This is a genomic window from Bradyrhizobium sp. CCBAU 11357 (genome assembly GCF_028128865.1).
In the GTDB taxonomy this organism is placed as follows: Bacteria; Pseudomonadota; Alphaproteobacteria; order Rhizobiales; family Xanthobacteraceae; genus Bradyrhizobium.
The window spans coordinates 1-56,341 of record NZ_LBJW01000103.1; the positions used below are offsets into that span (position 1 = coordinate 1).

53 protein-coding genes (1 of these 53 cut by a window edge) are annotated in these 56,341 nt (G+C 65.3%); 16 read left to right on the forward strand and 37 right to left on the reverse strand.

Going from position 1 to position 56,341, the window contains the following annotated elements; translation table 11 throughout:
* Positions 1-262: 262 nt before the first annotated feature.
* Genes XI05_RS20795 through XI05_RS20805 form a run of 3 tightly spaced genes read right to left on the reverse strand, consistent with a single transcriptional unit; the run spans position 263 to position 3,070 of the window.
* A complete protein-coding gene (locus XI05_RS20795; protein ID WP_271505215.1) occupies positions 263-1,135 on the reverse strand; it encodes an MlaD family protein in 873 nt (290 codons plus the stop codon).
* A 28-nt stretch (positions 1,136-1,163) separates the two neighbouring features.
* Positions 1,164-1,934: an ABC transporter ATP-binding protein gene (locus XI05_RS20800; protein WP_172785270.1), complete on the reverse strand. Its 771-nt coding sequence runs from the start codon at positions 1,932-1,934 to the stop codon at positions 1,164-1,166.
* A 2-nt stretch (positions 1,935-1,936) separates the two neighbouring features.
* Positions 1,937-3,070 (reverse strand): MlaE family ABC transporter permease, encoded by a 1,134-nt coding sequence (locus XI05_RS20805; protein ID WP_271505217.1) that lies wholly within the window; start codon positions 3,068-3,070, stop codon positions 1,937-1,939.
* A 131-nt stretch (positions 3,071-3,201) separates the two neighbouring features.
* On the opposite strand from XI05_RS20805, the gene dgcA reads away from it, so the two are divergent.
* On the forward strand, positions 3,202-4,197 hold the full coding sequence (gene dgcA, locus XI05_RS20810; protein WP_271505219.1) for an N-acetyl-D-Glu racemase DgcA: 996 nt from the start codon (positions 3,202-3,204) through the stop codon (positions 4,195-4,197).
* Here the strand turns inward: dgcA and XI05_RS20815 are convergent.
* Positions 4,167-5,363, reverse strand: a complete 1,197-nt coding sequence (locus XI05_RS20815; protein WP_271505221.1) for an MFS transporter — start codon at positions 5,361-5,363, stop codon at positions 4,167-4,169. The two genes, dgcA and XI05_RS20815, sit on opposite strands and share 31 nt — an antisense overlap.
* A 75-nt stretch (positions 5,364-5,438) precedes the next feature.
* Between XI05_RS20815 and XI05_RS20820 the strand changes: the two genes are divergently transcribed.
* Both XI05_RS20820 and XI05_RS20825 read left to right on the forward strand, forming a co-directional pair.
* Entirely contained in the window at positions 5,439-6,863 is a 1,425-nt protein-coding gene (locus XI05_RS20820) for a hypothetical protein (RefSeq protein ID WP_271505223.1), read from the forward strand.
* A 355-nt stretch (positions 6,864-7,218) separates the two neighbouring features.
* On the forward strand, positions 7,219-7,572 hold the full coding sequence (locus tag XI05_RS20825) for an ADP-ribosylation/crystallin J1 (protein WP_271505225.1): 354 nt from the start codon (positions 7,219-7,221) through the stop codon (positions 7,570-7,572).
* An 11-nt stretch (positions 7,573-7,583) separates the two neighbouring features.
* On the opposite strand, the gene XI05_RS20830 is transcribed toward XI05_RS20825, so the two are convergent.
* The 3 genes from XI05_RS20830 to XI05_RS20840 all read right to left on the reverse strand — a co-directional run bounded on the left by XI05_RS20830 (position 7,584) and on the right by XI05_RS20840 (position 8,995).
* Positions 7,584-7,943, reverse strand: coding sequence for a hypothetical protein (locus tag XI05_RS20830; RefSeq protein WP_271505227.1), 360 nt, complete (start codon positions 7,941-7,943; stop codon positions 7,584-7,586).
* Between the two features lie 85 nt (positions 7,944-8,028).
* The gene (locus tag XI05_RS20835; RefSeq protein ID WP_271505229.1) at positions 8,029-8,544 is read right to left on the reverse strand and encodes an AAA family ATPase; all 516 of its coding nucleotides are present in this window, start codon (positions 8,542-8,544) and stop codon (positions 8,029-8,031) included.
* Between the two features lie 7 nt (positions 8,545-8,551).
* The gene (locus tag XI05_RS20840) at positions 8,552-8,995 is read right to left on the reverse strand and encodes an RbsD/FucU family protein (RefSeq protein ID WP_271505231.1); all 444 of its coding nucleotides are present in this window, start codon (positions 8,993-8,995) and stop codon (positions 8,552-8,554) included.
* Between the two features lie 166 nt (positions 8,996-9,161).
* On the opposite strand from XI05_RS20840, the gene XI05_RS20845 reads away from it, so the two are divergent.
* Complete coding sequence (locus XI05_RS20845) at positions 9,162-10,967, forward strand: caspase family protein (protein ID WP_271505233.1); 1,806 nt, start codon at positions 9,162-9,164, stop codon at positions 10,965-10,967.
* A 187-nt stretch (positions 10,968-11,154) separates the two neighbouring features.
* On the opposite strand, the gene XI05_RS20850 is transcribed toward XI05_RS20845, so the two are convergent.
* From XI05_RS20850 to thiD, 4 genes are all read right to left on the reverse strand, one after another.
* A complete protein-coding gene (locus XI05_RS20850) occupies positions 11,155-12,138 on the reverse strand; it encodes a threonine/serine dehydratase (RefSeq protein WP_212260243.1) in 984 nt (327 codons plus the stop codon).
* A 158-nt stretch (positions 12,139-12,296) separates the two neighbouring features.
* Positions 12,297-13,340 carry a glycosyltransferase family 4 protein gene (locus XI05_RS20855; RefSeq protein WP_271505235.1) on the reverse strand — a complete coding sequence of 348 codons (1,044 nt, stop codon included), beginning with the start codon at positions 13,338-13,340 and terminating at the stop codon, positions 12,297-12,299.
* Positions 13,340-14,152 carry a UDP-2,3-diacylglucosamine diphosphatase gene (locus XI05_RS20860; protein WP_172785281.1) on the reverse strand — a complete coding sequence of 271 codons (813 nt, stop codon included), beginning with the start codon at positions 14,150-14,152 and terminating at the stop codon, positions 13,340-13,342. The genes XI05_RS20855 and XI05_RS20860 overlap by 1 nt, the downstream gene beginning before the upstream one ends.
* Before the next feature lie 319 nt (positions 14,153-14,471).
* Entirely contained in the window at positions 14,472-15,272 is an 801-nt protein-coding gene (thiD, locus tag XI05_RS20865) for a bifunctional hydroxymethylpyrimidine kinase/phosphomethylpyrimidine kinase (RefSeq protein ID WP_271505237.1), read from the reverse strand.
* 317 nt (positions 15,273-15,589) lie between these two features.
* Between thiD and XI05_RS20870 the strand changes: the two genes are divergently transcribed.
* Positions 15,590-17,551 (forward strand): PAS domain S-box protein, encoded by a 1,962-nt coding sequence (locus XI05_RS20870; RefSeq protein ID WP_271505239.1) that lies wholly within the window; start codon positions 15,590-15,592, stop codon positions 17,549-17,551.
* 96 nt (positions 17,552-17,647) lie between these two features.
* Positions 17,648-17,893, forward strand: coding sequence for an Lrp/AsnC ligand binding domain-containing protein (locus XI05_RS20875; protein ID WP_018642903.1), 246 nt, complete (start codon positions 17,648-17,650; stop codon positions 17,891-17,893).
* A gap of 38 nt (positions 17,894-17,931) precedes the next feature.
* On the opposite strand, the gene XI05_RS20880 is transcribed toward XI05_RS20875, so the two are convergent.
* Positions 17,932-18,855: a c-type cytochrome gene (locus tag XI05_RS20880; protein WP_271505241.1), complete on the reverse strand. Its 924-nt coding sequence runs from the start codon at positions 18,853-18,855 to the stop codon at positions 17,932-17,934.
* Between the two features lie 148 nt (positions 18,856-19,003).
* Between XI05_RS20880 and XI05_RS20885 the strand changes: the two genes are divergently transcribed.
* Complete coding sequence (locus XI05_RS20885) at positions 19,004-19,423, forward strand: CHRD domain-containing protein (RefSeq protein WP_271505243.1); 420 nt, start codon at positions 19,004-19,006, stop codon at positions 19,421-19,423.
* Positions 19,424-19,510: 87 nt separating this feature from the next.
* Here XI05_RS20885 and XI05_RS20890 read toward each other — a convergent pair whose 3' ends face one another.
* The 11 genes from XI05_RS20890 to XI05_RS20940 all read right to left on the reverse strand — a co-directional run bounded on the left by XI05_RS20890 (position 19,511) and on the right by XI05_RS20940 (position 32,920).
* A complete protein-coding gene (locus XI05_RS20890) occupies positions 19,511-20,794 on the reverse strand; it encodes a cystathionine gamma-synthase family protein (protein ID WP_271505244.1) in 1,284 nt (427 codons plus the stop codon).
* Positions 20,795-21,037: 243 nt separating this feature from the next.
* Positions 21,038-21,487, reverse strand: coding sequence for a cytochrome c (locus XI05_RS20895; protein ID WP_271505245.1), 450 nt, complete (start codon positions 21,485-21,487; stop codon positions 21,038-21,040).
* A gap of 126 nt (positions 21,488-21,613) precedes the next feature.
* Entirely contained in the window at positions 21,614-23,923 is a 2,310-nt protein-coding gene (locus tag XI05_RS20900; protein ID WP_271505246.1) for a xanthine dehydrogenase family protein molybdopterin-binding subunit, read from the reverse strand.
* 58 nt (positions 23,924-23,981) lie between these two features.
* Positions 23,982-24,281: a putative quinol monooxygenase gene (locus XI05_RS20905; RefSeq protein WP_271505247.1), complete on the reverse strand. Its 300-nt coding sequence runs from the start codon at positions 24,279-24,281 to the stop codon at positions 23,982-23,984.
* Positions 24,282-24,403: 122 nt separating this feature from the next.
* A complete protein-coding gene (locus XI05_RS20910) occupies positions 24,404-24,802 on the reverse strand; it encodes a hypothetical protein (protein WP_271505248.1) in 399 nt (132 codons plus the stop codon).
* A 912-nt stretch (positions 24,803-25,714) separates the two neighbouring features.
* Entirely contained in the window at positions 25,715-26,167 is a 453-nt protein-coding gene (locus XI05_RS20915) for a DoxX family protein (RefSeq protein ID WP_271505249.1), read from the reverse strand.
* A gap of 238 nt (positions 26,168-26,405) precedes the next feature.
* On the reverse strand, positions 26,406-27,935 hold the full coding sequence (murJ, locus tag XI05_RS20920; RefSeq protein WP_271505250.1) for a murein biosynthesis integral membrane protein MurJ: 1,530 nt from the start codon (positions 27,933-27,935) through the stop codon (positions 26,406-26,408).
* A gap of 186 nt (positions 27,936-28,121) precedes the next feature.
* Complete coding sequence (locus XI05_RS20925; RefSeq protein WP_271505251.1) at positions 28,122-29,273, reverse strand: DegT/DnrJ/EryC1/StrS family aminotransferase; 1,152 nt, start codon at positions 29,271-29,273, stop codon at positions 28,122-28,124.
* Between the two features lie 51 nt (positions 29,274-29,324).
* Positions 29,325-30,329, reverse strand: a complete 1,005-nt coding sequence (locus XI05_RS20930) for a Gfo/Idh/MocA family protein (RefSeq protein WP_271505252.1) — start codon at positions 30,327-30,329, stop codon at positions 29,325-29,327.
* Between the two features lie 181 nt (positions 30,330-30,510).
* Entirely contained in the window at positions 30,511-31,923 is a 1,413-nt protein-coding gene (locus XI05_RS20935) for a mannose-1-phosphate guanylyltransferase/mannose-6-phosphate isomerase (RefSeq protein WP_271505253.1), read from the reverse strand.
* Positions 31,924-31,930: 7 nt separating this feature from the next.
* Positions 31,931-32,920 carry an SDR family NAD(P)-dependent oxidoreductase gene (locus XI05_RS20940; protein WP_172785294.1) on the reverse strand — a complete coding sequence of 330 codons (990 nt, stop codon included), beginning with the start codon at positions 32,918-32,920 and terminating at the stop codon, positions 31,931-31,933.
* A 252-nt stretch (positions 32,921-33,172) separates the two neighbouring features.
* On the opposite strand from XI05_RS20940, the gene XI05_RS20945 reads away from it, so the two are divergent.
* Together XI05_RS20945 and XI05_RS20950 are read left to right on the forward strand one after the other, a co-directional pair.
* Positions 33,173-34,132: a lysylphosphatidylglycerol synthase transmembrane domain-containing protein gene (locus XI05_RS20945; RefSeq protein WP_271505254.1), complete on the forward strand. Its 960-nt coding sequence runs from the start codon at positions 33,173-33,175 to the stop codon at positions 34,130-34,132.
* Positions 34,129-35,148, forward strand: a complete 1,020-nt coding sequence (locus XI05_RS20950) for an MraY family glycosyltransferase (RefSeq protein WP_271505255.1) — start codon at positions 34,129-34,131, stop codon at positions 35,146-35,148. The genes XI05_RS20945 and XI05_RS20950 overlap by 4 nt, the downstream gene beginning before the upstream one ends.
* On the opposite strand, the gene XI05_RS20955 is transcribed toward XI05_RS20950, so the two are convergent.
* The 6 genes from XI05_RS20955 to rfaD all read right to left on the reverse strand — a co-directional run bounded on the left by XI05_RS20955 (position 35,145) and on the right by rfaD (position 43,074).
* Positions 35,145-36,083: an NAD-dependent epimerase/dehydratase family protein gene (locus XI05_RS20955; protein WP_271505256.1), complete on the reverse strand. Its 939-nt coding sequence runs from the start codon at positions 36,081-36,083 to the stop codon at positions 35,145-35,147. The two genes, XI05_RS20950 and XI05_RS20955, sit on opposite strands and share 4 nt — an antisense overlap.
* The gene (locus tag XI05_RS20960) at positions 36,080-37,312 is read right to left on the reverse strand and encodes a glycosyltransferase family 4 protein (RefSeq protein WP_271505257.1); all 1,233 of its coding nucleotides are present in this window, start codon (positions 37,310-37,312) and stop codon (positions 36,080-36,082) included. Before XI05_RS20960 ends, XI05_RS20955 begins: the two co-directional genes overlap by 4 nt.
* A 2-nt stretch (positions 37,313-37,314) precedes the next feature.
* Entirely contained in the window at positions 37,315-39,228 is a 1,914-nt protein-coding gene (locus XI05_RS20965; protein ID WP_271505258.1) for an SDR family NAD(P)-dependent oxidoreductase, read from the reverse strand.
* Positions 39,229-39,312: 84 nt separating this feature from the next.
* Positions 39,313-40,599 (reverse strand): O-antigen ligase family protein, encoded by a 1,287-nt coding sequence (locus tag XI05_RS20970; RefSeq protein ID WP_271505259.1) that lies wholly within the window; start codon positions 40,597-40,599, stop codon positions 39,313-39,315.
* Positions 40,596-42,080, reverse strand: a complete 1,485-nt coding sequence (gene rfaE1, locus XI05_RS20975) for a D-glycero-beta-D-manno-heptose-7-phosphate kinase (protein ID WP_271505260.1) — start codon at positions 42,078-42,080, stop codon at positions 40,596-40,598. Before rfaE1 ends, XI05_RS20970 begins: the two co-directional genes overlap by 4 nt.
* Positions 42,081-42,093: 13 nt before the next feature.
* Complete coding sequence (rfaD, locus tag XI05_RS20980) at positions 42,094-43,074, reverse strand: ADP-glyceromanno-heptose 6-epimerase (protein WP_271505261.1); 981 nt, start codon at positions 43,072-43,074, stop codon at positions 42,094-42,096.
* Positions 43,075-43,232: 158 nt separating this feature from the next.
* Between rfaD and waaF the strand changes: the two genes are divergently transcribed.
* Positions 43,233-44,339, forward strand: coding sequence for a lipopolysaccharide heptosyltransferase II (gene waaF / locus XI05_RS20985; protein ID WP_271505262.1), 1,107 nt, complete (start codon positions 43,233-43,235; stop codon positions 44,337-44,339).
* A 179-nt stretch (positions 44,340-44,518) separates the two neighbouring features.
* Here waaF and XI05_RS20990 read toward each other — a convergent pair whose 3' ends face one another.
* The gene (locus tag XI05_RS20990; RefSeq protein ID WP_271505263.1) at positions 44,519-45,556 is read right to left on the reverse strand and encodes a glycosyltransferase family 4 protein; all 1,038 of its coding nucleotides are present in this window, start codon (positions 45,554-45,556) and stop codon (positions 44,519-44,521) included.
* Positions 45,557-45,682: 126 nt separating this feature from the next.
* Here XI05_RS20990 and galE point away from each other — a divergent pair, with 126 nt between their 5' ends.
* The 3 genes from galE (at position 45,683) to XI05_RS21005 (ending at position 49,354) form a co-directional block, all read left to right on the forward strand.
* The gene (galE, locus tag XI05_RS20995; RefSeq protein ID WP_172785305.1) at positions 45,683-46,696 is read left to right on the forward strand and encodes a UDP-glucose 4-epimerase GalE; all 1,014 of its coding nucleotides are present in this window, start codon (positions 45,683-45,685) and stop codon (positions 46,694-46,696) included.
* Positions 46,697-46,814: 118 nt separating this feature from the next.
* On the forward strand, positions 46,815-48,617 hold the full coding sequence (locus XI05_RS21000; protein WP_271505264.1) for an ABC transporter ATP-binding protein: 1,803 nt from the start codon (positions 46,815-46,817) through the stop codon (positions 48,615-48,617).
* A gap of 35 nt (positions 48,618-48,652) precedes the next feature.
* On the forward strand, positions 48,653-49,354 hold the full coding sequence (locus XI05_RS21005; protein ID WP_271505265.1) for a fumarylacetoacetate hydrolase family protein: 702 nt from the start codon (positions 48,653-48,655) through the stop codon (positions 49,352-49,354).
* Positions 49,355-49,487: 133 nt separating this feature from the next.
* On the opposite strand, the gene XI05_RS21010 is transcribed toward XI05_RS21005, so the two are convergent.
* The 4 genes from XI05_RS21010 to XI05_RS21025 all read right to left on the reverse strand — a co-directional run bounded on the left by XI05_RS21010 (position 49,488) and on the right by XI05_RS21025 (position 52,256).
* Entirely contained in the window at positions 49,488-49,946 is a 459-nt protein-coding gene (locus XI05_RS21010) for a YybH family protein (RefSeq protein ID WP_271505266.1), read from the reverse strand.
* 13 nt (positions 49,947-49,959) lie between these two features.
* Entirely contained in the window at positions 49,960-50,889 is a 930-nt protein-coding gene (locus tag XI05_RS21015) for an aspartyl/asparaginyl beta-hydroxylase domain-containing protein (protein WP_271505267.1), read from the reverse strand.
* Between the two features lie 141 nt (positions 50,890-51,030).
* On the reverse strand, positions 51,031-51,186 hold the full coding sequence (locus tag XI05_RS21020) for a hypothetical protein (protein ID WP_199198727.1): 156 nt from the start codon (positions 51,184-51,186) through the stop codon (positions 51,031-51,033).
* Between the two features lie 146 nt (positions 51,187-51,332).
* Positions 51,333-52,256, reverse strand: a complete 924-nt coding sequence (locus tag XI05_RS21025) for a LysR family transcriptional regulator (protein ID WP_271505268.1) — start codon at positions 52,254-52,256, stop codon at positions 51,333-51,335.
* 214 nt (positions 52,257-52,470) lie between these two features.
* Between XI05_RS21025 and XI05_RS21030 the strand changes: the two genes are divergently transcribed.
* Genes XI05_RS21030 through XI05_RS21040 form a run of 3 tightly spaced genes read left to right on the forward strand, consistent with a single transcriptional unit; the run spans position 52,471 to position 53,698 of the window.
* Positions 52,471-53,181 carry an SDR family NAD(P)-dependent oxidoreductase gene (locus tag XI05_RS21030; RefSeq protein WP_271505269.1) on the forward strand — a complete coding sequence of 237 codons (711 nt, stop codon included), beginning with the start codon at positions 52,471-52,473 and terminating at the stop codon, positions 53,179-53,181.
* 16 nt (positions 53,182-53,197) lie between these two features.
* Positions 53,198-53,434 (forward strand): tautomerase family protein, encoded by a 237-nt coding sequence (locus XI05_RS21035; RefSeq protein ID WP_271505270.1) that lies wholly within the window; start codon positions 53,198-53,200, stop codon positions 53,432-53,434.
* Positions 53,435-53,464: 30 nt separating this feature from the next.
* Positions 53,465-53,698, forward strand: coding sequence for a YbfB/YjiJ family MFS transporter (locus XI05_RS21040; protein ID WP_442869301.1), 234 nt, complete (start codon positions 53,465-53,467; stop codon positions 53,696-53,698).
* Positions 53,699-53,742: 44 nt separating this feature from the next.
* Here XI05_RS21040 and XI05_RS21045 read toward each other — a convergent pair whose 3' ends face one another.
* The 3 genes from XI05_RS21045 to XI05_RS21055 form a co-directional block, all read right to left on the reverse strand.
* Positions 53,743-54,372, reverse strand: a complete 630-nt coding sequence (locus XI05_RS21045; RefSeq protein WP_271505271.1) for a phasin family protein — start codon at positions 54,370-54,372, stop codon at positions 53,743-53,745.
* Complete coding sequence (locus tag XI05_RS21050) at positions 54,341-55,003, reverse strand: ParA family protein (protein WP_271505272.1); 663 nt, start codon at positions 55,001-55,003, stop codon at positions 54,341-54,343. Before XI05_RS21050 ends, XI05_RS21045 begins: the two co-directional genes overlap by 32 nt.
* 142 nt (positions 55,004-55,145) lie before the next feature.
* On the reverse strand, positions 55,146-56,341 hold the 3' portion of the coding sequence (locus tag XI05_RS21055) for a flavin-containing monooxygenase (RefSeq protein ID WP_271505273.1). Its footprint extends 271 nt past the window's final position; only the last 1,196 of its 1,467 coding nucleotides appear in the window; its start codon lies off the right edge, out of view; it ends in the stop codon at positions 55,146-55,148.

Sequence of the window (56,341 nt, forward strand, 5' to 3'; positions counted from 1 at the left end):
GGATGCAAGCGATCCGATTACACCTCAAAAATGCTCTTGTGCCACGGGGGCCGTCCACATATGGCTCCCGGCTCTGCGCAGCAACGCCAAGAGCGTTGCAGCGCGTCCGGGATACGGGTCGCAAGCTCGTCATTGCGAGGAGCGAAGCGACGAAGCAATCCAGACTGCCGCCGCAGAGACCGCCTGGATTGCTTCGCTTCGCTCGCAATGACGGCGGAGAGAGCATGCGCCCTCTCTCATCTCGTGCGAACGCTCCCGCTCCCTACCGCCTGCCGCTCGCGGCGGGTGCCGGCTTGGGCGGCTCGGGCGGCGGTGCGGGTTGCGATGAATTGCTGGCGCCGAACAGGACGCGGGTGGGGTTGCGGTCGAAATTGTTCACGGCACGGCTGATGTCGCCGAGGGTGCGGCGGCCGTCGGCCATCAATGCGCCGGAGCGCTTGTCGAAATCTTCGGCCAGCTCGCGGATCGACTTCACCGCCTGGAACAGCTCGCCGCCGTCCTTGCCGCCGGCCAGCGTGTTGAGGCCGAGCATGAGATTGTCGGCCTTGAGCATGACGCCGTCGACCTTGGCCATCACGCCGTCGATCTTCTCGGAATTGCGCGCCAGCGAGTTGGTGAAGGTCTCGAGGTTCTTCAGCGAGTTCTTCACCGACTCCTGATTGTCGGCGACGATCTTGTTGATGTTCTGCAGCGTGGCGCGGATCGCCTCGGTGACGTCCTGCAGCTTGTTGGGGTCGGCGGTCAGCGTGGGGATGCCGTCCTGGTCGAGCGGCGGCGGGGCTGCGGCCTCCTCGCCGCCCTTGAGCGAGATCGCGGCAACGCCGGTCAGGCCCTGGAATTCGAGGCCGACCAGGGTGTCCTTGCGGATCGGAGCGTTGTTCTCGATCATCGCGAGTGCGACAACCCGCCGCGGGTTGTCCAGCTTCACCGAGACCACCTCGCCCACCCGGATACCGTTGAAATTGACGCTGCCGCCGTTGCGCAGGCCCGCCGCGGGCCCCTCGAACACGACGCGCAGCGGGCTGCGCTGCTTGGTGGTGTGCAGCGACTGAAACCACAGCACGAAGCCGATCGCGGCGGCGATCACCGCCAGCGTGAACGAGCCGATCAATATGTAATTCGCCCGCGTTTCCATCAGGTGCTCCGGCTACTCAACCCAGCTCTCAACCCATGACCGCGCGGGCGCGCTTGCCATGGAAATACTGCCTCAGCCAGGGATGCTGCGAGGCCTGCATGTCGGCGATCGACCCTGCCGCAATGATCTTACCGTTCCCTAAAACGGCGATGCGGTCACAGGCGGTGTAAAGGCTGTCGAGATCGTGGGTTACCATGAAAACAGTCAGCCCCAAAGTGCGCTGGAGGGTCCGGACCAGCTCGTCGAAGTCGCCGGCGCCGATCGGGTCGAGGCCCGAGGTCGGCTCGTCCAGAAAGACGAGGTCGGGGTCGAGCGACAGCGCGCGCGCCAGGGCCACGCGCTTGATCATGCCGCCGGAGAGCTCGGACGGGAAACGCTCGGCGACCTCGGGCTTGAGGCCGACCATGGTGAGCTTGGCCATGGTGATCTCGTCCATCAGCCGCTGCGAGACGCGCAAATATTCGCGCATCGGAAACTGGATGTTCTGCCGCACCGTCAGCGACGAGAACAGCGCACCTTGCTGGAACAGGACGCCCCAGCGCCGCTCGACGTTGCGCCGCTGCGACGTGCTCGAGGAATCGAGGTCGACGCCGAACACTTCGATGGAGCCTGCGACCTTCGGCACGAGACCGATGATGGTGCGCGTCAGCACCGACTTGCCGGCGCCGGAGGGACCGACGAAGCCCAGGATCTCGCCGCGCTTGACGTCGAGGTTGAGCCCGTCGAGCACGCGTGTCGCTCCGAACTGCACGGTGATGTCGCGGACGCGGATGATCGGATCCTGTATCTCGCCTGCCATCGTCACATCCCGATCGAGGCGAAGAAGATGGCGAAGATGCCGTCCATGACGATGACGAAGAAGATGCCCTTCACCACCGAGGCCGTGGTGTGCTGCCCCAGCGATTCCGCGCTGCCCTGCACGGCCAGCCCTTCGACGCAGGCGACGATGCCGATCACGGCGGCCATGACGGGCGCCTTGACGATGCCGACGATGAAATGATCGATCGAGATGGCATCGCGCAGGCGCAGCAGGAACGCCTCCGGCTGAACGCCGCCATAGAGCCAGGCCACCAGACCGCCGCCGTACAGCGCGGCCATCGCGCCGAGGAATGCCAGGATCGGCAGCGCCAGCACCAGCGCCATCATGCGCGGCAGCACCAGGACCTCGATCGGATCGAACCCCATGGTGCGCAGCGCGTCGATCTCCTCGCGCATCTTCATCGAGCCGAGCTCGGCGGTGTAGGCGCTGCCGGAGCGGCCCGCGACCATGATCGCGACCAGCAGCACGCCGATCTCGCGCAGCACCAGGACGCCGAGCATGTCGACGACGAAGATGTCGGCGCCGAAACGGCGGAAATGGAAGATACCTTGCTGCGCGATGATGCAGCCGATCAGGAAGGTGATCAGCACGATGATCGGCACCGCGCGCCAGCAGACCTGCTCCATGTGATGCACGGTCGAGGTCAGGCGCAACGAGCGCGGATGAATCAAGACGCGAAACCACGCCGCGAGCACGGCGCCGAGCATGTCGACGAGGCCCGCCACCGTGCCGGCGACGCCGGCCACGGCCCGGCCGATCTGCTCCAGCATGCCGGAGATGGTGATCGGGTTGCTGTCGACCATTGCCGCCGCCCTGACCCGCCGCACCTCGTCCACGAGGCTGGAATAATTGGCGGACAGGCCCGCAATCTGCGCCTCGACGGGTCCCTTGGTCAGGCTGCGGCGCAGCCGCTCGATCAGCCAGGCGCCAAACGTGTCGAGCTTGGCGACCTCGGAGACGTCGATGAAGATGCTTTGCGGAGTGCCTGCGAGCTTCTCGGCCTCAGTCACCATCCGCTCCAGGACCGGCGCAAAGCTCGCCGTCCAGGTCCCGGTGGCGCACAGTGCCAGCGCGTTGCCCCTGGCAATCCGTTCCAGCTTCGGATCGCCACTCATGTCCGCTCCCGTGCCGGGGCGGAGAAAATCAGATGGTTGCGCACGCGCCCTTACCCAGAGAAGGTATCCCCAAGTGGTTAATGTTAGTTGCTAGAGGTAACTAGCAGGTTCAGATTTCGCCAGAGTTCAAAATGACTTCCATGAAATTTGCAGCTTTGGCGACGCGAATCGAGCGCTTCCCGATCGCCGGCAGCTTTACCATCAGCCGGGGCGCCAAAACCGAGGCCGTCACCGTCGTGGCGGAGGTCAGCCGGGACGGCCTGACCGGCCGCGGCGAGTGCGTGCCCTATTCCCGCTATGGCGAGACGCCGGAGGCGACACTGGCCGCGATTGAGGCCATGCAGGAGGCCGTCGCGGGCGGGCTGACGCAAGAGGCCCTCCAGGCCGCCATGCCATCAGGTGCGGCCCGCAACGCCCTGGATTGCGCCCTGATCGACCTCGAGGCCAAGGCGGCCGGTTTGCGCGCCTGGAACCTGCTCGACCGCCCCGCCCCGGGGAAGCGCACCACGGCTTACACGATCTCGTTAGGGACCCCCGAGGCCATGGCCGCGGCGACCGCCAGGGCGGCCCACCGGCCGCTGCTCAAGATCAAGCTCGGCGGCGACGGCGATCCCGAGCGCATCGCGGCCGTGCGCAAGGCCGCTCCCGAAGCCGAGCTGATCGTGGATGCCAACGAGGCCTGGACCGAGGCCAATCTGGAAGCCAATCTCGCCGCCTGCGCCGCGGCCGGCGTCACCCTGGTGGAGCAGCCGCTGCCGGCCGGCAAGGACGAGGCGCTGGCGCGGATCAGGCGCCCGCTCGCGGTCTGCGCCGACGAGAGCGTGCATGACCGCAAGTCGCTGGCGCCCTTGCGCGACCGCTACGACGCCGTGAACATCAAGCTCGACAAGACCGGCGGCCTCACCGAGGCGCTGGCCATGGCCGATGCCGCCCAGGCGCTCGGCTTCGAGATCATGATCGGCTGCATGGTCGCAACCTCGCTGTCGATGGCGCCAGCGATGCTGGTGGCGCCGCAGGCGCGCTTCGTCGATCTCGACGGCCCCCTGCTGCTGGGGCGCGACCGCGACCACGGCCTGCGTTATGACGACAGCCTGGTCTACCCGCCGGACGCTTCGCTCTGGGGCTGAGCGGTGAGGCGATGCCGTGCCGACCAGATCAGGATCGCACCGGCAGCGGCCATCGCGGCCATGACGTAATAGACACCATCACCGATGCGGGCATAGATCGCGCCTGATGCGATCGACGTCGCCGCACCCAGGAGGCCGTTGCATGCGGCGTAGTAGCCCTGCCCGCGCGCGATCTGATGCGACGGCACGCGCTGCACCAGCAGGTTCATGGTGCCGAGGATGGTCATGCCGAAGCTGAAGCCGTGGCCGAGCTGGGCGATCGCGAGCAGCACGAGCGGCGGCTCACTGGCGGTGATGATCCAGCGCAGCACGGCGATCACGCCGCCGATCGCCATCAGCGTGGACGGATGCAGCGAGAAGCGCGGCGACAGCGCGAACACCACGATCTCGGCCATCACGCCCAGCGTCCACAGCACCGCGATGGTGAGCCCGCTGATGCCATGGAGCTGCCAGTCGATGGCCGAGAAGGTGTAGAAGGCGATGTGACTGCTCTGGATCAGCGCGGCCGATGCGATCACCGCCCAGAAGCCGGCATCACGCAGCAGCGGCTTGCGGGTGGGCCGCTCCGGCGTCCTGCGCCTGAGATCGTCGAGCGGCTGGAGCAGCAGGCTGGCGAGAACCGCAACGACAGTCCAGGCCACGATGACCCAGATCAGGTCGCGCGGCGCAATGACGTCGACCAGATAGCCGCAGGCGAGCGAGCCTGCCGCGAACGCCGCCGAGCCCCACAGCCGCAAGGGTCCGTAGTCGAGCCCGTAGCGGGCGACACCGCGCAGCGCATAGGCATCGGTCAGCGGCATCGTCGGCGTCCACATCATGCAGGTCAGCGCATAGATCACGAACAGCGCCAGCGGCTGCTGCTGCAGGCCGACGACCGAAAATCCGATCGCCGTCGCCAGCGCCGACACCATGATGCCGGCGCGAATGGCATGCCGCTTTTCGGCAAAGGCCGTGACCTGCGGCAGCGTGGTGAAACGTGTGATCGCCGGCAGCGCGTTGATGATGCCGATCCAGGCCGCGTCGACGCCGATCGCCTTCAGCCAGACCGGGAAGAATGGCATATGCGTGCCCAGAACCGCAAAGAAGGCCGAATAGAACACGGCGAGGCTCACAGCGAATCGCCGCTTCGTCGCAGCCGCGATGGGGATTTGTGATTCGGACTGCATCAAACCAATTGCGATTCGGTCGATATCGTGGTGATCGTTACAGTAACGCGCACTGATTTGCGCGACGAGATTGTCATGGCCAACGAAGCATTCGCCCTCTCGCCCATGTCTGCCCGCGCCGCGGAGCCGAACGAGCAGGATTACGAAGCGATCCGCGAAGCCTTCATGGAGACCGCGCGCGGCCGCTGGTTCCTCGGCGAATATGCCAAGCGCAACCGCAATGCCGACACAAGCATGGTGCTGGATGCGGTCGCTAGAATCGAGGAAACCCTTGCGGCACAGCGGCAACCGGTCGTCGAGGACCGCCTGCCCGAGGCGCTGGTCGAAATCCGCCGCGCCATCCGCGAGGCCGAGACGATCGCACTCGCCGCGTTCGATCCCGCGGCGATCGAGGCGAGCCTCGCGCCGATCCCGCGCGGGGTGCGCATCATCAAGGAGATCTCCTGGCGCTGGCGCGAGATCGGCGCCGACGGGCGAATCTGCGACCTCATTGATTCGCAGCTGGCCTCGATCGAAGCCGCCTGCGGGCAGATTTCCACCCTCGATCCCCTCGTCGAGCTCAAGGCCGCGTTCGATCTCTTGAAGGATCGGGTCGAGCAGCTCGACGGCGGCGCATCGCCGCAGGCGGCGCCAGTGCCGGAAGCGCCGTCATCGGCCGCAGAAGCCGTCCCCGTCGAGACGGCGCCGGCGGCGATGGCCGGCGAAGCCGTGGCTTTTACGGAGACGCGCGAAGAGATCGCCGCAGCTCCGGAAGCCGAGGCGGCAGCCGTCGAAGCAACGGCCGTTGCTGAAACCGCCGCCATCGCCGAGCAGGCCATGGACGTGGCTGCCGCACTGGAGATCGCGGCCGACAGCCAGATCCCTGCTGAAAGCGCGGTGCTCGAAAACGTCGTGCCTGATGATGCCGAGCTCGAAGCCGTCGCGTTTGAAGAGCCGGCCGCTGAGCTGGAGGCATTGACGGAAGCAAGCGAGGAGTTCTCGCTCGATGCCGCCGCCGAGGCCGAGGACGAAGCCATCCTCGAAGCCATCGCGATGGAGATGGCCGCGCCCGATCCCGATTTCGACGAGATCATCGAGCCGGTCGAGATGGCCGCCGCAACACCGGAGCCGGTGCCCTCGGATGTCGCAGTGCCCATTGCCACCGCGCATCCGCAGCCGGTCGCAGCCGAGCCGGTCGTCGCAGCCATCGCCGAAGAGCCCGCCGCGGATGCGCCGATCGCGCTGGACTCGCTCGCGCGCCTCACCGACGCCATCGCGGAAGCCGCCGCCGAAGTCATGGAGCAGCAGGCGCCGGCCATGGCGGCGGCAGCATCGTTCGCCGCAGCACCGGCCGCAACGCTGCCGATGCCTTCGCCCTTGCCCGCGTCCATGCCCGAAGCCTCGCTCGGCGCCACCATCCTCGCCAGCGGCATCCTGCAAAAACCCCGCGCACCGGCCAACGACCCGCTCGCTCCGATCCGCCGCATGACCCAGGCCGAGAAGATCGCGTTCTTTTCCTAAGGCGCGCACGCTCACGTGTCCCGGACAAGCTGCAACGCCCACGGCGTTGCGGCGCAGAGCCGGGACCCAGGAGCCACAAATTCCACTGAGCATGGGCCCCGGCTCTGCAGCGCACCGCTGAAGAAGCGCTGCGCTGCGTCCGGGGCACAGGAGGAAAGTGGGGCGCACACTCTCTCACAGTCGTCATTGCGAGCGCAGCGAAGCAATCCAGAGTCTTTCCGCGAAGGGATTCTGGATTGCTTCGCCGCGCTCGCAATGACGGGAATCAGTAGCGAGGCGTCACTCTATCGCCGCTGTTTTGCTCGTCGGGCAGCAGGTATATGTACGATCGTCAAGAGTCCCTGTCATCGCAACCATGCCCCTCACTTCAAACACCCTCACCCTCTGGCGCCCCGTTGGTCCAAAAGAGCTGGAGTTGATCCAGCAGTCCGGCATGCGCACGTTTCCGCCGCGCCTGCCTGACCAGCCGATCTTCTATCCGGTGCTGACCGAAGACTACGCCATTAAGATCGCGCGGGACTGGAATGTCCCGGCGAGCGGATCGGGCTTCGTGACCCGTTTCGAAGTCAAACGCAGTTTCATCGAACAATACGAGGTGCAGGAAGCGGGCGGACGCTCACATCTGGAGTACTGGATTCCGGCCGAGGACCTCGATGCGTTCAATGCCGCAATCGTCGGCTTGATCGAGGTCGTCCGCAGCTTTCCCTGACCGTCGCCTCATCACCCGCAATTCCAGATCGGCCCGATCGGCGTGCGCGTCCAGCACGGGCCGAAGCTGCCGCCATTGTAGCGGCCGCCGCCAAAGCCGGGACGGCCGAAATAGTGCCACTCGCCGTCCCAGCGATAATATTGCGGAACCGGATCGATGTACCAATGGCGGCGTTCCGTCCGCGCGAGGCGCCGCATGGCGTCCTTCTGCTTGTAGAGCGGAATGCTGTTGCTGAGCGGCTGCCGATAGCCCGGCAGAAAGCCATAACCCTTCCAGACCGGCTTGGGACGCTTTTGCACGGGCTCGGCGGGCGCGACAGTGGGCAGCAGCGACAGGATGACAGCAACGAAGAGACACAGAAGGCGAGACATGGATCGACGATAGACGCTCGCCTGCCGGAAGACCATTCAAATTCGAGTGCGAGACGTTTCGTCCCACCGAACGATAATAAGGCGACTAGCCGATCTTGTCCCGCACATGGGCTTCGGCGCGGTCCAGCACATGATCGAGCGAACTCTCGGCCGTATCGAGCACCAGGTGGTCGCGATCCCACGGCTCGTAAGTCCGGCTCACGACGTCATCCCAGGTCGGAAGCTCGTGACCGTCAATGTCGGGCAACCGGCTTTCCACGCGCCGCCGGTGTAACACCGGCTCGCTGCAAATCACTTCGATCTCGACGATGCATGCGCCGGTCCGCAAGGCAGTCTGCCGCCATGCGACGCGGCTTGCCGGCACGGGATTGACGCAGTCCGCGATGACGATACGCCCGAGCTTGAGGTTTTCGGCGGCGAGCATGTGGGCAACGGCATAGCCGGCTGCGCCGACGATGAGACCTGCGTCCCGCAATGCCTGCTCGATGGCATCGATACGAAGATACGTCGCCGCCAGCCTAACCGTGAGCTCGCGAGCGATCGTCGTCTTACCGGTACCAGGAAGGCCGCCGAACACGATGAGTGCGGATGGATGCTTCATGATTCTCCTAACCGATCACGCCCTTGCGGATCAGGAAGCAGCCATAGCCCCTGCTGTCGCCAACCTGCACCACGCCAAAGCCTGCCGCCGCCGCGCAATAGAAATCGGGACGCGCGAGCTTGCCGGGCGTGACGGGCCGGCCAGCGGCACGCGCGATCTCCGCCAGCACCGCGCGCTGCACCTCGGGCACGCGGTCGGGATCGTCGACCGGCATCATCACACGCACCGGATCGGGATCGAAATCGTCGAGCGGATACACCGACATGATGGCGCGGACGGCGACCTCCATCGTCATGCCCGGCAATTGGATCAAGCGTTGCGACGAGGTGCTCTGCGCGATGCGGGTGGCCGGGTGATTGGCATCGACGAAAACGAGGTCGTCGCCGTGGCCCATGGAGGCGAGCAGCCAGAGCAGGTCTGGCGTCAGGATCGGATCAATCGATTTCAGCATGTGACGGCGGTTCCTCCCAATCGATCGCTAACCATAACAGGTTCCGAGCGTGATTCAGATCACGCAGGCCGCCATGGTGACAGGGATCACGGACGGCAGGGCTCGAACGCGGCCAAGCTTGCGCGCAACCAATCTCGCATCGAGATGAGTGCCAAAGGAGCACGCCATGTTCCGCCTAAAGCCCTTTTTCATGACAGCGAGCCTGTTGGGAAGCCTGTTCGGCTTCGCCTGCGGGCCCGTTTCCGCGCAGGTCGCCCCGGTGCAGCCTGCCCCCACCGCGCTGCAAGGCCCGGAGCAGCGGGTGGCGCTGGTGATCGGCAATGCGAACTACAAGAACGCGCCGCAGCTTGCGAATCCCGACGATGACGCCCAGTCGATGGCGCAGTTCCTGAACTCCGCCGGGTTCGAAGTGGTCGCAGCGACCGACCTGACCCAGAACGACATGCTCCGCGTCGTTCAGGACTTTTCCGCCAAGGTCGCCTCGCGCGGTCCGAACACGGTGGCAATGGTCTATTACGCCGGTCACGGCGTGCAGCTCGCCGGCGAGAACTATCTCGTTCCGGTCGATGCCAAGGTCTCCAACCCCACCGAGCTCGTCAACAATTCGGTGCGCCTCGTCGACGTGATGTCGACGCTGGAGACGATCCCGAGCCGCATGCGCATCGTCATCCTCGATGCCTGCCGCAACAACCCGTTCCCGGAAGTCAACGACGCCGGCCGCGGCTTGGCAATCGTCGATGCGCCGAACGGTTCGATCGTCGGCTACTCGACCGCGCCGGGCACTGAGGCGCTCGACGGCACCAATGGTCACAGCCCCTACACGCAGGCGTTCCTGAACGTCGCGCGCGAGCCCAACGTGCCGATCGAGCAGCTGTTCAAGCGCGTACGCCTGCAGGTCAACCAGACCACCAGCGGCGCGCAGATCCCGTGGGAGAGCTCGTCGCTGACGAGCGACTTTACGTTCTTCGGCGACACTGCGGTTGCCGCCAACCGCGCGCCGGTGAATACGCCGGTCGTGCAGATGGCCTCGAATTTGCCGAGCCGCTCGACGCGCCAGGCCTATGACTACGTCGTGTCCGAGGGCCGTCCGGAATATTATCAGGAGTTCATCCAGATGTATCCGCACGATCCGCTGTGCGACCACATCCGCTGGCTGCTCAAGAACCTGCTGATCTCGCAGGCCTGGCACAAGACGGTGCTCGCCAATTCCCCGCTTGCCTACAAGAGCTTCTATGACAGCTACGGCAACAGCCCCTATGCGCAGGTCGCGCTGAAGCTGCAGGCGCAGCCGAAGCAGATCCCCCTGATGCAGGCGACCAAGTTCCTGGCGCCGCAGAACATTGCCCCGACGATCAAGATCGGCAATCTCGGCCAACCCAAATACATGCCGCTGCAGCAGGGCAACGGAGTGCAGGTGAACGGCAATCTGCCGGTCGTGCAGAAGCCGGTCGACGGCAACGTCATCGGCAAGCTCGGCAATGGCGGCCAGATCGTCACCTTGCCTGCGGGCAACAACCAGCCGAACCCCCAGAACGGCACGCCGTCGCAGACCCCGAGCAAGATCGTCACCCTGCCCGCACCGACCCACACGACCAATGGCAAGGTCGGCATCGGCAAGATCGTGACCCTGCCTGCGACCAACAATCCGCAGAACGTCGGCAACAATGCCGGCACGACCAACGGCTCTTCTGGCAAGACCGTGAATCCGGGCACGAAGATCGACGTGAAGCCGGTCAACGTTCAGACGCAGAACCAGCCGATCCGCGTCAACAACGGCAACACCGGCATCGTGAAGCCCAACACTATCCCCGTGAACAAGGTGCAGGTGCAGACCAACGTGCAGACCAACCGTCCGCAGCTCAACACGGTGCCGAACCGCATGGTCAGCAGCAACAACAACTTCCGGCAGTCGATGAACCAGGCGCCGAGCATGAATAATGGCGGCAACCGTCGCGGCGGCTTCATGCACTGATTGCGCATGGCGCGCATGAGAAAGGGGCAGAGCGGCGATGCTCTGCCCCCTTCTTCATGTCTGTTCTTGGTCATTCCGGGATGCGCCGGAGGCGCAGGCCCGGAATCCATACTCCCGATCGTGGTTATGGATTCTCAGATGCGCATTGCGCATCATAGCTCTCGCTGCGCGAGCCCCGGAATGACGACTAGGCCACCAGCTCGGCGAACAGATCCGCGTCGACATTGCCGCCGGACAGCACGATCACCACGTTCTTCCCCGTCACGTCCAGGCGTCCGGCGAGCAGCGCGGCCAGACCCACCGCGCCGCCGGGCTCCACCACGAGCTTCAACTCGCGATAGGCGAAGGCGACGGCCGCGCCGACTTCGGCATCGGAAGCCGTGACGCCGCGCGCGAGCAGCTTGCTGTTGATCGCAAACGTCATCTCGCCGGGCATCAGGGCCATCAGCGCATCGCAGATGGTGCGGCCGGCCGGCGGATGCGGCTCGCGATGGCCTGCGCTGAGTGAAATGCCGTGATCGTCGAACGCCTCGGGCTCGGCCACCACGATCTCGGCTTGCGGATAGCGCGCCTTCACGGCCGTGGCGACGCCCGCGATCAGGCCGCCGCCGGAGGCCGGCGCTACCACGATGTCGGGGCTGAGACCGAGCGTTGCCATGTCCTCGGCGATCTCGCGGCCGGCGGTGCCCTGCCCTGCGATCACGAAGGGATCGTCATAGGGTTTGACCAGAGTCGCGCCGCGCTTCTCGGCGATGCCGCGCGAGATCGCCTCGCGGTCGTCCTTGTCGCGGTCGTACAGCACGACTTCGGCGCCGTAGGATTTGGTGCGCTCGCGCTTCGACAGCGGGGCATCCGCCGGCATCACGATGGTCGCCTGCATGTCGAGGATCTTTGCCGCCGCCGCCACGCCCTGCGCGTGGTTGCCGGAGGAGAACGCGACGACCCCGCCGGCGCGCTTGTCCTGTGGGATCGAGAACACCTTGTTGAAGGCGCCGCGGAACTTGAAGGAGCCGGTGCGCTGGAGCATCTCCGGCTTCAGAAACACCTTGGCACCGACGCGCTCGTTGAGCACGGGGAAGGACAACAGCGGGGTGCGGATGGCGTAAGGCGCGATCACGCGCGCCGCGGCGTCGATGTCGGCAGGGCCGACCGGAAGGAGCTGTTCGGTCATGGCGGAATGTTATCGCGGCCGATCAGGCCCGGGCAAGACACCTCCGCGCGATGATTTTCTCCATAGCGTTTTAGGCGAAGTGGCTACCGGTTCGCGTGAAGAAAACGCGTCAAAACAAAGAATCTAGAGCCATTTCGATCCATCGGATCGAGATCGCTCTAGGCCACGAACCGCGGCTGTTCCGTGCCGGCCCGGCCGGGCAACACCGCCCCGACCGCCAAAATGCTGTCGATGAAGACCCGCGCCGAGGCTTCCCAGGTGTAATTGGCGGCAAACGCGACGCAATCCTGCCGGGAGATGTCGAGCGCGGCGAAGCAGGCGCTGCGCAGATCGTGATCGAGCGCGCCGACCGGCGCATCGCCGATCACGTCGCGGGGTCCCTTCACGGGGAAAGCCGCGACCGGCAGACCACTCGCCAGCGCCTCCAGCAGGACAAGGCCGAAGGTGTCGGTCTTGCTCGGGAACACGAACACGTCGGCGGCCGCATAGATATCCGCCAGTTCCTCACCGTGCTTCTCGCCCAGGAAGATCGCATCGGGATAGGCCTCTTCCAGCGCGGCGCGCGCCGGGCCATCGCCGACGACCACCTTGGTGCCGGGCAGGTCGAGCTCCAGGAACGCCTCGAGGTTCTTCTCCACGGCCACCCGGCCGACCGACAGGAACACGGGGGCCGGCAGGCAGAGATCGATGACGCGGGGGTGGAACAGGCCAGTGTCGACGCCGCGCGGCCACAGCACGACATTGTCGAAGCCGCGCTCGGTCAGTTCGCGCGCGAGCGCCGGCGTCGCCGCCATCACGGCGCGGCTGGGGCTATGGAATCGCCGCAGCGCCCGCCAGATCAGCGAGCCAGGGACTGGCACGCGGGCGCGGACATATTCGGGGAAGCGGGTGTGGAAGCTGGTCGTGAACGGCAGCTTGCGCTGGCGGCAATAGCGGCGAACCATCAGGCCGATCGGCCCTTCGGTCGCGATGTGGATGCTGTCGGGCCGCGCCTCCTCGATCAGCCTTGCGAGCCGCGCCGGGCGCGGCATGGCGAGGCGCACGTCGCGATAGCTCGGCATCGCGAAGGTGCGGAACGATTGCGGCGTCAGGAACGAGAATTCGATGCCGAGCCCCTTGGCGGCGTCAGCGAGCTTGGTCAGCGTCCGAACCACACCGTTGACTTGCGGGTGCCAGGCATCGGTCGCGACCAGGATGCGCATCAGGCCGCCCTTGCCGCGACCTGTGGCACCTGCGCGGGCTTCTGCAACTGATCCGCCCAGGTGATGATCTCGAAATGGCCGTCGTCATGCTCGACCAGGGCGGTGCAGCTCTCCACCCAGTCGCCGCAATTCATGTAGCGGATGCCGGCCTCGTCGCGGATCACGGCGTAGTGGATATGGCCGCAGATCACGCCGTCGGCCTCGTGACGCCGTGCCTCGGCGGCGAGCGCCTGCTCGAACGCGCCGATATAGTTGACGGCGTTCTTGACCTTCTGCTTGGCCCATTGCGACAGCGACCAATAGGGCACGCCGAACAGGCGGCGGAAGAAGTTGACGAAGCGATTCATCTGGATCGCGAAGTCGTAGGCCTTGTCGCCGAGATGGGCGAGCCAGCGCGCGTTCTGCACCACGAGGTCGAAGATGTCGCCGTGAATGACGAGATAGCGCTTGCCGTCGACGCCGGTGTGAACCGTGTTCTCGACCACGTCGATGCCGCCGAAATGCGTGCCGTAATAGTTGCGCAGGAACTCGTCGTGATTGCCGGGAATGTAGATGACCTTGGCGCCCTTGCGCGCCTTGCGCAAAAGCTTCTGGACGAGGTCATTATGCGATTGCGGCCAGTGCCAGCTCGATTTCAGCGCCCAGCCGTCGACGATGTCGCCGACGAGATAGATCGTGTCGGCATCATGGTAGCGCAGGAAGTCGAGCAGAAGATCGGCTTGAGAACCGCGGGCTCCGAGATGGACGTCGGAGATGAACAACGTGCGAAAGCGCCGCTCCGGGCTCTCGTCACTCACATCGTAACTTCCCATGCGCCAGCCTGTAACAATGTCCCGTGACAGGGGGATGACCGATTGAACCCTCGAGGCACCTTGAAATACGAATCACGCCTTGCCTCGCCCTCCCCGCGAATATCAGTCGCATGCGACAATCAGGCGACATCGCGCCGCAGGGGGCCCAAAGACGGATTGCCATTGGCAACCCAGGAGGTAGGTGCGCTCCTCCCCCGCGTGCGGGGGAGGGTTGGGGAGAGGGTGCTTCCGTAATGGGACGATCCCCAAGAGGAGAAAGCCCTCACCCGCGCCTTCGGCGCGACCTCTCCCGCGAGCGGGAGAGGTGAACGAGCCCGCCTCAGTAGAACTTGTGGAAATGATGGACCGGGCCGTGGCCGTGGCCGACGCTGAAGCGGTCGGCGGCGGCGATCGCGGCGCTGATCCAGGCCTTGGCGTTGCGCACGGCGGCCTCGAGGTCCTCGCCCTTGGCCAGCCCCGCCGCGATGGCGGAGGACAGCGAGCAGCCGGTGCCATGGGTGTTGCGAGTGGCCACGCGCGGCGCGGCGAGCGCGATCGTGGTCTCGGCAGTGACGAGATAATCGGTGCTCTCGGCGCCCTCCCCGTGCCCGCCCTTGATCAGGACGGCGCGGCAGCCCAGCGCCAGCAGGCGGCGTCCCTGGCTCTCGATCTCGGCCTCGCTCGCCGCCACCGGCTCATCGAGCAGGGCCGCAGCCTCCGGCAGGTTCGGCGTGATCAGGGCAGCCAGCCGCATCAGCCTGGTGCGCAGGGCGTCGACGGCTTCGGCGGCGAGCAGGCAATCACCGGAGGTCGCCACCATGACGGGATCGAGCACGACGTGCCGGGGTGCCCAGCGCGACAGCGCGGCCGCGATGGCGTCGATGCTGGCGGCCTGGGCCACCATGCCGATCTTCACCGCACCGATGTCGAGGTCGGAGAACACCGCGTCGATCTGCTCGGTGACGAACCCGGCCGGCACCGCGTGAATGCCGGTCACGCCGCGCGTGTTCTGCGCCGTCAGCGCCGTGATCACGGAGGCGCCGTAGACGCCGAGCGCGGCAAAGGTCTTCAGGTCCGCCTGGATGCCGGCGCCGCCGCTCGAATCGGAACCGGCGATGGTGAGTGCGACCGGGGTCGTCATCGCGGGGGACATGTGCTTGAGGACGCCGCCATGGCCTGTCCTAGCGCGACCGTGGAACGCCAGCAAGCGCGCCGAGCCGCCGTCAAGCGTGATTCGCGAATCAATTGCGCAGCTAACGAATCAGTCGGACACGGCGCGGTCAAAGGCCCGCAATGATGCGGGCTTGAAAATGCAACGGCGCCGGACCCTTGGTATAGTCGCGTACCTTAGCGTGCTTCGCCGGTTACGCGAGACGTCAGGTGGTGGACCGTCCAGCGACCCGATGTTGCAGGCCGCCCGGCCCGCAAGCCATCTGAAAAGACTCTTGGGGTGGAACGATGTGGGCCTTCTTCGAACGTCTCCTCGACTCGTCCATGCTGTCGCCGCACGGCATCTGCCTGTTGTGGGAGCCTGAGCTGATCTGGCTTCACGTCGTTTCCGACGCCTGCATTGCCGCCGCCTATTTCTCGATCCCGTTCGCCCTCGCCATCCTCGTCACCAAGCGACGCGACCTCAAGTTCGGCTGGGTCTTCTGGGCGTTCGCGATCTTCATCATGGCCTGCGGCCTGACTCACCTGCTGTCGATCTACACGCTCTGGGTTCCGATCTACGGCATCGAGGGCATGGTCAAGGCCGCCACCGCGGTCGCGTCGGTCTTCACCGCCGCCGCACTCTGGCCGTTGCTGCCGAAGATCCTGACGATCCCCTCGCCGTTCGAGCTGCGACAGGTCCAGGCCGCGCTCGAGGAGGAGGAAATCAAGAGCCGCGACGCCGCGCTGCTGCTGCAGCAGGTCCGCGACGCCCAGCGCGCGATGCGCGAGAGCGTGGCGCGCCTCACCGCGATCGTCGAGACCGCCGTCGACGGCGTCATCCTGTTCGATGCGCAGGACCGCATCCTGCTGTTCAATCCGGCCTGCGAGCGCTTGTTCGGCTACCGTGCCGACGAGGTGATGAACCGCAACGTCGGCATGCTGATGCCCGAGGCGGATGCGGCGCGGCATTTCGCGATAGGCGGCGAGGCCATCGGCCTGCGCAAGGACGGCACGACGTTTGCGATGGATCTCTCGGTCGGCCAGGCGCGGCAGGACGGGGAATTGATCTTCGTCGGCATCGTCCACGACCTCACCGCGCGCAAGCTGACCGAGCAGCAGCTCCGGCAGGCGCAGAAGATGGAAACGGTCGGCCAGCTCTCCGGCGGCATCGCGCACGACTTCAACAATCTGCTGACCGTCATCATCGGCAATGCCGAGCACCTGAGCGAGCAGCTCAAGGCGAGGCCGGACCTCAAGCGCTTTGCCGAGGACATCTGCCAATCGGGCGAACAGGGTGCCGAGCTGACGCAGCGCCTGCTCGCCTTCAGCCGCCGCCAATTGCTGCGGCCCCAGACGATCGATTGCCGCGGCCTGCTCGATTCCATGTTCAAGCTGCTCAAGCGCACCTTGCGCGAAGACATCGAGATCAGGACGAGCTCCGGGCCCGGCACGGTCCTGGCCTTTGCCGACCGCGCCCAGCTCGAATCCGCCGTGCTGAATCTCGCGCTCAATGCGCAGGATGCCATGCCATCGGGCGGCCACCTCACGCTGGCCACTGAGCTGGTCACGATCGACGACGATCGCGCCCTTCACCCGGAGGTCGCGCCCGGCAGCTACGCCCTGATCTCGGTCACCGATGACGGCGAAGGCATGACGCCCGAGATCACCGCACGCGCGTTCGAGCCGTTCTTCACCACCAAGGAGGTCGGCAAGGGCTCGGGCCTCGGCCTCAGCATGGTCTATGGCTTTGCCAAGCAATCGGGCGGCCATGTCTCGATCTACAGCGAGGCAGGCCTCGGAACCACGGTCAGGATCTACCTGCCGCGCGCGAACACCGGCGGGTCGCAGGCCGATCTTCCCGACGGCGAGGACAAGGCGCCGCGAGGCTACGAGACGATCCTGATCGTCGAGGACGATCCGTTCGTCCGCTCCTCCGTCATTCGCCGGGTGGAAGCGCTCGGATATCGCGTCGTTGCCGCGGTCAACGGCAAGGATGCCTTGCAGCAGCTGCAGGGCGATCCCGGCATCGACTTGCTGTTCACCGATATCGTGATGCCCGGCGGCATGAGCGGCTGGGACCTCGCCGATCAGGCGCGGCGGTTGCGTCCCGGCCTGCCGGTCCTGTTCACCTCGGGCTACGCGCTGGAGACCCTGGTCGAGCAGGGCCGCGCGCGGGCGCAAGCGATCGTGCTGACCAAGCCCTATCGCAAGGTCGAGCTCGCCCAGCGACTCAGGGATGCATTGGCCGCAGCAGTGGTCCCATCCTAGACTTGCGAATGCGCCGCGGAGGAGCCGCAAGCTGGCTTGCTAAATCCGGCCGGTTTTGGCCTATTAGCCGCCAGATCCGCTTTCGGAGTGCCCGCGATGGTTCCTTTCTTCGTCCAAATCAAATGCAAGCTCGGCCAGTCCTATACGGTGGCCAATGCGCTTGCCGAAGCCGAGATCGCCTCCGAGATCTATTCCACGGCCGGCCAATACGATCTTCTGGTGAAGTTCTACGTCGACAAGGATACCGACATCGGCCATTTCGTGAATGAGAAGGTGCAGGTGCTGCCGGGCATCCAGGACACCCTCACCATCATCACCTTCAAGGCGTTCGGCACCGGCTAGATCATGCGCCGAACAACGGCCGAAGCGCGCCGGCAGCGCTAGCCGCCCTCCTTGCGCTTGGGCGGTGTCGGTCCCCGCACCGGCGGCAGCGACTTCAGATAGGCGGCCATCGCGGCGCGGTCTTCTGCGGTCAGTTGCGCCAGATTCTTGATCACCGGCCGCATCGCACCCGAAGCGCTGTCGCCCTCGGGCATGTCGCCGGTTTCGAGAAAATCCGCGATATCCTTCTCGCTCCAGCTGCCGATGCCCTGCTGCGTGATGTTGGGCACCCAGCCTTCGCCTTCCGGATTGGGCCCGCCGGCAAAGCGCTGGCCGGCGATGATGCCGCCGAGCGCATTGCGCGGGCTGTGGCATTCGGCGCAATGGCCGAAACCGTTCACGAGATAGGCCCCGCGATTCCATTGCGGCGAGCGCGCGGCGTCCGCGACGAACGGCGCGGTGTCCATGAACAGCAGTTTCCAGATGCCGACATTGCGACGGATGTTGAACGGAAACGGCAGCGCGTGGTCGCCCACTTTGCCGGACACCGGCGGCAGCGTCTTCAGATAGGCAAAGAGGTCGCGAACGTCGTCGATACTTGCCAGATGATAGGACGTGTAGGGAAACGCGGGGAAATAGTGCGTGCCCGCGGGCGAGATGCCGCGCACCACGGCGTTGACGAAATCAGCCTCGCTCCAGCGGCCGATCCCGTCGGCCGGATCGGGGGAAATATTGGGGGCGTAGAACGTCCCGAACGGCGAGCCGAGCGCCAGGCCGCCGCCGAGCCGCAGGCGATCGGGCTGATTAGGCACCGCATGACATGACGAGCAGCCGCCGGCGTTGAACAGCTCCTGCCCGTTGCCGAGATCAGGGCTGCGTGTCGCAGCCGGCAGGGCCAGCGCCGCCGGGGCGGTCAACCACCAATAGAGGCCGAACGCCGCAACGGCGGCAATCAGGGCGGCAAGAAGCGTTCGTCGCAACATTCAATCATCCATCGTGAGCGCGCGAAATTTACGGGTCGTGCCGCGCCCGATCCAACCACGAATATTTTAGACGGTCGGGCTGTAATGCGGGAATAAACCGCATGGCGCACTGTTTGAAGAGCAATCAGGCGTCAACAGGGAGAGACCCATGAACAAAGCCTTTTTTGCCACACTGGCACTCGGAGCTGCCGTTGCGTTCGCCGCCCCGGCCAGCGCGGAGAAAATGAAGGCGACGCTGGACGGCAAATCCGAAGTCCCCGCCAACACCAGCAGTGCCACCGGAACGGCCGATCTGGACTACGACGCTGCCAGCAAGAAGCTGTCCTGGACGGTCACTTATTCCGGCCTCTCGGGCCCCGCCACCGCCGCACATTTCCACGGGCCTGCCGAAGCCGGCAAGAACGCCGGCGTCGCGGTGCCGATCCCGAATGCGGCCTCGAGCCCGGTCAAGGGCGAAGCCACGCTCACGGACGCGCAGGCCGCCGATCTGCTCGGCGGCAAGTACTACATCAACATCCATACCGCGGCGAACCCGGGCGGCGAGATCCGCGGTCAGGTGACGAAGTAAAGCGAAAACGCGGGCTTCGTCGCGGAAAGGCCGGACGCAAGGAGGGAGCGTCCGGCCTTTTCGATTCGGGGCGAGGACCTGCCTCGCTCAAGCCGCGTTCAGCGCCTGCGCGAGGTCGGCGATCAGGTCCGACGGGTTCTCGATGCCGATCGAGAGCCGGATCGTGGAATCGAGCACGCCGATTTTCCGGCGGATGTCGGCGGGAACGCCGGAATGGGTCATCGTCGCCGGCAGGCTTGCGAGCGATTCCGTCCCCCCAAGGCTCACCGCCAGCTTGAGAATCTGCAGCGCGTTGAGGAATTTCACCGCCGCCTCCTTGCCGCCGACGATGTCGAACGAGAACGTCGACCCCGCGCCGAGGCATTGCCTCGCGAACACACGCCCCGATGGCGAGGCCTCTTCGTGATGGCCGAGGTAGTGCACCTTGGCGACCTTCGGGTGGTCGCGCAGGAAGTCCGCCACGAGCCGCGCATTCGCATCGGCTTTCTCCATCCGCAGGCTGAGCGTCTCGAGCGAGCGGTTGATCATCCAGCAGGAATGCGGATCGAGCTGGGTGCCGATGGCGCCGCGCAATGCCTTGATGCCCTTCATCATCGCTTTCGATCCGAGCGCGGCACCCGCGATCAGGTCGGAATGGCCACCGACATATTTCGTCAGCGAATACAGCGACACATCCGCGCCGTGCTCGATCGGCCGCTGAAACACCGGCCCGAGCAGCGTGTTGTCGCAAGCGATGATCGGCGTGTGTCCCTGTGCCTTGCCGATGGCATCGGCGATGCGACGGATCATTGCGATGTCGACGAGGCCGTTGGTCGGATTGGCGGGCGTCTCGATCAGGATCATCGACACCCGCCCCTTGCGCATCGCCTCCTCCGAGGCCTGCTCGACCGCCGTCTCGTCGATGCCGTCGGCAAAGCCGACGGCGCCGATCGACAGACGCGCAAGGGTGTTCGTCAGCAGGGTCTCCGTCCCGCCGTAGAGCGGCTGCGAGTGCAGGATGACATCGCCGGGGCGAACGAAGGCCAGGATCGTGGTTGCGATGGCCGCCATGCCGGAGGAGAACAGCGCGCAACTCTCCGTTCGCTCGTAGATCGCGAGCCTGTCCTCGACGATCTCGCTGTTGGGATGATTGAAGCGCGAATAGACCAGGCCCGCGCCCATGCCTTCCGGCGGCTCGCGCCGGCCGGCGACGTAGTCGAAGAAGTCCTGGCCGTCCTCCGCGGTCTTGAACACGAAGGTGGAGGTCAGGAACACCGGCGGCTTGATCGCGCCCTCCGACAATTGCGGATCATAGCCATAGGTCAGCATCAAGGTTTCCGGATGCAGCATATGATTGCCGATATGGGTCTTCGACGGGAACGGTTTTACCATGGCCTGTCTCGCTGTTGATTCAGGTGCTCGCCGCGCGCTGGAACTCCCTGACGTCCTGAGGGTGTCGGGAGAAGGATGCGTCGACTCGCGTCAGCGCACGGCCGTTTGGCGCAAAGATAGCCGCTCTCGCGGCAATCCGTCAGGCCTTGCGGACAGAATTACTGCGTCGCTGCGGCTCACGGCCACGCAAGAAAGGGCGGCTGCCTTCGCAACCGCCCCCTTCACTGCTTCCTCGTCGCCCCGTTATTTCAACTTCACGCGATAGGTTTCGTGACAATCATTGCAGCGGTCGTTGATCGCGGTGTAGGCCGCCTTCAGGCTCGCGACATTGGTGATCTTGCCTTTGGCGTCGCCGATCGCCTTCTGCACCGGCGGGATCTTGGAATCGAAATCGGCCTTGTTCTGCCAGACCTTCGGCGAGGCACCATAGGTCGCGTCGACGACATCCTGCTTGGGATTGATCTCGAAGGTTTTGGCGATCTTGGCAACATCGGCCTCGATGGCAGCGATGGCCTGATCGGCAGCTTTCTTGTCGAAGGGAATATCGCCCTTGCTCATCTTCTGCAGGACGCCATACTGATTCTTGGCGATCGCTCGCATCAGATTGTCCTGCTGGACGGCAATCTCCTGTTGCGCCATGACGGCGCCCGCGCCCAGCACGAGGACGCCCGCGACAATCATCGTCCGTTTCATTGGTTCGTTTCTCCGGCTCTCGAGACGTTCAGGGAATGAGACGTCACCGGCTTCCCGTGAAGCCGGGACCCATCATGGATAGAACCCCGCGCGGCGCGTTTATTCCCGTGCGCGCGGAGAGCGGCTTCACAGGCTGTGGCGGCGGTGGTGCTCGTTGATGGCGATCCACACCCGCTCGGGCGTTGCCGGCATGTCGATGTGGTCGATCTTGTATTCGCGCCAGAGCGCGTCGACGATGGCGTTGACGACGGCCGGACAGGAGCCGATCGCGCCGGCCTCGCCGGCCCCCTTCACGCCCATGGGATTGGTCTTGCAGGGGACGTTGTGGGTCTCGAACACGAAGGCCGGGCCGTCCGCCGCGCGCGGCAGCGCATAGTCCATGAAGGTCGCGGTGATGAGCTGGCCATCGCTCGGTCCATACACCACCTGCTCCATCAAGGCCTGGCCGATGCCCTGCATGGCGCCGCCGTGCACCTGGCCGGCCAGGAGCAGCGGATTGAGCGTCTTGCCGAAATCGTCGACGATCACGTAGTTGACGATTTTGATGATGCCGGTGGCCGGATCGATCTCGACCTCCGCGACATGGGTGCCGTTGGGATAGGTGCCGTCGGCGCTGGCGAAGGTTGCGCTGCCGTTCAGCTTCGACGGATCGACGCCGGGCCGCTTGGCGAGATCGACAAACGAGATCGCACGATCGGTGCCGGCGATGCGGATGATGCCATCGGTGATCTCTAAGTCGCCGGCGCTGGCTTCGAGCGCCTGCGCCGCGATCTCCTTCAGCTTTTGCCCGAGCTCGCGCGTGGCACGTTCGACACTGACGCCGCCCGAGGGGATCGAGGCCGAGCCGCCAGTGCCGAGGCCGGTCGCGATCTCGTCGGTATCGCCCTGGCGAACATGCACGCGCTCGGGCGCGACGCCGAACTGCTCGGCGACGATCTGCGCATAGGCGGTCTGATGGCCCTGCCCGCTCGATTGCGTGCCGATCAGCACGGTGACGTCGCCATTGGCATCGAGGCGGACGTTGGCCGTCTCTTCACCCATCACGCCGCAGATCTCGACATAGCTCGCAAGGCCGATGCCGCGGATCAGGCCGCCCTTCTTGGCGAGCTTGGCGCGCTTGGGAAATTCCTTCCATTCCGCGATCTCCATCGCGCGCTTCAGATGCGCGGCGAAGTCGCCGGAATCGTAGACCTTGCCGGTCGCGGTCTTGTAGGGCAGCGCCTTCGGCGGGATGAAATTCTTGCGGCGGATGGCATCCGGCGTCATGTCGAGCTTTCGCGCGCAGGCATCGACCAGCCGCTCGATGACATAGGCCGCTTCGGGGCGGCCCGCGCCGCGATAGGCATCGACAGGCACGCTGTGGGTGAAGATGGTGCGCACCCGGCAATGGAAGGCCTGGATGTCGTAGAGGCCCGGCAGCATGCCCGCGCCGCCATGCGGGATGTAGGGCCCGAAGGTCGACAGATAGGCGCCCATGTCGCCCATGAGGTCGCAATCCATGGCGAGGAACTTGCCGTCTTCAGCCAGCGCCATCTTGGCGGTGGTGACGTTGTCGCGGCCCTGCGCATCGCCCATGAAATGCTCGGAACGGTCGGCCGCCCACTTCACCGCCTTCTTCAGTTTTCGCGCGGCGACGGCCATCAAGGCGTATTCCCGATACGGGAACAGCTTTGTGCCGAACCCGCCGCCGACGTCGGGACAGATCACCCGCATCTTGTCGGTGGGAATGTTGAGCACGTTCTGGCAGAGGATGTCGCGCAGGCGGTGGCTGCCCTGGCTGCCGACCGTCAGCGTCAGATGGTCGCGCTTGGAATCATATTCGCACACCGCCGCGCGCGTCTCCAGGAAGCTTGCGACCACACGCGGATTGACGATGGAGATCTCGGCGACGGCATGCGCCTTCGCAAAGGCGGCCTCGGTCGCGGCCTTGTCGCCGATCGACACGTCGAACAGCACGTTGCCGGGCTTGTCGGGCCAGACCTGCGGTGCGCCCTTCTTCACGGCGTTGACGACGCCGGTTACGGCGGGCAGCGGCGACCATTTGACCTCGATCGCCTCGATCGCGTCGCGGGCCTGGTCGATGGTCTCCGCGACCACGAAGGCGATGGCATCGCCGACATGGCGCACTTCGTCGCTGGCGAGGATCGGGTAAGGCGGGCCGGTGAACGGATCGGTCTCGAGATTGAACAGGCAGGGCAGATTGCCGAGATCCTTGACGTCGTCCGCCGTCAGGATCAGCGCAACGCCCGGCAGGCCGCGAGCCCGGCTCGCATCGATGGTGTATTTGGCATGCGCATGCGGCGAGCGCAGCACCAGGCAGCGCAGCGCGGCCTGCGGCGCGTAATCGTCGGTATAGCGGCCCTTGCCGCGGATGAGCGCGTCATCTTCCTTGCGCAGCACGCTTTGGCCAACGCCGAACTTGATGGGAGCCGCCATTGTCTATCCCGTTCTCATGGTTGTTTTGCGGGCATATTGCCGTGGAAAAACTGGCGCGTCAAAGCCCTGCCATCCTGGCAGCATCGTAGACCTCGATAGTCGTCGCCTCCGAGACGAGCGATTGCAGCGCACGCGCAAAATCGCGCGAGGCCGGAACCGCGAAGTGCGCAAGCAGCGCAGCGCGATCGGCCCACTGCTCGACGAACACAAATTTGAGGGGATTCTCGCAATCGACATGCACCGCATGCGAGATGCAGCCGGGCTCGGCGCGCGAGCGTTGGACGTGTTCGAGGCTTAGTCTCCGGACCTCATCGAACGAGTCCTGCCTTGCGGTTGCGCTGCCGGTCACCAGGATCATGTCGCCTTCCCCCTCCGCTCGCTGGACTGTCCCATGGACCAGGTCGGGGAGTCCAGCTGAGCGAAAGGGATCGCGGGAGACACTTTCGGGTGACGGCCTCGACGCCGGGGATTGGCGATCACTCAAATCCCGCCGCGGCTCAACAGATAGCTCGTACGTTCTCTGAGCGTATCGATCGCCCGCCCAGGTGTGAGATGGTCGATCTCAGAACGCGTCAGGCCGATGTCCATCAGCGCCCTGTCACTCAGGTCCAGCACACTGACCCGCGGGTGCAGGAGCCACTCCCGAACCGCGCGCCAATATCGCCTGGGCAGACCCAGGAGGCTTTGCGCCCGCGCGGCTGCGGCAGCTTCCCTCCCCGACAAGGCATGGCCCGGCGTTGCAACGGACACGTCGAGGCGAGCCGCTGCCGCCAGGACCTCGTCCATGGCCTGCTTCGCCAGCGCAATGGATCGGTCGAGGCGAAGCACCGCGGCATCGTGCTCGGCCTCGGATGAGATCTTCGTCAATTGTGGTGGCATCGGACGCTCCTGCTGTTGTGCCGGCAGGGAGCGTGGCCAAACAAAAGGCCCCGTCCGATGCCGGCGGGGCCTGGTGGAAAAGATGTCGTCGTCGAAATCCTAGCGCACGACTCCTCCCGCCGCCCAGCCGAAGCGGGTGATGTGGTTGCAGGAGACTTTGCGCGACGATTTGATCATGGGCCGCCAATACCACGGCAATCGCGCAAAATCAAGGGATGTGCGGAGGTTAGTTGCATCCTGCAGGCGAACCCTCACGCCGGTCAATTCGTCGTTCAAACTGACGCGACGAAGGAGGTTTGCCCCAACAGCGCACAAGGGACCAACCCCGCGAAGCGCGCTTGAGGCGCGCGATCGTTCTGAGCTACGGCTGACCGAGAGGCGACCGTCGATGCGCGTCCGCTCATCATGTAGACAGCTCTGTCCTGTACCTGACCTTCGGCGTCGCGCACAACGGCGGGCACGATAGCCCGTTGCCTTCAATTCGCTGCTTCCGCGACGCATGGTGAACTAACGCGCTTGCGAGCATTTCGGCGGCTTGCCACTTTCTGGAGGGCTTGTCGCACGGCTCCCGTTCGGCCACACTCGTCGCATTTCAAGTAATTGTTTGGAAGGGTGACCTCATGCCCGAAGCATTGGAAAGCCTATTGTGGTGTGCCGCGCTCGCGACGTGGCTGATGCTCTTCTCCAGGATCCTAGGTGAACACCTCAAGCCCGTCTCGAAATACCTCGGCCATCTGATCGCGGTTGCTTTCAGGCTCAGGACGAAGTGACGCAAAACGGCCTCGGCGCGACTTTGCAGCTGTCAAGCTGGCAGAACTGCTCGTCACGTTGTTGCTGGCGTGAAGCGAACGGACCAGCCGCGCGCATCGAGCGGCCGCACTGTTTCGTGGCTCAGCGGGTGCGGTGACGCTGCTAGCGGCCGACCCTCCGGTCGAGGGAGAACCGGCCCCCTCCGGTGACCAGGATCAACAGAGCGCCTCCCATGATGGAGATGTTCTTCAAGAAGTGATTGTACTGGCCAATCTGTTGCGGACCGGCGGGATACTCCCAGTAACGATGTCCAATTGCAGTGGCCGACAATACGAACAGAAACGTCAAAATTGCGCAGTAGCGCGTGCCGATGCCGAGTATCAAGCCGACCGATATCACGATTTCCAGCACGACGTTGATCGCCGTGAACAGCTGGGGCACCGGGAGGTTCAACGACCGAAAATAACTCACCGAGCCACTGAAGTTGATGAGTGCTCCATAGGCACTTCCAACGAAGACCCATGCAAGCAGAACACGGCCGATGAGGATAAGCAGGTCGGCGTTGCTGGTGGCGAACTCGTCGATCCACGTGGACCAGGGTGAGCGGAATGGCATGGTAGCTGCCTCGTCTCCTGAGCAGGGCACCCGAATATCGGAAAATCGTATCACGATCGGCGGACCTTATGAAGGATTTCGGTCGCCGATGCCCGCCGTGTGAGGCAGCGGTAGGTGGATAAATCTGGATGCGACCCTAGAGCATGATCCGGAAAGGCGTGTAGCGGTTTTCCGAAAAGATCCTGCTCAAACAATAACCTAAAGCGCGATGGCGATTCATCCTAATCGCAATCGCGCTTTAGCCGCGCACCAGCGAGACCAGCCAGCTGCGGCCGAACAGCACGAGGATCGCGAGCGCGTAGACGATCGTGCCGCCGACGGCGAGCAGGGCCAGCGTCGCTTCGTCCCGGAAGGCGTGCACCGAGGCAAGAGCGGCCGGGCTGAAGCGCGCAATCAGCCAGAACACCGCGGCGAGGATCAATCCGGCCAGCAGGAATTTGCCGAGCGACATCAGCCAGCCGCGGTCCGGCACGAGAAACCCGCGCCGCACGGCGAAGAACAGCACCAGCAGGAGATTGGTCCAGACGCCGACGGCGGTCGCCAGCGCGAGGCCGATCTGCGCCAGCGACCCCATCAAGGCGACCTTCAGCGCCACGTTGACGGCGATGCCGGTCAGCGACGCCCGGACCGGCGTTGCGGTGTCCTTGCGCGCGTAGAACGTTGCGACCGCGCTGCGGATCAGCACGAAAGGAATCAGCCCGATCGCGTAGGCTGCGAGCGTGGCACCGGCGGCTGCGGCATCGGCCTTGGAGAACGCGCCGCGGGCGAACAGCGCGCGCATGATCGCATCGGGCACGGTGATGAAGGCGGCGACGAACGGAATCGAAAACAGTAGCGTGAAATCGAAGGCGCGGCGCTGCGCCTTCATGGCGCCGTCGTGGTCGTTGGCCGTGATCCGCCGCGACATCTCCGGCAGCAGCACCGTGCCGATAGCGATGCCGATGACGCCGATCGGCAGCTGGTTGAGCCGGTCGGCGTAGTAGAGCGCCGACAGCGCGCCGGCCGGCAGGAAGGTCGCGATGATGGTGTCGGCGAACAGCGCGACCTGTGTCCCCATCGAGCCCAGCGTCGCAGGTCCCAGCGCTTTGAAGAATCCGCGGACGTCCTCGTCGAGCTTGAGCGGCGCAAAGCGCGGCAGGCCGCCATGGCGGGCGAGATCGCCGGCGAGCAGAAAATATTGCAGAAAGCCGGAGATCAGCACGCCCCAGGCCGCGGCATGGCCCGCAGTCGGAAACCAGACGGCAACCGCCAGCGTCATCATCATTGCGACGTTGAGGAAGATCGAGGCAGCCGCGGCGCTGGCAAAGCGCTGCATCACGTTGAGCATGCCGCCATAGAGCGTCACCAGCGTGATCAAGAGGAGATAGGGAAAGGTGATCCGCGTCAGCTCGATCGCGAGCTTGCGCTGCTCGGCATCCTCGGAAAAGCCCGGCGCCAAAATGCTCATGGCCTGCGGCATGAACAGCCAGGCGAGGATCAGCAGCACCACCTGCGAGGCCAGGAGCAGCGTGAAGATGCGGTCGGCGAACAGCTTTGCCGCCGCTTCGCCCTTCTCGCCATGGACATGGGCATAGGCCGGCACCCAGGCGGCGTTGAAGGCGCCCTCGGCGAAGATCGCGCGGAAATGGTTGGGCAGCCGCAGCGCCACGAAAAAGGCGTCGGCCACCGGGCCGGCGCCGAGGATCGCCGCGAGCATGATGTCGCGGGCAAACCCCGTCAGCCGCGACAGCAGCGTGTAACCACCGACCGTGAAGATGCGTCCGAGCATGCGGACTCTTCTAGAGCATGTCAGGAATAGGTCTAGGTGCAAACCGCGGCGGAAGTCAGCTCCCTCCCCCGCTTGCGCGGGAGGGTTGGGGAGAGGGTGTCTCCGCAAGCGAGAGCCCCCAAGAGGAAAGAGCCCTCACCCGGCGCTACGCGCCGACCTCTCCCGCAAGCGGGAGAGGTGAAGAACTCAACCCGCCAGCGCGCCGCGGACGGCGGCGATGATTCGCTCCTGGTCGGCTTCGGTCAAATAGGCATGCATCGGCAGGCTGATGACGTCCTGCGACAGGCTCTCGCAACCCGGCAATCCGCCCTCGGCGACCGGATATTGCTTGTAGGCGGTCTGCTGGTGCATCGACTTGCCGTAATAGATCGCGGTCGGCACGCCCTGGGCTTTCAGCGCGGCGGCAAAGCCGTCGCGGTCGGTACCCTCAGGAAGGCGGATCGTGTACTGCGCCCAGACCGAGGTGTTGCCGGGCGCAAGGCGCGGCACGGTGACGACATTGGACAGGCCGCGCGCATAGCGCTCGGCGACCTTGTTGCGGGCGGCGATCTCGTCGTCAAAGATCTTCAGCTTCTCGATCAGGACCGCGGCCTGCATGGTGTCGAGCCGGCCGGTGAGGCCGAGGCGGACGTTGTCGTATTTGTCGACGCCCTGCCCGTGCACGCGGATGCTGCGCAAGGTGGCAGCGAGCTCGTCGTCATCGGTGAAGATCGCGCCGCCGTCGCCGAAGCAGCCGAGCGGCTTTGCCGGGAAGAAGCTCGTCGCAGTGGCGTGGCCGAGCGTTCCGAGCTTGCGGCCCTTGTAGCTTGCGCCAAAGCCTTGCGCGGCGTCGTCGAGCACGAACAGGCCTTCGGCCCTGGCGATCTCGGCAATGGCATCGTGATCGGCGGGCTGGCCGAACAAATCGACCGGAATCACCGCGACCGGCTTGAGACCAGCCTTGCGGGCGGTGGCGATGCCGCGCTTGAGCGATTCCGGGCTCATGTTGAAGGTGGTCTCGTCGACGTCGACATAAACCGGCGTCGCGCCGGTCCGCGCCACCGGCGAGGCCGTGGCGATGAAGGTGAAGGACGGACACAGCACGGCATCGCCGGGCCCGACATTCTTGGCCATCATCACCATCAGGATCGCATCGGTGCCGCTGGCGCAGCCGATCACATGCTTGGCGCCAGCGTAGGCCGCGAGCTGCTTCTCGAGCTCGAAGACTTCAGGGCCGTTGACGAACTGGCAATGGTCCATCACGCGCTTGACGGCGGCATCGAGCGAGGCGCCGAGCCGGCGGCGCTGCGAGGCGACGTCGATGAAGGGAATGGGTTCGGAACGCAGATGCTGGTTCATGACCTGATTCTTGGCGCCTTGTGACGTTTGAGCGGTCGACATGGAAAGGAATCAGCCGGCGACGCGGCGCGGCGCCTTGCGCGCGGGTGACGTCGCCGCAGGACGCGAGGGCGTCTCCAGGCACTGCGTGGCGATCTCGAGGCTGGCGACGCCCTCGTCGCCGGTCACCGCCGGCGTCTCGCCGTTGCGCACCGCCTTGAGGAACGCGATCAGCTCGGCGCGCAGCGGCTCGTCATGGCCGACCGGCAGATGCCGCATCGAGTAGCTGCCATCAGGCTTGAAGCCGAAGCATTCGGTGACCTGGCGCGTCAAGAGATCGCCCATCACGTATTTGCCGCGCGTCGCGACCGTGACGCTGCGCGCCTTGAACGGCGTCAGCCAGTTGGTGTTGATGTGGGCGAGCACGCCGCTTTCGGTGCGGAACTGCAGCAGCGCGATGTCCTCGCGCTCGGCGACCGCGCTCGACAATTGCGGCTGCACCTCGACGATGTCGGATTCGGTGAACCAGCGGATCAAATCGATGTCGTGCACGGCAAGGTCGATGACGACGCCGACATTGGACATGCGCGGCGGGAACGGGCCGACGCGGGTGATCGCGATGGAGAGAATGTCCTCGCCCGCGATCGCCTGCTTGACCGCAGCGACCGCCGGATTGAAGCGCTCGACATGGCCGACCATCAGCGTGACGCCGGCCTTCTGTGCCGCGGCGACGATCTCGCGGCCCTCTTCCACCGTGGATGCGATCGGCTTCTCGACGAGAACGTGGATGTTCTTGGCGATGCAGGCGAGCGCGATCTCGTGATGCAGGTGGGTCGGCGCCGCGATGGTAACGGCATCGACGCCGGCGCTGAACAGCTGGTCGAGCGTCTCGAAGCTTTCGCAATTGGCGAGTTCCGTCGCCCGCGCGCGATGCGCCGGCGAGGGATCGACGACGCCGACGAGGCTGACGCCGGGCAGGCCGCTGAGCACGCGCGCATGGTTGCTGCCCATCACGCCGGCACCGATGACACCGACGCGCAAGCCGGCCTTTGCCGGTGCAGACCCTTTGGAACTCATGTGAGCAAACCCCGATTCAACGCAAATCCCCGGGCCGCTTCTAGCACGGGCGCCACATTTGTGGCGAATGCCGGCCTGACGGTCCGGACACGATTTGATTCAAAAAGTTACACGTTCCCCGGGCCTTAGGCCCAAAAAGATACCGCTTCTCGGCCCGGGTCGCGTGATTCGGAGTTGCTGGTTACGACCTTTGATAGTCGTCTTCAATCCGGATGATGTCGTCTTCCCCGAGATAAGAGCCGGTCTGGACCTCGATCAGCTCCAGCTGGATCTTGCCCGGATTCTCCATGCGATGGACGGCGCCCATCGGGATATAGATCGACTCGTTCTCGTGCACCGTCTTCACGGTCTCGTTGACGGTGACCTGGGCCGTGCCGCGGACCACGATCCAATGCTCGGCACGATGATGGTGCTTCTGCAGCGACAGCCGCCCGCCCGGCTTCACCACGATGCGCTTGACCTGGTGGCGCTCGCCATTGTCGACCGACTGATAGCTGCCCCAGGGCCGGTGCACCTTGAGATGCTCCTCGGTGACCTTCGGTGCCACCGCCTTCAGCTTTGTCACCAGGCGCTTCAGCCCGTTGGCATCCTTCTGCCGCGAGACCAGCACCGCATCCGCGGTGGCGACCACGACGAGATCGTCGACGCCTTCGAGCGCGACCAGCGCGGAATCGGTGGTGACGTTGCAGTTGCGGGAATCCTCGAACACGGCGGTGCCGTGCGCGGCATTGCCCAGCGCGTCCTTCTCCGACAATTCCCACACCGCGTGCCAGGAGCCGACGTCGGACCAGCCGCACGACACCGGCACGACGGCGGCGCGCGAGGTCTTCTCCATCACCGCATAGTCGATCGAGATCGCCTTGGCCGCGCCGAACGCCTCGGGTTCCAGCGTGACGAAGCCGAGATCGCGGCCGGCATTGTTGACCGCATTGGTGATCGCCTCGACGCTTGCCGCATCGACCCTGCGATATTCGTCGAGCAGCACGCTCGCCGGGAACATGAAGTTGCCGCTGTTCCAGAAATAGCCCGAATTGACGTAGTCGGAGGCCTTCACCGCATCCGGCTTCTCGACGAAGCGTGTAACCGCATGCACCTCGCCCGAGATCACCTCGCCCGGATTGATGTAGCCGTATTCGGTCGCCGGCCGCTCCGGCTTGACGCCGAAGGTGACGATGCGCCCGGCATTCGCGGCATTGAGGCCTTCGCGGCACGCGGCGACGAAGGCGGCATTATTCTGCACGACGTGATCGGCGGCGAGCGCGAGCACGATCGCCTCATTGACGCGGTTCTGCGCGAACACAGCGCCGGCGGCGATCGCAGGGCCGGAATCGCGCCGCATCGGCTCGAGGATCACGTCCGCCTCGATGCCGATTTCGGCGAGCTGCTCCAGCACCATGAAGCGATAGGACGCGTTGGTGATGACGATCGGCCGGTCGAACAGGGAGGACTCGGACACGCGCAGCAGCGTGTCCTGGAACGTCGAGCGCGTGCCGAACAGCGGCAGGAACTGCTTGGGCCGCACCTCGCGCGAGGCCGGCCATAGCCGCGTGCCGGCACCGCCGCACATGATCAGGGGGATTATGCGTTTGTCCATCGTGATTTCAAACCTTGAAATAGTCGCGATACCAGGTGACGAAATGATGAACCCCATGCTCGATCGGCGTTGACGGTGCAAAGCCGGTGTCGCGCATCAGATCCTCGACATCCGCGAACGTTTCCAGCACATCTCCCGGCTGCATCGGCAGCAATTCTTTGATCGCCGTCCGGCCCAGCTCCCGCTCCAGAAGACCGACGACGTGCATCAGTTCCTCCGGATGATGATTGCCGACATTGTAGAGCTTAAACGGCGCATTTGCGGCAGCCGGATCGTCCGCGGGAACGAGATCGATCAGCTTGGACACGACGCGCGTCACATCGTCGATATAGGTGAAATCGCGGCGCATTTTGCCATGGTTGAAGATCCGGATCGGCTTGCCGGCCATGATGGCGCCCGCAAACAGAAACATGGCCATGTCGGGGCGGCCCCATGGCCCGTAGATGGTGAAGAAGCGCAGCCCGGTGACCGGCAGGCGATAGAGATGGCTGTAGGACTGCGCCATCACCTCGTTCGCCTTCTTGGTCGCGGCGTAGAAGCTGACGGGATGGTCGGTGCGGTCTGCAACCGCAAATGGCAGTTTTGTGTTGGCGCCGTAGACGGAGGATGACGAGGCGTAGACCAGATGACGGCAGCCATTGTTGCGGCAGCCCTCCAGTACGTTGAGGAAGCCGACGAGATTGGAATCGGCGTATGTCTGCGGCTGCTCGATCGAGTAGCGCACGCCGGCCTGCGCGGCGAGATGCACGACTTTGGCAAAACGATGTTGCGCAAACAGCGCCGCCATGGTCTCGCGGTCGGCGAGATCGGCCTCGACGAACGAGAAACGGGGCTCGTCCCTGAGCAGAGCAAGGCGCGCTTTCTTCAGCGCCGGATCGTAATAGCTGTTGAGATTGTCGAGCCCGACGACGGCGCGGCCTTCGCCCAGGAGTTGCCGGGCGACGTGGAAGCCGATGAAGCCGGCGGCACCCGTGACCAAAATCGCCTGATCCGTCATCCTGTTCCCTGTGGATCCCTCGCCCGCACCTGTTTAGCCGCCACCTCGGCGGGGTCGCAATAGGCTCCCCGCTCCTTCGCGAGGCCTCGTCATGGCGTCCTTAACGACGCATCCTGAACGACGTGTCCTTAACGACGACGTCCTTACGACGGCTCTTGCAAGATCGGCGCCAAAACCATACCAAAGCGGCCGAATTCGGCGCCTCGCGTCGGGTTGCCTCAAATCCTCGCAAACCCTGTTCATGCGGACGAGATGCGCCGAATCCTGTTGTCGACGGCCAAAATCCTGATCTCCGTGGCGCTGCTCTATCTGGCGCTGCGCAAGGTCGACCTGTCCGAGCTGTTTTCCCGCTTCACCGTGACCAGCCTGTTCTGGATCGGTATGGCGATCGCGGTCACGTTCCTGCAGATCTTCGTCGGCGTGCTGCGCTGGCGCGAGATCAGCGCCGTCTGCGGCGCGCCGCTCGAGCTCGGCCGCGCCATGCGCTACAACGTGATCGGCTCGTTCTTCAACCAGACCCTGCCGTCGGCGATCGGCGGCGATGCGGTGCGGCTGTGGCTGGTCGCACGCGCCGGCGCCGGCTGGCGCGCCGCGACCTACTCGATCTTCGTCGACCGCGCCATCGGCCTCATCGCGCTCGCGATCGTGATCGTCGCGAGCCTGCCCTGGAGCTACACCCTCATCACCGATCCGCACGGGCGCTCGGCGCTGCTGCTCATCGACCTCCTGGCGCTCACCGCCGGCGTCGGCTTCCTGATCTTCGGCGCGCTGAAATGGCGCTGGCTGAAGACCTGGTGGGCAACGCACCACATTCACGCCTGCGCCGTCATCGCCAATCGCGTGATCTTCAGCCGTACCCGCGGCCCCCTCATCGCGATCCTGTCGGTCCTCGTTCACGTGCTCGCCGTCGTCACCGCCTGGTGCGTCGTGCAGTCCATTGCGGCTCCGGTTCGTTTCAGCGACGTCTTTCTGCTCGTGCCGCCGGTGATGCTGATCACGATGATGCCGATCTCGATCGCCGGCTGGGGCGTGCGTGAAGCCACGATGAGCCTTGCGTTCGGCTTTGCGGGGCTTTCCGCCAACGAGGGCGTCAACGTCTCGCTGCTGTTCGGCGCCGTGTTCTTCATCGTCGGGGCAGTCGGCGGTCTGGTCTGGATCCTCAGCGCGGAGAAAGCCGCGCAAGGGTCGACCCCGATCGGAGCGCGGGAGTGAGCTCGGCTGCCGATGCGCTCGCCGGCGCGGCCCTGCTAATTGCCGTTGCCGCCGCCGCGCTGATCTCGGCGCTCGTCACCTGGACCAGCCGGCCCCTGCTGCAGCGCTACGCGCTGGCGCGGCCGAATGCGCGGTCCTCGCATCGCATCCCGACCCCGCAGGGCGCGGGCATCGCGGTGATCGCCGCGACGCTGATCGTCGCCTCGCTGTGGGGGGTCTCGGCCAATGTCGCGATCCCGCCGGCGCTGGTCGCTGCGACAATCGTGATCGCCCTGGTCGGCTTCGCCGACGACATCGTGTCGCTGCCCGTGCTGGTGCGGCTGGTGCTGCAGGCCGCCTGCGTCGGCGCGGTGGTGTTCACCGCGCCCGAGACCGCGCGCATCGTGCCGACACTGCCGCTTGCGCTGGAGCGCGGCCTCGTCGTGCTTGCCGGCGTCTGGTTCGTGAACCTCGTCAACTTCATGGACGGGCTCGACCTGATGACGGTGGCGGAGGTCGTGCCGGTCACCGCCGCGCTGCTGCTGCTGGGAATGCTCGGGCATCTCTCATGGCCGGCCGTGCTGGTCGCCACCGCGCTATGCGGCGCCATGCTCGGCTTTGCGCCGTTCAACCGTCCGGTCGCAAAAGTCTTCCTGGGCGATGTCGGCAGCCTGCCGATCGGCCTGCTGCTCGGCTGGTGCCTTTTGGAGCTCGCGTTTCGGGGAGAGCCGGCCGCGGCGCTGCTGCTGCCAGCCTATTATCTTGCAGATTCCACCATCACGCTGTTTCGGCGCATCATCCGGCGCGAGCCGTTCTGGTCGGCGCACCGCACCCACTTTTATCAGCGTGCAACCGACAACGGGTTCACGGTCAAGCGGGTCGTCGGCGAAGCATTCGCGCTCAATCTCGTGCTGGCCCTGCTCGCCGTCGCGACCGTTCGCACCGATTCGACGGCGATCACGATCCTCGCCTTGCTTGCAGGCGCGGGTGCGGTCGCCCTCCTGCTGTGGCGCTTCTCCCGCCCTCAGGCGTCCTAGGCCGCCAGCGCCTGCCGCAGCCCCTCGTCGAGCGAGACCTGCGGCTGCCAGCCGGTCGCGAGCGCCTTGGAGACGTCGAGCTCGAGCGAGCCGATCAGGCTGTCATGCGTATCCTGCCGGCCCATCACGCTGAGCAGCGTCGCGAGCAGTCTCGGCGGCATGCCGAACAGAACCGGGTTCTTGCCGGACGCAATGGCCAGGCGCCTGATGAATTCGGGCGTCGAGACCTGTTCCCGATCGGCCACCAGGAAGATCTCGAAATTGCTCGTGGGATCAGGATGGCTGAGCCGGCGCAGGATGAACGACGACAGGTTCTGCACGGCAAGGAAGGCGCGCTGGTTGCGGATCGCCGCAAAGGGCAGCGGCAGCCCCAGGCTCACCGCACGCGTCAGCAGCGCGAAATTGCCCTTGGCCCCGGCGCCATAGACCAACGGCGGCCGGATCACCGTGATCTTCATGTCGCTGTCGCGCGCCAGCGTCCTCAGGCCGGCCTCGGCCGCGGCCTTGGACATGCCGTAGAGGCCGCGCGGCGTCAGCACGTCGCTTTCGCTGAACGGCGCGCGGCCTTCATTGCTGCGGCCGTGCACGAGAACGGTGCTGATGAAGACGAATTGGCGCACGCCGGCCGCCGCCGCGCAGCGCGCCAAATGCAGCGTGCCGGCGATGTTGACGTTGCGGTAGAGCTGGACCGCGTGCTCCTCGTGCTTGTGGTGCACGCGCGCGGCCAGATGGATGACGGCGTCGACGCCTTCGAGCGCCGCCTGCCAGTCGGTCTCGGGACCGATCGTCTCGATCACGACCTCGCCATCGACGCCTGCCGGGCCGCGGACCGCACGGCGGACCGACCATCCCGCGCCCTCGAGCGCCGGCACGAGATGACGGCCGACGAAGCCGCTCGCTCCCGTCACCAGCACGACCGGTCTACGCTCGCTCATCGTTGCTCCGACAGGTCCGGGTTACGCAACAATTCGTCGATCAGCGCGGCATAGGCGTTCATCGCGTTGGTCCTGTCGAACCGCGATGCTGCCTTCACCGCCCGCGCCGCGATGGCGCCGTCGTCGGAACGGAACGCGGCGCGGATCGCTTCGGCGAGCAGGTCGGCACGGCCCGGCGGCACCACCCAGCCGAGCCTGCTCTCCACCACCGTCAACGCGGCCTCGGCCTCCGGCTCGGACACCAGCACCACGGGACGGCCGACCGCCAGCAGATTGTAGAACCGGCTCGGCACCGACACGCCCGCAACGTTCTTCCGGTACGGAATGATCCAGAGATCGGCGGAGGCCAGGAACGCTTCGAGCTCGGAATCCTCGACGCGCCCGACAAAGGAGACATTGGCGAGGTTCGCGGCCGCCTGCAACTGCTTCAGCCGCTCGAAGCCGATGCCCCAGCCGGACAGCAGGAAGTGAATGTCCGCCTCGTCCTTCAGAAGCCGCGCCGCTTCGAACACGATCTCGGGATCGTGGGTGAAGCCGAGATTGCCCGACAGGCCGACGATGAAGCGCGCCGGAATTGCCTTGCGGAACGGATTGTCCGGCGTGACCGGCCGCGGCGCGGGCACGAGCGTGGCCCAGTTCGGGATGAAGCGGATCTTGTTCCGCCTCATCCCGGAATAGCTGAGCAGCGGCCGCTCGGCGTCACGGCCGATGGTGATGACGGCGTTGAGGGCACGGAACATCAGGCCGTTGGCGGCGCGCATCGTCCGCGTCACGACGGAGCGGGGCTTCAACAGGCCGGCCATCACCAACACGTCGGGAAACAGGTCGTGCATGATCAGCGCCGAGCGCGCGCCCTTCACCTGTGCCGCCGCCGCCACCGCATAAGGCAGCATGAACGGCGCGGTGACCGTGAGCACGACGTCCCCTCGCCTCAGCTCCCGCACCAACGCGAGGAACGTGCGCACTGCGAACAACAGCTCGGAGGCGGCGCGCCGCACCAGTGCCGCCTTGCCCGCCATCCTGTTCCTGACCACGACGACGCGCGGCTTGCCCGGGCCGGTCTGCGCCGTCGGCAATGCGCCCGGCGAGCCCGAGAGCACCACGACCTCGTGCTCGGCGGCGAGACGGCAGGCGATCTCGGCCATGATCGCCGCCGTCGTGCTCGGGTCAGGCGGGTAGTGCTGGCTCGCGACGACGATCTTGCCAGCGATCTTGTCTTGCGGCTGCATGGTCAGGCCGCGGTCGACCCGAATTCGGGGACGGCGTCCTTGAGAATGGTCCTGATGGTGGCGCGATCGTCGCGCGCGATCGCCTGCTCCAGCGCCGCAATCCATTTGCGCAGCGTCTGCATCGGCGGTTCGTTCGGCTGCGCGGCCATGATTCCGGCGACCCCGATCTCGCGGGTCGGCTCCTCCGAAGCGAACAGGATCTCGTGCAGGCGTTCGCCCGGGCGCATGCCGGTGAACACGATCTCGATGTCGTAGCCGGGCTGCAGCCCCGACAGGCGGATCATGCGCTCTGCGAGATCGACGATCTTCACCGGCTGGCCCATGTTGAGCACGTAGACGGAGACCTCGCCACGCTGCGTTCCGAGCGCATGCGTCGCCGCGGTGATCACGAGATCGCAGGCCTCGCGGATGGTCATGAAGTAGCGCACCATCTCGGGATGCGTGACGGTCACCGGGCCGCCGGCCTCGATCTGGGCCTTGAACTTCGGCACCACCGAGCCGTTCGAGGCCAGCACGTTGCCGAACCGCACCGAGATCAGCCGCATCGGCGGCCTGCCCCCGCGCGCGCCGGCGGCGAGGTCGTGATCCAGCGCCTGGCAGTACATCTCCGCGAAGCGCTTGGTCAGGCCGAGCATCGACACCGGCTCGATCGCCTTGTCGGTCGAGATCATCACCATCGCCTCGGCGCCGGCCGCCACGGCGGCATCGGCAACGTTGATCGAGCCGAAGATGTTGGTCTTGACGCCTTCGCTCCAGTCGCGTTCGAGGATCGGAACGTGCTTGAGCGCCGCGGCGTGGAATACGATGTCCGGCTTGAACTCCGCCATCAAGCGCATGATGCGCTCGCGATCGCGAATGTCGGCAATCCGGGCTTCGATCGCGGCCGCCGTCCCGCGAGCGGCGAGCGCTTCGGTGATCGCGTAGAGCGCCGGCTCCGAGTTCTCCACGATCAGGAGCCGCGCGGCGCCGAAGGCCACGACGCGCTCGCAGATCTCCGAGCCGATCGAGCCGCCGCCACCGGTGACGAGCACGGCCTTGCCCCTGATCAGGGCCTCGAGGCGCGCATAGTCGATCTTCTCGCTCGGCCGCAGCAGGAGGTCCTCGACCGCGACCGCCGTGAGCCGCGGCGTGTCGCCGCTCTCCAGCGAGGGCATCCGGTTGACGATCACGCCCAGCTTGCGCGCCCGCATCAGGATCGATTCCGGACGAGCTTCCGGCTCGAACGCCGACGGCGTCATGACGAGGCGCGCGATCGGCTTGTTGCGCTTGGCGAAATCGGCGATGACGTCCTCGACGTCGTCGATACCGCCCAGCACCGGCACGGTGCGGATGAACTGGCCGCGGTCGGAGCTCGACGGCGACAGCACGCCGACCGGCCAGATCCGCTTGATCGCCCCGCTCTCGATTCCGCGCAGCAGCACCTCGGCATCCGCGGCGCGGCCGATCAGCAAGGTCGGCGCAGCATCATCGGTCCTCGCATGGCGGCGCACGCGCGTATAGCGGAAGTAGCGGTAGGCCATGCGCAGCGCGCTGAGGAAGGAGATCTCCAGGAACCAGTAGAGGACGATCGTCACCTTGCCGAGGAAAAAGGCGCCGCGGACATTGGGGGCGACGAAGATGTAGTCGAGCACGAGCAGGGCGACCGTCAGCACCGTCGCGACGCGGATGATGTTCAGCGCGTCAGGCAGCGAAATGAAGCGCCATTTCGTCGTGGTCAGGTTGAAGATGAAAAACACCACCACGCTGAAGGCGAGGAAGTAGGGCAGGATCTGGAACAGCAGCGGCAGGCGGTCGAAGAAGCCGTCGCCGCCCTCGAATCGCAGATAGAACGCGGCAAAAAGCGCCGCCGCGGTCGCGAGCAGGTCGTGGAGCGCGATCAGGAAATTGCGCAAGGTGAGATGCGAAAAACGCGTCATCCGCCGACCGATGAAGACCCAGTTAGATACAACCTGACCGCGCTGATAGCCCATCTGGACAAGACTTGCCAGCCGCGCGGCCGCTCAGGGACCGCCTTCGCCCATCTTCGCCCCGGCCTGTTGTGCCCGGATCACCATGCCGCCGGCAACGCCGACGCCGATGACGTACATCCAGCCCTCGTGGAAGTCGAACAAATGCGAGTTGAACAGCGAGGTGAAGACGTTCTGCACCACGACCAGGAGCCCGATCCAGGTGGCAAGCCCGTCGCCCCGGAACAACAGCAGATGCAGGATCCAGATCGCGTAGAGGACTGCGACGCCGATCACGCCCCATTGCACGGCGACGTTCAGCGTCTGATTGTGGGGGTTGCCGATCACTTCGGCGGACGCCTGGTACTGACCGGCGGGCGTCGCGACGCGCTCGAACAATCCGCGCGTGGAGCCGGTGCCGTGCCCTATGATCGGCGCCTCCGCGAAGAAGCCGAGCGATTTCCGCCAGAATTCGAGCCGCAGCCCGAGCGAGGTCGGCTCGCCTCTCTCCATGTAGCGGGCGTAGTCGTCGGAAAACCGCTCGGCGGTATGACGCAAATACGGCGAGGCCTGCCAGGCGAGAATTGCGGCGACGAGCAAGGCGACAGAAATGAGCGCGATACTGCGCCATTTGAGATGAAGCAGTGCAAACACCCCGAACATGATCGGAACGGTGACGAGCGCGGTGCGTGACACCACCACAAACGTCATGTTGATGAAGAAGCTCAGCGCCAGCGCCGTCAGCAGCCCGGCGAGCCAATAGCGCTTCTCGCGCAACAGCATCACGATCGGATAGGCAAGCGCGACGGCGCAGAGCGCGAATTCCTGGCTCTGGTCGATGTAGTTCTTGACGAAAATACCGCGCTCCAAGGGGTCGGTCTTGAGCGTGAGGTTCGGATAGAAGGCGACCAGCCAGGACATCACCGACAACAGCGCACAGGATACCAGGAAGGCGACGAACACCCACCTGCCCCGCGGCGAGCGCTCGAAATGGTAGAGCAGGACCGGCAGCACGAGCAGCTTCACGGTCGGACTGACCGCGTGGAGGCGGACGCCCCAGGCTGCGTCCGACCACAGCGTCCCCAGCAGCGCGAGAGCGAAGAGTGCGATCGGCGCGACGCAGATCGGGCGCTTCAGCGATTGCAGGAACGCGGGAACGTCGAGAAACGGCACCATGCAGAGCAGCATCAGCGCGTTGAAGATGCCGGCAAGCGACGTCGACCAGGGCAGCGAGGCCGCGGTCAGGATCGCAAACAGATCGACGGTCTCGCGCCAGGCAGCCGGGCTGCGAAGACGGCGATGCAACATTTCACTGGTCGATTCCCGTGCGAGCGCCGTCAATTGTTCCCTCCCCGGGCGCGATGCACCAGCGCCGTCGTGCTGAAGCCTTGGAGGATGTCGACCAGCACGACCACCCCGCCCGCGGCCTCGACCACCTCGTGGCCGACGACCTGCTCGCGGGTGTAGTCACCGCCCTTCACCAGCACCCCGGGCTTGATCCTGGTGATGAGGTCGATCGGCGTGTCTTCCGCGAAGATGACGACGAGATCGACGGCCTCAAGCGCTGCGAGCACCTCGGCACGCGCGCGCTCGTCCTGGACCGGACGATCGGCCCCCTTCAGCCGCCGCACCGAGGCGTCGCTGTTGAGTCCCACGATCAGGCGATCGCAGGCGGCGCGCGCGGCGGTCAGCACCTTGACGTGACCGGGATGGAGGATGTCGAAACAGCCATTGGTGAAGCCGACGCGAAGGCCCTGCCTTTTCCATTCGGCGAGCTGCGCGTCGAGCGCGGCCGGATCGAGCACGATCTTCTCCTCGGCCGCGAGCGTCGCATGCGGCAGGATCTTGCGTCGCAGCTCGGCCGCGCTGACGCTGGCGGTGCCCTGCTTGCCGACGGCGACGGCGGCGGCGGCATTGGCCATGCGCAGCGCCGTGTCCCAGTCCGCGCCGGCCGCGAGCGAGACCGCAAGCGCTGCGGCGACGGTGTCACCGGCGCCGGAGACGTCGCGCACCTTCACCGGGACGGCCGGCACGTGAACCGCCCCGCCATTCCGCGGCACCAGCGTCATGCCGCGCTCGCCCTGCGTCACCAGGATCGCCTCGCAATCGGCGAGCCGCATCACGTCCTCGCTGGCCTCGACGATGCTCTGCACCGTTTCGGCGCGGCTGCGGGTTGCTTCCGAAAACTCCTTGCGGTTCGGCGTGAGCAGCGTGGCGCCGCGATAGATCGCCCAGTTCAGGCTCTTGGGATCGACGATCACGGGCTTGCCGAGCTTGCGGGCGGCATCGATGGTGTGGCGGATCACGCGCGCCGTCAGCACGCCCTTGGCGTAGTCGGACAGCAGCACGATGTCGGCGCGCGCGATCTGCGGCAGGATCGCGTCGATCAATTTCGTTTCGACGTCGTCGGACGCAGCCAGCGCCTGCTCCCAATCCGCGCGCAGCATGTGCGTGGAAAAATGCTCGGAGACGAAACGGACTTTTCGCGTGGTCGGCCGCGAGGCGTCGCGCACCAGCACGCTTTCGATGCCGGTTTGATCATCGAGCGCGGCCGCGAGCCGCGCACCGGCATCGTCCTCGCCGATGAGGCCGACGAAGATGCAGCGCGCGCCGAGCGAAGCGACGTTGCGCGCGACGTTGCCGGCGCCGCCGACGTGGATCTCGCTGCGCTGGGCGGCGATGACAGGCGCCGGCGCCTCCGGCGAGATCCGCGACACCTCGCCGTAGACGAACTCGTCCAGCATGATGTCGCCGATGCACAGCACCGTGCGGCCTGAGATGGCTTGCGCGAGGGCATCGAAATCGAGAATGGGCGTCGGCATGGTCTACAGGGCCTCAGCGAAAGCGGTCGGGCCGGTCGAGATAATCCCCGACATAGGCCTTCACCGCGTCCTCGAGCGTCGTGAAGCCGCCGTTATAGCCGGCGCGGAGCAGACGATCGACCTCGCTCTGGGTGAAATACTGGTAGCTGTCGCGGATCTGCTCGGGCATGTCGATGTATTCGATGTTGGGCTTGGCGCCGAGTGCGGCATAGGCAGCCAGCATGAGGTCCTTGAAGCTGCGCGCCTTGCCGGTGCCGACGTTGAACAGGCCGGACACCGACGGCGTCGCCAGCAGCCACAGGACGACGCGCACGACGTCGTCGACATAGATGAAATCGCGACGCTGATCGCCGTCCTCGATGCCCTCGCGATGCGACTTGAACAGCTGCACGACGCGACCAGCCCTCACGTCGTCGAAGCGCCGCGCCAGCACGCTCATCATCGAGCCCTTGTGATATTCGTTCGGGCCGAACACGTTGAAGAATTTCAGGCCGGCCCATTGCGGCGGGAGCCGGTCGCCGCGCGCCACTCGTTCGGCGACCGCGAGATCGAACAGGTGCTTGCTCCAGCCGTAGAGATTCATCGGCCGCAACTTCTTCAGCGCCGGCAGCGAGGCATCGTCGTCGAAGCCTTCCGTGCCGTCGCCATAGGTCGCCGCCGAGGACGCGTAGATGAACGGCACCGCATTCATCGTGCACCAGTCCAGAAGGCGCATCGACAGGCGGAAATTGGTCTCGATGACGAGGTCGCCGTCGGTCGCTGTGGTTGCGGAAATCGCCCCGAGATGGATCACGGCCTCGAGCTTGCGGTCCTTCAGCCAGTCCATCAGCTCGGCGGGGGGCACGATATCCACAAGCTGCCGCTTGGCGAGGTTGCGCCATTTGCCTTCGGTTCCGAGGAAATCGCAGACCACGACGTCGCTGCGGCCGGCCTCGTTCAGCGCGGCCACGACATTCGATCCGATAAAACCGGCCCCGCCGGTCACCAGCAACATTCCACCTACCTGCCCGATTTTAAGTGCCCGATCCTGCCGTAGCGCATGATCCGCCAAAGTGTAAGCGGTTTTGGGATTGCTCTTCTGCCGGCTTTACCTGCCGGCCCGGAGCGGCTAACCGAGCCGCCATATCGGCACGTCTTCGGTCCTAATAACGAATGAACATTGATTCGCAACTTGGTGGTGATGCAGACCGGAGCGACACGCGCCCGATCCTGATCGTTCCCTACATGTGGATCGGCGATTTCGTGCGGAATCACACCGTCGTGCGGGTCCTGAAGGAGCGCTGGCCGAACCGGCCGGTCGATCTCCTCACCACGTCCCTGTGCGCCCCGCTGGTCGATTACATGCCCGGGGTGCGCGCCGGCATCGTCTGGGACATGCCGCGCGGCCGGCTGGCCGTCGCACGCCAGTTCGGCTTGGCAGGGCTGCTTCGGAAACGGAACTACGGCACTGCCCTGGTGCTGCCCCGGACCTGGAAGGCGGCGATCGCGCCGGCGCTGGCCGGCATTCCCGAACGGGTCGGTTTCGTCGGCGAGTTCCGGTTCGGCCTGCTGAACCGCTGGCGCTGGGGCGAGAAGAAGCTGCCCCGCTTCATCGACAAGAACGCCGCCCTCGCCCAGCCCGACGGCGCGCCCCTGCCGGCGGAATGGCCGGTGCCGCAACTGCGCGTTCCGGCCGAGGACATCGCCCGCTGGCGCGAGGCCAATGGCCTCAGCGCCCGCGCCGCGGTGGCGCTCGCCCCAGGCTCGGTCGGCGTTTCAAAGCGCTGGACCTATTATCCCGAAGCTGCCCGCCTGCTGGTCGACCGCGGCCTCGAGGTCTGGGTGGTCGGCGGCCCCGCCGAAAAGGGGCTTGCCCAGGAGATCGTCGCCGCCGGCGGCCCGGGGACCGCTGGCGGCCCTGGGACCGCTGGCGGCCCTGGGGTGCGTGACCTCACCGGCACCGATCTGCGCAACGGCGTCCTTGCCATGGCCGCGGCCGGCGTTGCCATCTCCAACGATTCCGGCCTGATGCACATCGCAGCCGCCCTGGGCACGCCGACCATGGGCATCTTCGGTCCCACCAGCCCCTACCTCTGGGCCCCGCTCAACGGCCTCGCCGCGACACTGGTGCAGGACAAGGAAGCGCTGTCCTGCCAGCCCTGCCAGAGCACGGTGTGCAAGATCAACGACCACCGCTGCATGCGGAATATCGCGGCGAGCGAGGTGGTGGGGATTGCGCAGCGGGTGCTGGCGGAGACGGGGGCGAGGGTGACCAGCTGAGCCGATCGGGGCTCGCGGCAATGATGACATCCTGCCACTGTTTTGCCCGACGAGTCAAAATGCGATTCGAAAAATCCGCAATAGATCGAGCTCTCTTGCCAAGCCATTGATTTTGCTGACCCCGCCTACGGTGCATGGGGTTGTTTTCGCAGTTTTTGTTTTGGACCCAGGAGCTGTGCTCAGAGCAGCGGCCGATACACCGCGCCGATGCGCGCCGCTTCAGCGTCGAGGCTGAACTTCTCGAGCACCCGCGCCCGCCCGCGCTCACCCATCGCGGTCGCCGCGGCCACATCGCGCATCAGCAGCTCGAGCGCCGCAGCAAGCGCGTCGGCATCACCAGTCGGGATCAGCACGCCGGTGACACCATCCTCGACGACGAGCTCGGCCGCGCCGGCGCGTGCGGCGACCAACGCGCTGCCCGCGGCCATTGCCTCGATCAGCGTCAGCCCAAAGCCTTCGTTGCGTGAGGTGAAGGCGTAGATCGTCAGCCGCTGGTACCAGCGCTGCACCGCTTCGATCGGCAGCTCGCCGGTGATGACGATGCGCGATTGCAGGCCGGCTGCCTCGATGCGCTTCTTCAGGTCGTTGGCGAAGGGCGTCTGCTCCGGCGTCACTTGGCCGACGATGACAGCGGTGAAATCCGGATAGCGCGGCAGCAAGCGGCACATCGCATCGACGAACACATCGGTGCCCTTCTGCGCGCGCACGCGGCCGAAGCAGCCGATGGCGTAGCGGCCCGGCAGAGCGGCTTCGGCGAAGGCGGCAGTGCGATCGGCCGGCGGCGCATAGACATCGGTGTCGACGCCGTGCGGAATCACCGTCGCCTTCACCTTCAGGAACGAGGCCGAGAGATCCGATGTTGCGATGATCGCGTCCATGCGCCGGATCAGCCAGCGCGTGATCCAGCTGTGATGCCGCTGCGCTGCCGAGGTGAACACGAGCTTGAGCGGCCAGCCGAGCGCGCGCAGCACGACGCCGGCGATCATCTCGTTGTTGCGGCGCGCGTGCCAGATCAGCGGCGCCTTGCGGCGCCAGAGCTTGAGAAAATCGGCAACGTCGAGGCGCGCGATCCCTTCCGGCGCGTCGGAGCCGAACCAGGCGGCGCGGTACAGCTTTGCCAGCCGCGGCGCCACCATCCGGTTGGTCGCGGTGACGCCGGAATAGCGCCTGTGCAGATTTGGCACGATCACTTCGAGATCGCCCTGGGAATTCGCCACGTCACACTCCGTTTCGCAAAGTCCCTATACGCAACATTAAGCATAGTGACCAGTTCAGGCGCGCCGATACCCCCTCTTCACCACGCAAGCGCTAGCCTTGCGCGTTGATCGAAGACGGGTGAGATCATGACTGTGCTAGTCACCGGCGGCGCCGGCTATATCGGAAGTCACACGGTCCTGGCGCTGGCGGAGGCCGGCGAGGACGTCGTCGTGATCGACGATCTCTCCACTGGCTTCTCGGCCTACCTGCCCGAAGGCGTGCCGCTGTTCATTGGGGACGCCGGCGACGAGAACCTGCTCGAAGGCGTGATCGCCCAGCACGACATCGAGAGCATCATCCATTTCGCCGGCTCGGTGGTCGTGCCGGATTCGATGCGCGATCCGCTCGGCTATTACCGGAACAACTTCACGACCGCGCGCAACCTGCTCAACGTCGCGGTCAAGCGCGGCATCGGCCGCTTCATCTTTTCCTCGACCGCTGCCGTCTACGGCAATCCGGACCAGGTGCCCGTGTCCGAGCACGCGCCGACGCGGCCGCTGTCGCCCTACGGCTCATCGAAGCTGATGACCGAGATCATGCTGCACGACGTCGCCGCCGCCTACGGCATGCAATACGTAACCCTGCGCTATTTCAACGTCGCCGGCGCCGATCCGCAGGCGCGCATTGGCCTTGCCACCGTCGGCGCCACGCATCTGCTCAAGATCGCGGTGGAAGCCGCCACCGGCCAGCGCGCCAAGATCGACGTGTTCGGCACCGACTATCCGACCCCGGACGGCAGCTGCATCCGCGACTTCATCCACGTCACGGACCTGTCGCAGGCGCATCGCTCGGCGCTCGCCTATCTGCGCAATGGCGGCGCCTCGACCACGCTCAATTGCGGCTATGGCCGCGGCTATTCGGTGCTGGAGACCATCGATGCGGTGCGCCGGGTTTCAGGCCGCAGCTTCGCCGTGCAATACGCCCCGCGCCGGCCCGGCGACATCATGACCATGGTCGCCGACACCAGCCGCATCCGCAGCCTGCTCGACTGGCGGCCGCAATACGACGACCTCGAGACCATCGCAGCCCATGCGCTGGCCTGGGAGGACAAGCTGTTCCGCGAGCGCCACGGCGAGCTCCGCCACGCCGCCTCGGCCTAGAATCATCCCAAGCGCAAGCCCTTAATTGGGCTTGAAAAACCCGGCTTGAGCGGGCACAGAGGCCCATCGATCCCTGACGCGCGGGCAGGCTTTGTCCTGCGCCGTCAATGGACACCGGATGGCGCAGTTTCCAAAGAAAATCACCGACGATCCCTACGCGGCAGCGGTCCTGATCCGCCGCCTGATCACGGAACAGGGAATCGTCTACTGGCGGCGCTATCTCGTCGCCTTCGCGCTGATGGCCCTCGCCGCCGGTGCGACCGCTGCTGCGACCTACGTCCTCGGACAGGTCATCAATCAAGCCTATGTCGACAAGAACATCCCGGGCATCGCGATGTTCTCTGGGATCACGGTCGCGCTGCTGTTCGTCAAGGGCGTGGCGACCTACGGCCACATGGTGATCCTGACCAAGATCAGCAACGCGATCCTCGCCACCAACCAGCGCCAGCTGTTCGCCAAGCTGATGCGCGAAAGTGTCGGCTTCTTCTCCGAGCGGCATTCCTCCGAGTTCCTGGCGCGGCTGACGGCCGGCGCAAAGTCGATCACGGACGTGCTGAACATGCTGGTCAACGCCATCGGGCGCGACCTCTTGATGCTGCTCGCCATGATCGGCGTGATGGTGTGGCAGGACCCGCTGATGTCGTTCATCGGCCTCGTCGCGGTGCCGCCGGCGATGCTGGTGCTGCGCAAGCTGGTCAAGCGCATCAAGGGCCTCGCCTTCAACCAGTTCACCGGCACTGCCGACATCATGGAGACCATGCAGGAGTCGCTGCAGGGCATCCGCACCGTCAAGGCGTTCACGCTCGAAGAGACCATGCAGAGGCGCATCGACGAGAACATCGCGGTCGTCGAGCGCAACGCCAACAAGATGGCCCGCGTCGCCAACCGCTCCAACCCGCTGATGGAGATGCTGGGCGGCTTCGCGGTCGCGGGCTGCCTGATGTACGGCGGCTACGCCGTGGTCGCGCTCAACGCCACGCCGGGCGCGTTCTTCTCCTTCATGACCGCGTTCCTGATGGCGACCGAGCCGGCCAAGCGGCTCGCCCGCCTCAACATCGATCTCAACAGCCAGCTGGTCGGCGCCCGCATGCTGCTCGAAGTCGTCGACAGCCCCGCGAGCGAGCAGTCCGACGACGACAAGCCGGCGCTGAAGCTGTCCGATGGCCGCATCGAGCTGCGCGACGTCAGCTTCTCCTATCGCTCGGGCGAGACCGTGCTCAACCGCATGAGCTTCGTCGCCGAGCCCGGCAAGGTGACTGCGCTGGTCGGCCCCTCCGGCGGCGGCAAGTCGACCGTGCTGGGGCTGCTCCTGCGCTTCTACGAGGTGACGCAAGGCGACATCGTGATCGACGGCCAGTCGATCTCGTCGGTCTCACGCAAATCGCTGCGCGCCCAGACCGCCTATGTCGGCCAGGACGTCTATCTGTTCCGCGACACGATCCGCAACAACATCGCCTTCGGCAAGCCGGGCGCCAGCGAGAACGAGATCGTCGAGGCGGCGAAGGCAGCCTGCGCGCATGACTTCATCATGGGCTTCCCGCTCGGCTACGACACGCCGGTCGGCGAGCACGGCACCCAGCTCTCGGGCGGACAGCGCCAGCGCATTGCGGTCGCGCGCGCGCTGCTCAAGAACGCCCCGATCATCCTCCTGGACGAAGCCACCGCCGCGCTCGATTCCGAATCCGAGCGGCAGGTACAGGAGGCGATCGAGCATCTGTGCCAGAACCGCACCACCATCGTGATCGCGCATCGCCTGCACACCATCATGCACGCGGACAGCATTCTGGTCGTCGAAGGCGGCGAGATCGTCGAGCAGGGCCGGCATGATGAGCTGCTCCGCCGCGGCGGCCGTTACGCCTCGTTCTTCCGCCTGCAGCATCACGACGCCGGCGCTCTGGCGCCGATCAGCGCAACCGCATAAAGTTCGTTCCACCTCAAGACCAGCGAGACCGCTCCATGAACGCCGCCTCCTACGTCATCCCGCTTCCGCCCCAGGCTTCGCTTCCCGTCGTCGGCGAGAGCGGCCGTTATCCGGTTCGCCGCATCTGGTGCGTCGGCCGCAACTATCTCGAGCACATCCGCGAGATGGGCAATGACGAGCGCGCCCCGCCGTTCTTCTTCGCCAAGCACGCCGACATGCTGGTGCCGGACGGCGCCACCATTCCCTATCCGCCGCTGACCAAGGATCTGCATCACGAGGTCGAGCTGATCGTCGCGATGAAGAGCGGTGGGCTGAACATTGCCGCCGACAAGGCACTGGACCACGTCTACGGCTACGCCGTCGGCATCGACCTCACTCGCCGCGACCTCCAGATCGCCTCGCGCAAGAAGGAGCGCCCGTGGGAGATCGGCAAGTCGTTCGACTATTCGGCGCCCTGCTCCGCGCTGCAGCCGGCCTCGAAGATCGGCCATCCCTCCAAGGGCAAGATCTGGCTGACGGTCAACGGCAAGGAAGCGCAGAAGGGCGACCTCACCGAGCTGATCTGGAACGTGCCCGAGATCATCTGGCAGCTCTCCCAGCAGGTGAAGCTCGCCGCCGGCGACATCATCATGACCGGCACGCCCGCCGGCGTGTCGCAGCTCCAGCCCGGCGACAAGCTCGAATGCGGTGTCGACGGCGTCGGCACGCTGAAGGTGAGCATCGGCCAGCCGGAATAGGGCTCGATATTGTAGGGTGGATTAGCGAAAGCGTAATCCACCACTACAGACGCACGACAACAAAGAACGTCAATTGTTGCTCGCGCCTATTGATGGATTACGCTTCGCTGATCCACCCTACGGGCTACGCGCGCTACCAGGCCTTGACCGGCCGATTGGCATGGCTTGCCTGCGGCACACCGCGATTGAGCGACATGTGCGAATGCACGCACAGCCAGCCATTGCCATTTCTCGAAAACACCATCGTCGCGCGGCCCGGCCGCGCAAAGGTGCTGCCATCGGGATGGTAGCCCGTGCTCGTCCACGGCGCGATCACGGTTGCCATCATGCCGTCCGGTGACGCCAGAACGGAAATCTGATCGAGGACGAAGCGGAAGTCGGCCGTCTTTGGCCAGACGTTGTCCCATTGCGTCTTGACCCATTGATCGAGGCCGGGGATGACGTCGTTGTGGGTACCGAAGGCGAGCACGTCGGGATGGAAGAGCGGCCGCGCCGAGGCATAGTCGACCTCGCGGACATAGCCCGCGAAGGTCTCCAGCCACTCGCGGAAGAGTTGCGTGATCTCTGCGTTCGCGGTCGGCAAGGAACTCATCGCGACGCGCCGATCACCTGATCGCCGACATCACGATGAGGCCCAGGACCAGCGCCGTCAGCGAGTATTTCAGCGTATAGTAGACGTTGCGGTTCCACTCCTTCACCTTGCGGCTGGCGAGGTGGATCTCGTAGAGCTTGCCGAACACCTTGTTGAGCACGCCGACATTCTCGCCGTCGACGTTCTGGGTCGCCGACGCCTTGACGATGTGATGGCTGACCCAGCGGTTGATCGCGGTCATGAAGCCGTACTTCATCGGGCGCTCGACGTCGCAGAACAGGATGATGCGGTTGACGTCGGTCGCATTCTCGGCGCTGTGGATGAAGGTCTCGTCGAACATGAAGGCTTCGCCGTCGCGCCAGACGCATTCGACGCCGTCGACGAGGATCCGGCACTTGTTCGAGTTCGGCGTGACGAGGCCGAGGTGATAGCGCAGCGAGCCCGCGAAGGGATCACGATGCGCGCCCAGTTTGCCACCCGGCGGCAGCATCGCGAACATCGCGCCGTGCACGCTCGGGATCGACTTGAGCAGCTCCACCGTCTTCGGGCACAGCGTGTTGGCCGACGGCAGGAAGTCGTCGTACCATTTCAGGTAAAACCGCTTCCAGCCGCTCTTGAAGAACGAGTAGAAGCCCCAATCGTTGTTCTTCGCTGCCGCGCGGATGAAGCCTTCATCGAACAGGCGCACGGCCTCGTCGCGGATGGTCTCCCAGTTCTCGCTGAGCGGCTTCAGCTCCGGAAACTGATCGACCGAGATCACCGGCCTGTTCGGCACTGCCGAGCCGGCGTACATCAGCACGTTGTAGGGCGCGAGATAGGTCGAGTGGTCGCCGAGCTGGCGCGCGAACCGCAGCCGCTGCTTGCCGCGGAAGTGAACGTAAATCGTCGAGGCGGCAAGCACATACAAAATGACGAGCTGCGGCGCAAAAAGCTGTTTCAGCATTTCCCCAATCCCAAGTGATCCAGCCGGGGTGTCGTGTAGCCCGAGGAGGCCCAAGCGGCAAGATATTCGCCGGTGGGTTGCAATCACGCCGGAGAGAGCAAGGGGACGGAACTTGGGTCAAACTGGCCGAAACGAGCCGAATCAGACCCGCGACAGCGCCTGCAGGCCCTTGAAGGTCAGGCGCTTGGGGTCGGTGACGCCGGCGAGGTAAAGCCGGCGGATGAAGGCGATGACGGCGTCGCGGTCGCAATCGGTCAGCGCGACGACGGCGTCGACCGCTATTCTCTGGGCTTCCATTGGGCTCACCTCGGCCTTGCGAGTAACCCCGGCCGAGACAGGCTAGGACTCATCCGTTAAATCGGCGTTAACCGTTGTGGAAGCGTCGCCGATTCAGCCGCCCCGCCGTATACGCAAAACAACGCATTGCGCAGGCGTGAAGCGGCTCAGCGCGCCTTGATGCTCTGCTTCAGCAGCGCGAACTGCTTCTTCAGCCGGGGCACGGCGAAGTCGGTGAAGGCGCGCACCTTGGGCACCGAAAGCCGGCCCTGCGGACAGATCAGATGCGCAGGCATCTCCGGATCCTTGTCGCCGGCAAGCAGGATCTCGAGCTCGCCGCGCGCGACCTGCTCGGCCACCTGGTACGAATACATCCGCGCCACGCCGCGCCCGGCCACAGCGGAGGCCACTGCCGCATAGGTGCTGTTGACGACGAGCCGCGGAGTGAACTGCACGGTGCGCGGCGCCGACGAGCCCGCCTGCGGCGCAAAAGTCCAGGAATTCGGCAGATGCGCCATCGCGACGATCTGGTGCTTGGCGAGATCACCCAGCTCAGTGATGCGCGGATGCTGTTTCAGGTAACGGGGAGCGGCCACCACGACGCGGCTGATCCCGCCGACCCGCATCGCCACCATCGCCGAGTCCGCCAGCGGACCGATGCGAAGCGCGATATCGACGCCTTCCTCGATCAGATTGACCGCACGGTCGAACAACAGGAGTTTTGCCGACACGGTCGGATAGGCGTCGAGGAATGCGTCGAGGATCGGCCGCAGCACCATCTCTCCCGAGACCACCGGAGCGGTGATCGTGAGCAGACCACGCGGTGCCGTGCGCGGTCCGGCCGCGATGTCCTCGGCTTCCTCCAGCTCGGTGAGCACGCGGCGGCAGATCGCGACATAGCGCTCGCCCTCCTCACTCAGCTTGATCGAGCGTGTCGTTCGGTGCAGCAGCTCGGCGCCGACCCGCTCTTCCAGAAAGGCGATGGCACGGCTGACGGCTGCCGGCGAGCGGCCGAGCTTGCGTCCTGCGGCAGCGAGGCTTCCCTCGTCCACCGCAAGGACGAACACCTTCATCGCGTCCAGACGATCCATGCGCTCGCCGCAGCCCCCTGAGATTTCGGCTGAAAGCTAGGCGTTTGCGTCGGCTGCGACAACCTCCGCAAGGATCGATCCGGCATTCGTTCGCGCTGCGAAAGAGTGTCTGCCGGGCAGCGGATATTCGCAAGTATGCCGCCGCAGCGTACCTCAACGCCCCCAGGCCAGCCGCTGCTGGCGCAGGTTTTCAAGCCCACAACAGGAGTCCGTCATGGGTATCGAGCAGAAGGTCGCCATCATCACCGGTGCATCGCAGGGTATCGGCGCCGCCCTGGTTCAGGGTTTTCGCGATCGCAACTACCGCGTCGTCGCAACGGCGCGCTCCGTCAAACCGTCGAGCGACGAAGACGTCCTCGCCATTGCCGGCGACATCGCCGACCGAGCCACCGCCGAGCGCGTGGTCTCGCAGGCCGTCGCCCGCTTCGGCCGCGTCGACACGCTGGTCAATAATGCCGGCATCTTCGTCGCGAAGCCGTTCACGCAGTACACGGCCGAAGACTATGCGGCCGTGATGGGCACCAACGTCGCCGGCTTCTTCCACATCACCCAGCTCGCCATCGCCGAGATGGAGAAGCAAGCGTCCGGCCATGTCGTCCAGATCACGACCACACTGGTCGATCAGGCCAATTCGAACGTGCCGTCGGTGCTGGCCTCGCTGAGCAAGGGCGGGCTGAACGCCGCGACCAAGTCGCTCGCGATCGAATACGCCAGGCGCGGCATTCGCGTGAACGCGGTGTCGCCCGGCATCATCAAGTCGCCGATGCATCCGGTCGCGACGCATGCCCAGCTCGGCGCACTGCACCCGGTCGGCCGTATGGGCGAGATGCCCGACATCGTCGATGCCGTGCTCTATCTCGAGGGCGCTTCCTTTGTCACCGGCGAGATCCTGCATGTCGACGGCGGCCAGAGTGCCGGCCACTGAGAGGAGGAGAACGACAATGCCCATCGTCACCATTCAAGTGACCCGCGAGGGAACGACGCCGGGTTCGGCGTCGCTCACGGCGGAGGAGAAGGCCGCACTGATCAAGGGCTCGAGCGAGTTGCTGCGCCACGTGCTCGGCAAGCCGCTCGAGTCCACCTTCGTCGTGATCGAGGAAGTCGACACCGACAATTGGGGCTGGGGCGGCCTGCCCGTGCAGGAATTCCGGCGCCGCCGCGCCAACCAGACAGGATGATCCGAGCGCCGTTGCGCGCTGGAGGATGACATGACCAACGCAAGTACCAAGCAACATCTGGAGACCCGGCTGCATCCGCAGCCGGGATCAACGTCGCAGGCAACCTGGCGATATGCGGTGGCGGGCTTGTCCGCATCGCTGGTCGGACTCGGCCTTGCCCGCTTTTCCTACACGCCGCTGTGCCCCGACCTGATCGCGGCGAAATGGTTCACGTCGGCGGCGCGGCGGTGCTGGCACTGGCAATCGATCTCGGCCGCGCCCTGATCGTCCTCGCAGATCCTGAGCGCGATGATGGCAGGCGACCGGCATCACCTGGCACTGGGCTTTGTCATGCTTTGAGCAAGCGACCTCAGCAACTCGGCTTGCTTCAGGACCAACTCACATTGCTTTCGCGCATGGGTGCCCGACAGCTCAACCAACTCCGCCAGCGTTTTTGCACGGCCTAGCTCCCGCGCATACTCCAAGGTCGCGCCCGCATTGATCTTCATCAGTTCGAGCACGACGGTGCGACACTCGGCTGCCGTTCCAATCGCGTCGATGAGATCGCTTTCCGCGACGACGGTTCCATTGGCCTCTGAACTCACACTGGCCAGCCGTGACTTTGCGAGGTCGTTGGCGTAGTTGAGCGTAGCGCTCATGCCGTCCAAAGCGCGGGCTTGATACTCCTTGGCCATGTCCACGATGAGATCAGTGGTGGTACTGCTCGGAGGTTCAGGTCTTGCAACGATGACGCTGGCCGCCTCTTGTGCCGGAACAGTCATCGGAGCAGGCGCTTCTTGCGCGATCTGCGGCGCTTCCTGGGGGAAGACGGCGACTGGGCCCGGCGGCATGGCCAAGCCCTCGTCGACCGCACGGCTCACTTCCGCCGCCAGTTCCAGCAGCGAGCGACGCCCGGTGCGTCCAACGTCAGCAGGCAGCTTTGAGCGCGCGTTTCCCATAATCGTCCGACTCCTCGGCCAAGTGCGCCGCGATCCAACCCCACAAACTTAAAATTTCGTCCGAAGCTTTGCCCGCCGGTGCGAACTCCGTCACGCCCAACCCTGCTCCGAGCGCATCCTGGTGATCGTTACGCTGCGCAATAAACGGGAGCGCAAGCACGCCGAGCGAGCTTAGCGATGTGGCAGCTTCGCTCAGCCGGCACCCCCGCGTCGGCGTCTGATTGAGGATGAAGGCAAATCGGCGGTTGAGCCTGCGAATGGCGATCAGTGTAGGAATTGCGGCTTCGATATCGGCCGGGCTCGGGCGCGCCGGGATGAGACAGAGATCCGCGCAGGCGATGACGCGCAGCGCCAGGCTGTTGGTCGTGGCAGCTGTGTCGATGATGGCAAGCCAGACGCCTTCGGCCTTCAGGCGCGTGATCAACGGATCGATCTCGGCAGGATCCGTAACGCGCTCGACGCGGGGAGAGGGATGATCGCGGCGCTCTTTCCATTTCGAGATCGTACCTTGCGCGTCCGCCTCAATGAGAGCGACGCGCTCAGCGCGCTGCGTTGCTGCCACCGCCAGTCCAACGGACAGCGTACTCTTGCCGCTTCCGCCTTTTTGCGTGACCAGGGCAAGGACGTGCATGTCCCGCGCTCCCCTTAAGACGGCAACGACGCGGAACTCAGACGTTGTCGGAAATAAACTTCTTGCAGCGCAAAATTACTACCGCAAGTCGCGATTCGTCTCAAGCGAACGCGATGCAATCCCGGTATCCTACTTAGCAAGTTCAGGAATACTGCATCACGCCGTCGTCGATCCGGCCGAAGCGCAAGGAGACGATGTCGAGCGCGTAGTTCTGGTGGAGACGCCACGGCCGCTTCGAGCCCTGCTTCGGCATTTTGGCGATCGAGCGCTGCACGTAGCCGGAGGTGAAATCGAGCGAAGGCTGCGCGGTGATGGTGAAATCGTCATTGTGCGGCATGCACTGGCGGAAATTGTGCCGGTCCATGTAGTTGATGAGGCGGCAGACATATTCGCAGGTGAGGTCGCATTTCAGCGTCCAGGACGCGTTGGTGTAGCCGAAGGCGGAGGCCATGTTCGGCACATCGGCATACATCATGCCCTTGTAGGTCAGCGTGTTGGCAAAATCGACGGAGCGGCCGTCGACGCTGACCTCGAGGCCGCCGACGACCTGGAGCACAAGCCCGGTCGCCGTCACAATGATGTCGGCGGCGAGCTCGCGGCCGTCCTTGAGGCGGATGCCCTCATGCGTGAAGGTGTCGATCTCGCTGGTGACGACGCTGGCGCGCTGCTCGCGGATCGCCTTGAAGAGGTCGCCGTCGGGCACCAGGCACAGCCGCTGGTCCCAGGGATTGTAGCGCGGCGTGAAATGGGTCGCGACGTCGTAGTCCGGGCCGAGCGCCATCTGCACGCCTTTGAGGATGAGGTCCTTCACCTTCGCCGGCCGGCGCCGGCTGAGCTGGAAGAAGAACATCCCCCACATCACGTTGCGCCAGCGGATCAGGTGATAGGCAAGCTGCGCCGGCAGATTGCGGCGCAGCTTGTTGGCGAGGGGATCCTGCGCCGGGCGCGACACCACATAGGTCGGCGAACGCTGCAGCATGGTGACCTGCGCCGCCTTCTTGGCGAGCTCCGGCACCAGCGTCACCGCTGTCGCGCCCGAGCCGATCACGACGACACGCTTGCCCGCGTAGTCGATGTCCTCGGTCCATTTCTGCGGATGCACGATGCGGCCGGCGAAAGCAGCGGCGCCCTTGAACTCCGGTGTGTAGCCCGCCTCGTATTTGTAATAGCCCGAGCACAGAAACAGGAAATTGCAGGTGAAGCACACCAGCTCGGCCGTGCCCTCGCCCGTGATGCGCTCGGCCTCGACGGCCCAGCGCGCATCCGGCGTCGACCACGCCGCACGCTTGACGCGGTGGTGGAAGCGGATGTGCTTGTCGATGCCGTTCTCGCTGGCAG

Bases quoted from the DNA above. Each gene is read 5' to 3' on its own strand.
- XI05_RS20960 (WP_271505257.1), bottom strand. From the start codon at position 37,312: ATGCAGCCGCAAGACAAGATCGCTGGCAAGATCGTCGTCGCGAGCCAG.
- XI05_RS20860 (WP_172785281.1), bottom strand. From the start codon at position 14,152: ATGGGAAGTTACGATGTGAGTGACGAGAGCCCGGAGCGGCGCTTTCGC.
- XI05_RS20900 (WP_271505246.1), bottom strand. From the start codon at position 23,923: ATGGCGGCTCCCATCAAGTTCGGCGTTGGCCAAAGCGTGCTGCGCAAG.
- XI05_RS20835 (WP_271505229.1), bottom strand. From the start codon at position 8,544: ATGAAGCATCCATCCGCACTCATCGTGTTCGGCGGCCTTCCTGGTACC.
- XI05_RS21045 (WP_271505271.1), bottom strand. From the start codon at position 54,372: ATGGGAAACGCGCGCTCAAAGCTGCCTGCTGACGTTGGACGCACCGGG.
- XI05_RS20795 (WP_271505215.1), bottom strand. From the start codon at position 1,135: ATGGAAACGCGGGCGAATTACATATTGATCGGCTCGTTCACGCTGGCG.
- XI05_RS21020 (WP_199198727.1), bottom strand. From the start codon at position 51,186: ATGGAAGCCCAGAGAATAGCGGTCGACGCCGTCGTCGCGCTGACCGAT.
- XI05_RS20875 (WP_018642903.1), top strand. From the start codon at position 17,648: ATGGTTCCTTTCTTCGTCCAAATCAAATGCAAGCTCGGCCAGTCCTAT.
- XI05_RS21030 (WP_271505269.1), top strand. From the start codon at position 52,471: ATGGGTATCGAGCAGAAGGTCGCCATCATCACCGGTGCATCGCAGGGT.
- XI05_RS20890 (WP_271505244.1), bottom strand. From the start codon at position 20,794: ATGGTAAAACCGTTCCCGTCGAAGACCCATATCGGCAATCATATGCTG.
- XI05_RS20825 (WP_271505225.1), top strand. From the start codon at position 7,219: ATGCCCCTCACTTCAAACACCCTCACCCTCTGGCGCCCCGTTGGTCCA.
- XI05_RS20840 (WP_271505231.1), bottom strand. From the start codon at position 8,995: ATGCTGAAATCGATTGATCCGATCCTGACGCCAGACCTGCTCTGGCTG.
- XI05_RS20885 (WP_271505243.1), top strand. From the start codon at position 19,004: ATGAACAAAGCCTTTTTTGCCACACTGGCACTCGGAGCTGCCGTTGCG.
- XI05_RS20880 (WP_271505241.1), bottom strand. From the start codon at position 18,855: ATGTTGCGACGAACGCTTCTTGCCGCCCTGATTGCCGCCGTTGCGGCG.
- XI05_RS21015 (WP_271505267.1), bottom strand. From the start codon at position 50,889: ATGCTGAAACAGCTTTTTGCGCCGCAGCTCGTCATTTTGTATGTGCTT.
- rfaD (WP_271505261.1), bottom strand. From the start codon at position 43,074: ATGTTGCTGGTGACCGGCGGGGCCGGTTTTATCGGATCGAATGTCGTG.
- XI05_RS21000 (WP_271505264.1), top strand. From the start codon at position 46,815: ATGGCGCAGTTTCCAAAGAAAATCACCGACGATCCCTACGCGGCAGCG.
- XI05_RS20930 (WP_271505252.1), bottom strand. From the start codon at position 30,329: ATGAGTTCCAAAGGGTCTGCACCGGCAAAGGCCGGCTTGCGCGTCGGT.
- XI05_RS20935 (WP_271505253.1), bottom strand. From the start codon at position 31,923: ATGGACAAACGCATAATCCCCCTGATCATGTGCGGCGGTGCCGGCACG.
- XI05_RS20895 (WP_271505245.1), bottom strand. From the start codon at position 21,487: ATGAAACGGACGATGATTGTCGCGGGCGTCCTCGTGCTGGGCGCGGGC.
- galE (WP_172785305.1), top strand. From the start codon at position 45,683: ATGACTGTGCTAGTCACCGGCGGCGCCGGCTATATCGGAAGTCACACG.
- XI05_RS21025 (WP_271505268.1), bottom strand. From the start codon at position 52,256: ATGGATCGTCTGGACGCGATGAAGGTGTTCGTCCTTGCGGTGGACGAG.
- XI05_RS21040 (WP_442869301.1), top strand. From the start codon at position 53,465: ATGACCAACGCAAGTACCAAGCAACATCTGGAGACCCGGCTGCATCCG.
- XI05_RS20965 (WP_271505258.1), bottom strand. From the start codon at position 39,228: ATGACGCGTTTTTCGCATCTCACCTTGCGCAATTTCCTGATCGCGCTC.
- XI05_RS20955 (WP_271505256.1), bottom strand. From the start codon at position 36,083: ATGAGCGAGCGTAGACCGGTCGTGCTGGTGACGGGAGCGAGCGGCTTC.
- XI05_RS21035 (WP_271505270.1), top strand. From the start codon at position 53,198: ATGCCCATCGTCACCATTCAAGTGACCCGCGAGGGAACGACGCCGGGT.
- XI05_RS21050 (WP_271505272.1), bottom strand. From the start codon at position 55,003: ATGCACGTCCTTGCCCTGGTCACGCAAAAAGGCGGAAGCGGCAAGAGT.
- XI05_RS20815 (WP_271505221.1), bottom strand. From the start codon at position 5,363: ATGCAGTCCGAATCACAAATCCCCATCGCGGCTGCGACGAAGCGGCGA.
- XI05_RS20800 (WP_172785270.1), bottom strand. From the start codon at position 1,934: ATGGCAGGCGAGATACAGGATCCGATCATCCGCGTCCGCGACATCACC.
- thiD (WP_271505237.1), bottom strand. From the start codon at position 15,272: ATGACGACCCCGGTCGCACTCACCATCGCCGGTTCCGATTCGAGCGGC.
- XI05_RS21010 (WP_271505266.1), bottom strand. From the start codon at position 49,946: ATGAGTTCCTTGCCGACCGCGAACGCAGAGATCACGCAACTCTTCCGC.
- dgcA (WP_271505219.1), top strand. From the start codon at position 3,202: ATGACTTCCATGAAATTTGCAGCTTTGGCGACGCGAATCGAGCGCTTC.
- XI05_RS20820 (WP_271505223.1), top strand. From the start codon at position 5,439: ATGGCCAACGAAGCATTCGCCCTCTCGCCCATGTCTGCCCGCGCCGCG.
- XI05_RS20805 (WP_271505217.1), bottom strand. From the start codon at position 3,070: ATGAGTGGCGATCCGAAGCTGGAACGGATTGCCAGGGGCAACGCGCTG.
- XI05_RS20830 (WP_271505227.1), bottom strand. From the start codon at position 7,943: ATGTCTCGCCTTCTGTGTCTCTTCGTTGCTGTCATCCTGTCGCTGCTG.
- rfaE1 (WP_271505260.1), bottom strand. From the start codon at position 42,080: ATGCCGACGCCCATTCTCGATTTCGATGCCCTCGCGCAAGCCATCTCA.
- waaF (WP_271505262.1), top strand. From the start codon at position 43,233: ATGAACATTGATTCGCAACTTGGTGGTGATGCAGACCGGAGCGACACG.
- XI05_RS21005 (WP_271505265.1), top strand. From the start codon at position 48,653: ATGAACGCCGCCTCCTACGTCATCCCGCTTCCGCCCCAGGCTTCGCTT.
- XI05_RS20945 (WP_271505254.1), top strand. From the start codon at position 33,173: ATGCGCCGAATCCTGTTGTCGACGGCCAAAATCCTGATCTCCGTGGCG.
- XI05_RS20905 (WP_271505247.1), bottom strand. From the start codon at position 24,281: ATGATCCTGGTGACCGGCAGCGCAACCGCAAGGCAGGACTCGTTCGAT.
- XI05_RS20855 (WP_271505235.1), bottom strand. From the start codon at position 13,340: ATGCGCATCCTGGTCGCGACCGATGCCTGGCACCCGCAAGTCAACGGT.
- murJ (WP_271505250.1), bottom strand. From the start codon at position 27,935: ATGCTCGGACGCATCTTCACGGTCGGTGGTTACACGCTGCTGTCGCGG.
- XI05_RS20925 (WP_271505251.1), bottom strand. From the start codon at position 29,273: ATGAACCAGCATCTGCGTTCCGAACCCATTCCCTTCATCGACGTCGCC.
- XI05_RS20870 (WP_271505239.1), top strand. From the start codon at position 15,590: ATGTGGGCCTTCTTCGAACGTCTCCTCGACTCGTCCATGCTGTCGCCG.
- XI05_RS20845 (WP_271505233.1), top strand. From the start codon at position 9,162: ATGTTCCGCCTAAAGCCCTTTTTCATGACAGCGAGCCTGTTGGGAAGC.
- XI05_RS20940 (WP_172785294.1), bottom strand. From the start codon at position 32,920: ATGACGGATCAGGCGATTTTGGTCACGGGTGCCGCCGGCTTCATCGGC.
- XI05_RS20915 (WP_271505249.1), bottom strand. From the start codon at position 26,167: ATGCCATTCCGCTCACCCTGGTCCACGTGGATCGACGAGTTCGCCACC.
- XI05_RS20850 (WP_212260243.1), bottom strand. From the start codon at position 12,138: ATGACCGAACAGCTCCTTCCGGTCGGCCCTGCCGACATCGACGCCGCG.
- XI05_RS20910 (WP_271505248.1), bottom strand. From the start codon at position 24,802: ATGCCACCACAATTGACGAAGATCTCATCCGAGGCCGAGCACGATGCC.